Genomic DNA, 55,983 nt, shown 5'->3' on the forward strand with positions numbered 1-55,983 from the left:
TCCATTCTTCAAAGATAATGGGTTGATCACTCATAACAGGTCCTTGAGCCAGCGTTTACAGCGGACTTCAGCGGTTTTTCCATTCCGGTTTGCGCTTGTCGAGAAACGCGTTCACGCCTTCTTTCTGGTCTTCAGTGGAAAACAGCTCAACGAACAGCTCCCGCTCCATCCGCCAGGCGTCGTCGTGGCTGCGACCATCGCGGGCGCTCATCACCAGGGTCTTGCAACGGGCGGTGGACGACGGGCTTTGCTTGCAAGCCATTTCGGCAAGTTCCAGGGCTTTATCAAGGCTCTGCCCGGTCGGGACTACTTCTTCCACCAGACCAATTCTCAAGGCTGTATCGGCTTTTACGCGTTCACCGCACAGAATCATCCGCTTGGCCCAGCCCTCACCTACCAGCCAGGGCAGGTTCTGGGTGCCGCCGGCGCAGGGCAACAGGCCCACGCCAGCTTCTGGCAGTGCCATCTGGGCATGTTCTTCGGCGATGCGGATATCGCAGGCCATGGCACATTCCAGGCCGCCACCCATGGCATAGCCGTTCACCGCTGCGATGGATACACCACGGAAGCGACCCAGCGTGGAGAAGGCCTCGCCGAACAGTTGCGCCATCTCATTGGCCCGAGCCTTGTCGCCATCGGCGAAGGTTTTCAGATCGGCGCCAGCGGAATAGAACTTCTCACCCTGGCCGGTCATCACCAGGGCAAAGATATTCCGGTCTTCGTTCAGTTCCTTGACGATGTTCGTCAGGGCAATCAGGGAATCCTTCGTCCAGGTATTGGCCGGCGGATTGTTGATGGTCAGTACCGCGATGTGTCCGCGTTTTTCGAGCTGGATAAGATCGCTCATGAGGATCTCCTTATTGAATCGCTTCGGCCACGCCATCGTCGAGCAGACGACGGGCAACAATCAGGCGCATGATTTCGTTGGTACCTTCAAGAATCTGGTGTACTCGCAGGTCGCGCAAGTAGCGCTCCAACGGGTACTCGCGAATATAGCCATAGCCACCATGAAGCTGCAGTGCTTCGTTAACCACCTCGAAACAGGCGTCAGTAGCAAAACGCTTGGCCATGGCACAGTGCAATGTCGCTTCCGGGTCGGCGTTGTCGAGCTTGAAGGCACCCAAACGAACCATCTGCCGTGCGGCAACCAGGTTGGTGGCCATATCGGCCAGCTTGAACTGCAAAGCCTGGAAAGCGGCCAGCGGCTTGCCAAACTGTTCGCGCTCGTGCATGTAGTTACGGGCCCGCAGCAGGGCCGCCTGGGCGCCACCGAGGGAACAGGTGGCGATGTTCAGGCGCCCGCCATCGAGACCTTTCATGGCGATTGCAAACCCGTCGCCCTCGTCACCAACACGGTTACTGGCGGGAATGCGCACATTCTCGAGGCTGATCATTCGGGTTGGCTGACTGTGCCAGCCCATTTTCTCTTCGTTCTTGCCGTAGGAAACGCCATCGGCATCCGCAGGAATCACGAAGGTGGATATGCCTTTGTAACCGGAATCCGGCGCTCCGGTCCGGGCCATAAGCACTAGCACATCGGTCTCGCCGGCGCCGGAAATGAACACTTTACTGCCATTGATCACATAGCTGTCGCCATCCCGTACCGCCTTGGTACGAAGACTGGCCGCGTCTGAGCCGGCACCCGGCTCAGTCAGACAGTAAGAGGCGAGCCATTCGCCACTGGCGAGTTTCGGCACGATCTCCTGCTTCAGGTCGTCTGATGCAAAGCTGGCAACCATCCAGGTGGCCATGTTGTGAATGGTGATAAACGCAGCCGTTGAGGGGCAGGCAGCGGCAAGCTCTTCCACAATAACCGAGGTGTCCAGCCGGGAAAGGCCCATGCCACCGAGGGCTTCGGGAGTGTACATGCCCATGAAACCCATCTCGCCGGCTTCTTTGAGCACGTCTTTCGGAAAGATATGTTCGTCGTCCCATTTTGCCGCGAACGGCGCCATGGACTTTTCCGCAAACGCCTGGGCTGCCTCGCGAAACGCCTGCTGGTCTTCTGTAAGGTTAAAATCCATCGTTACGCTCCAGATATTGGGGGCTTGGCATTGAGAGGGGAAAACAAGGGCCCGGAAACAGGTTCCGGCCCAAATACCCCACCTTCAACGCAATTAACGCAACTGGATAGAGAAGTTGGCTTCTGTGCTGGTCGCTTCACTGGAGAACCAGCGGGAGGTAACCGTTTTGGTTTCGGTGTAGAAGCGAACCGCCTGTTTGCCGTAGGCATGCTGATCACCGTAGAAGGAACCCTTCCAGCCGGTGAACGAGAAGAACGGCAGGGGCACAGGAATGGGAATGTTCACGCCAACCTGGCCTACATCGATTTCGTGCTGGAAGCGACGCGCGGCACCACCGGAGCTGGTAAAGATGGAGACGCCGTTGCCGTACGGGCTCTTGTTAACCAGTTCGATGGCATCACCCAGGGTGTCGGTTTCCACGCAGGACAGCACCGGACCGAAGATTTCCTCGTTGTAGATATCCATCTCGGTGGTAACACCGGAGAACAGCGTCGGGCCAACCCAGTTGCCATCGGGCAATCCGTCTACGGTGCAGCCGCGACCATCCAGAAGCAGATTGGCGCCCTGGGCTTCGCCGGTCGCGATCAGAGACTCGATACGGTCTTTCGCTTTCGCGGAGATGATCGGGCCATAGCTGGCACCGGAATCGTTCCACGCGCCTGGACGAACTTTCGCCATGGCTTCTTTCAGCTCCGGAATCCACTGCTGGGCTTCGCCCACAAAGACCGCGACCGAAATTGCCATGCAGCGCTGGCCGGCAGCACCAACTGAGGCGCCAACCAGGGCATTGATCACTTGCTGTTTGTCAGCGTCCGGCAGGATGACCATGTGGTTCTTGGCACCGGCAAAACTCTGTACACGTTTCATGTTGCGGGTGCCGGTCTCGTAGATGTAACGGCCAACAGGCACAGAACCTACGAAAGAAACGGCCTTGATGGCGGGATCAGTCAGCAGTACGTCAACCTGCTCCTTGCCACCGTGAACCACCTGCAGAACGCCCTTGGGCGCACCGGCTTCTTCAAACAGCTCGGCAAGGCGCGTCGGGGTAAGCGGATCCTGCTCGGAAGGCTTGAGGATAAAGGTGTTACCGCAGGCAATCGCCATCGGGAACATCCACAGCGGGATCATGGCCGGGAAGTTGAATGGCGTAATACCGGCGCACACACCCAGAGGCTGGATCCAGGAGTGGGTATCCACTTCACGGGCAACGTTCTCAACCGTCTCGCCCATCATCAGAGAAGCGACGTTTCCAGCGTGCTCCACAACTTCAATACCGCGCCAGACATCCCCTTTGGCGTCTTCAAACGTTTTGCCAGTTTCCTGCGAAAGGATTTCAGCAATCTCGTCATGATGTTTTTTCAGAAGTGCCTGATAGCGGAGCATAACCCGGGCGCGCTCGGAAACCGGCACTTCCTTCCAGGTCTTGAATACTTCACCGGCATACTTAATGGCCTGCTCCATTTCCGCATGAGTCGTGTTCGGAGCCTTGGCGATCACTTCGTTGGTGGCGGGGTTGGTAACTTCAATCCAGTCCTTGGTCTGGCTCTGGATGAATTCACCTGCAATATACAGCGGTACATTTTTCATGTTGATGTCCCTGTTTGTTGTTGTGCGGGAAGCCGGCCGGAACCTGTGGTTTCCTGGCCACGTTTACCCAAAGGCTAGCACGGGATCGACCAAGGGGTAATTGACTAAATTTCGCCCCTAATGGACTATCTTTCGATCAAGCTCAAAAAAGCAAGACCAGAAATGACCCAAACCTCACAGTGGCCGGTGCCCAAAGACAGCATTCGCTATGTGGTGCCTGAGCCAATCATTCGACTACTGGCGAGCCATCCACTCACCCGGGATCTGTACCCGCTGGCGTTCGGCCACTACCGGCGCGCCGTCGGCCATCACATGCATCGGGAGCACCATCACGACAATCTTTTGATCTACTGCACGGAAGGCCGGGCGTTCCTGAACGTCGACGGCGAGCCCTATACGGTGGGGGCTGGCGACCTGCTGCTTCTGCCGGCCGGCGCCAACCACCGTTATACCGCCGATCCGGATAACCCATGGACCATTCACTGGGTGCACTATACCGGTCCATTAGCGGAGGATTTTCGACATTATATGGGTTTCGACGACCCAATCCGCATCCGCCACCTGGGTCGGCAACCCCGGCTTCTGGTTGACTTCAATGGCCTGCTGTCGGTGCGACAGACCGGTTTCCGGGCCCGCGGCCTGATCCACGCGGCCAACCGGCTCCGACAACTGCTGGCCGCCGTTCCGATCAACGCCGACGAGACCGGCCATGAGCGGCAGGCAGAGCTGGAAACCATCCACAACTATATGCGGGAGCATCTGGATGAGCGTATCAGCCTGGAGCAACTTGCGGATCTTGCCGGCCTGTCCCCTGCCCACTTTGCAACCCGCTATCGGGAACAGACCGGCACCTCCCCGATCCAGCACTTCTTGCACCTGAAGGTGGAACGGGCCTGTCAGATGCTGGACACCAGCAGCCTGAGCTTTGCCGACATCAGCCGACGCCTGGGCTACGACGATGCCTACTATTTTTCCCGACTTTTCAAAAAGGTAATGGGGCAGTCACCCCGGGACTACCGGCATACCGCGAGACACTGACCCGTCGGCCGGAGCCAGATTCCAACCTGCCGCTTTCTACGACTTTTGTTGTAGGAGCCAAGGGGTTAGGCTTGGTTTATCAAATGACAAAAAGAGTGAGCTCATGGCCATGTACACCATTGAAATCGATGAAACCTTTGACGTACCCCGACGACGGGTTTTTGCCCTGTTCGCCGACCATTACCGTTTTGGAAAACTGCTGGGTGCGCCGGTCAAACGTATCAAGGATAGCGATCAGGCTGATCCCAACGGCATTGGCTCCGTTCGAAAGATAGGCATCGGGCCGGTCGGCCTGGAAGAAACCGTGACCAATTTCGAGCCGGATTCATTGATCGAGTACACCATCACCAGCATGAGCCCGATCCGCAACCATCTTGGCCGAATCCGGTTCGAGGACACGCCGGAAGGCCACACCCGGGTGAACTACACCATTACCTTTGACGACATTGTGCCGTTCACCGGGAAGGTGGTCAGCAGCGCCCTTGAGCAAGGCATTCGCCGAGGGATCAAACGGGTACCCCAACTGGCCTGATGGCCGGCAACAACAAATCGTTACTTGAGGAATATCAGAGAATTGACTTAAGGCAAGAGTTGGTTTTTGTCATTTTTGTAATCTCCGCGCAGCTTGCAATATCCGACCATTCCGGCCGGACCAAACTGTATTCTGCGGGAGACCGAAATGGCAGCCGAGCCCATTGTCCTGTTCGATAACGGACACCACAAATGCCTGATGTTCGATTCCCTGGTAACCGGAGAGGGCGTCCAGTCCAACCAGTTCCTCATTGTCGACGGTAAACATGAAGCACTGATCGACCCGGGCGGTGACCTCACCTACACCCCGCTCTCGGTAGCGGCATCACGCTACATGAACATCCGCGACATGGACTACGTGTTCGCATCTCACCAGGATCCGGACATTATCGGCGCCATCGACCGCTGGATCGTTCATACCCGCGCCAAAATCGTCACCTCAAAACTCTGGGCCCGGTTTCTTCCGCACCTGGTTTCCAGCTACGTGACCAACCAGCTTAGCGGCAGCGTGTACGACCGCATCGTGAGCATTCCGGATGCCGGCGCCAACGTGAAATTCGGGGAATCCTATCTGCAGTGCCTGCCAGCCCACTTCATGCATTCGGTGGGCAACCTGCAATTCTATGATCCGGTCTCGAAGATTCTGTTCTCAGGGGATCTTGGTGCTTCTATGGGTGGCGAGGACGACCACCTGCCGGTCCAGGATTTCGATAAACACATACCGGATATGATCGGCTTCCATCGGCGCTATATTGCCTCCCAGAAAGTCTGCCGACTCTGGGCGAACATCGTCCGCGATATGGATGTTTCGATGATCGTACCCCAGCATGGCAAACGCTTCGAGGGGCCGGTGATGGTTGATCGCTTCCTGAACTGGGTCAGCGACATGGAGTGCGGCATCGACCTGATGACCCAGGATAACTACCGGCGCCCGATCGATTACGTTTAATCGTCTGAAGACGGACACTGCGGCCGGGATAATTGATTTTCCGGTCCGGTGCCCGGCTCAAGCGCTGATAAAAACTGCTGCGCCGAGGGCTGGCCGCCTTCCACCGCCGCCACACGGATCAGGCACAAGCCCTCAGTCGCGCTACCCTCGTCATAAAGCCTCTTGCCCAGCCGCCAGCGGGCATCACTGTTTCCCGCTGCCACAGCTTGACGATACCAGCCGATAGCCTCGCTTTTATCCGGGACGGTTCCTCTGCCCTCTTCATAGGCCATGGCCACTTCGACCATGCTGATGGAATCACCGCTCTCGGCCGCCCGAAGGTACCACTGGAAGGCTTTCTCCTGGTTTTGTTCCACACCCTGCCCCTGAGCATACATGTTGGCCACATTCAGCATGCCCTGGCGACTGCCTTCCTCTGCCAGCTCAAGATACTGCTCGAACGCGGAGTCATACTGCCCCATCTTGTAGACGACATAGGCATTGAGAACCCGGATCATGTCCCGTGCTACCTGGTCCTGATCGCCGTTTTCGTTACTCCCGGCACTCGCGAACGAACATGAAAAGATCAGGCACAGAACCAGCACCCGAACCGTTATCTGCGTTGCGCTTTGTCTTTGCATTCTGCACTCCGACGCCTGTCAGCTGTCCTCTCACGCTAGCAGTGGCCTGCCGAAAGGTCTGTGCATCAAAAGTGCTGTCCTGCTGGCACCTTGGTATCAGCAGATCGTGAAAAACATCCCGGAACAGAGACCAAATAAGCCTGTCCCAAACCGGCAATGTTGAGTAAAATCCGGCCTTTTCCAGAGAACCAAGAGGCAGCGCAGATGGGCAGAGCCTACCAGAACCGCAAAGAATCCATGGCCAAGACGGCTGCGGCGAAAACGAAGGTCTACAGCAAGTACGGCCGCGAGATTTACATGAGCGCCAAGTCCGGAGGCCCCGATCCCCAGGCCAACCTGTCCCTGCGAGGTCTGATCGAGCGGGCCAAGAAAGACCAGGTGCCTTCGCACGTCATCGACAAGGCCATCGACAAGGCCAAAGGTGGCGCCGGCGAAGACTATGCTGCGGCTCGCTACGAAGGCTACGGACCGGGCAACTGCATGGTGATCGTGGACTGCCTGACCGATAACCCGAACCGTACCTTTGGTGACGTGCGCCTGGCCTTCACCAAGACCAAGTGCAAAATCGGCACGCCCGGAGCCGTGTCTCACATGTTCGACCACAGCGCTATTTTTGCGTTCAAGGGCGAAGATGAAGAAGCCGTACTCGAGGCGCTGATGGAAGCGGATGTCGATGTCACCGACATCGAGAACGAAGATGGCCTGATTACCGTCTTCACACCGAACACCGAATACGCCAAGGCTCGCCAGGCACTCGTGGACGCCATTGAAGACATCGATTTTGAAGTGGATGAAATCCAGTTCCTGCCCAAAACCACCACACTGGTGGAAGGCGACGACATCCCCATGTTCGAAAAATTCCTCGACATGCTGAACGAACTGGACGACGTGCAAAACGTGTTTCACAACGCCGAACTGCCAGGCCAGTAAACAACCCGGGCATCCGGTCGCGCAAGAAGATAGCACCATGCAACAGAACGCTCCCACACACCGCAAGGCGCGTGTGGTGGTCCTGAAAACAGGCACCACCTACCCGGACATTCGGGCAAGGTTTGGCGATTTTGACGAGTGGTTCCTGCGCGGGTTGTCAGACGAGCTGGATATTACCGTTGCCAACGCCGAAGCCGGCGAACTGCCGGGGAATCCGGAAGACTGGGACGGCATCGTGGTGACTGGCTCACCCGCTATGGTGAGCGACCGGGCCGAATGGAGCGAGAACGCGGGACGCTGGCTGGCAAAAGCCGTCAGAAGCGAAGTGCCGGTACTCGGGGTCTGCTATGGCCACCAGTTGCTGGCCCACTCACTGGGCGGGGAAGCGGGTTACCATCCGAATGGCCGGGAAACCGGCACCCACGAGGTTGAGCTCCTTCCAGAAGCCGCCTCCGATGTCTTGTTCCGGGAGCTACCGGAAAAATTTCCTGCCCAGCTGACACACCGGCAATCCGTGCTGCGCCTGCCTGAAGGAGCGGTGTTGCTGGGACGCAACCAGTTCGAGCCCCATCAGGCTTTCAGAATTGGGCCCTGCGCCTGGGGCGTGCAGTTCCATCCGGAGTTCACGGACGCCATTATGAGCGCCTACCTGAAAGTACAGGCGCCCGACCTGACACGGGAGGGGCTCGATGCGGAGGCCCTGATCGCCGGCGTGAAGCCAGCGCCGGATGCGTCCTCGCTGCTTTCCCGTTTCAGCAGATTTGTCCAGAATCGGATCCGGTAATTCGCAGGCCAACCGTTATGGTCAGTCGAGGATATAGGCGGTTTTTTCCATTGCCTGCTCTTCTTCATCGATGAAACGGAACTCGTTCCAGCCAATACGCACCATGTCGTTGCTGTTGAGACGCTGACGGTCAGCAACCCGCAATTCGTTCACAAAAGTGCCATTGGTGCTGTTGCTGTCGGTAATGTAGTAATCCACCGTCCCTTCCAGATAGGCATTGGGCACAGCTTCTATCAGGGCGTGCTGACCGCTCACAGAAATTTCATCGATCTGGATGTCGTTGTCCGGGCGCCGACCGATGCGCGTTTCCGGTTGCCCGAGTTCAAAGGTGTTAACAACAACGTTATCCACCAGTTGCGAAAGCGAAGCCATGTCAGTTTCCTCAATACTCCAACGTCAGTAATACCACAGACACATTGTCACCGGCCTCGTTTGCCAGGCCGGTATCAATCAGTGCCTGAACCGTGCGCTCCATGCCGTCACTTTCCTTAACAATTTCAAGCCACCGGTATTCCGGAACAGAATCGATTAATCCATCGGAACACAGCAGCAGCACATCCCCCTCAGCAAGAGTTTCACGCCGATAACTGGGGCCTGCCTGCTCTTCCGCTCCCACTGCTCTGGTCAGTACATTCCGGAATGGCACATTGGGCACGTCGGCCCTGGTAATGCTGCCGTCTTCCAGCATGTTCTGGACCACGGTATCGTCCCGCGTGAGACACAACGCCTGGCTGCCACGCAGGCTGTAACACCGGGAATCGCCAATGTGAGCAATATGCGCCTGGTTGCCACTCACCCAGGCCACCACCAGTGTCGTGCCCATCTTTTCAAGTCTTGGATCTCCGGCACGGCGACTCACTATCCGCTCATTGGCCAACCTGAAAGCCCGATCCAGGTGTTCCCGGATATCCGCATCCGTGGTGCCGGTCGAGGCATCGGCGATTTCAGGCTCAAGGGATTTGATGATGGCATCAACCGCAAGGCCACTGGCAACCTCGCCTCCCTGGTGACCGCCCATACCGTCGGCAACAACCAGCAGCGCCTGGTCACCCGCATCATTGATCCGCCAGTCCACCACGTCCTGGTTTGATTCCCGGACGGCCCCGCGATGACTCTGGCCGGCAACGTGATATCGCATCAGGACACCTCCTGGCCGGCTTCACGAACGGCCAGACGACGCACGGCCTCGGCCATGGTGGCGGCACTGGCAAAACGCTTGTCCGGCTCGCGCTGGATGGCCTTGTTGATCAGGCGGACCACACCGTTGGGCAGATCCGCATTGAACTCACGAACGCTGCGGGGGCGCTTGTTGAGAATCTGGTAGGTCAGGTTGGCCAGGGTATCGCCCTGATAGGGCGTTTCGCCGCTCACCAGCTTGTAAAGCGTTACGCCCAGGCTGTAGATATCGGAGGCACCGGTTACCTTCTGACCCTTCAACTGCTCCGGCGACATATACAATGGGCTGCCCATCACCGCGCCGGTGCGGGTTCGCGAGTCATCGGAGATCTTGGCAATGCCGAAATCGGTGATCTTTATGTCGCCATTGTCGGGATTGAAGATGATATTCCCGGGCTTGATGTCGCGGTGGACAATTTTCTGGCTGTGGGCGTAGGCCAGGGCTTCCGCCACGCGGGCAACGATATCCAGAACCCTGGGCAGGGGCAGTAACCGGCCGGTTCTGCCGAATTCACTGAGCGGACGCCCTTTCGCATAGTCCATGGCGATATAGGCGAGGTCTGCCTCCTCGCCAACGTCATACACGGTGACGATAGCCGGGTGGTTCAGGCGGCCAGCAGCTTCTGCCTCCCGGAAGAATCGCTCCTTGAGATCCTGAAGCTGTCCATCATCGAACGCCTGGTAGCTGAGAGTCTTGATAGCAACCGTACGGGCAATCTTCGGATCTTTGCCCAGATAGACCACGCCCATGGCACCTCGGCCAATCTCCCGCTCGATTTCGTACCTTCCGAGAGTCGGGCGACTTACGGCAGGCTCGGGCATCAACAGGGTGCGGGTATTGTCGAAACTCCCGCCATGCATCAACGAGTTATCCGGTGCGAGCTTTTCCAGTGCCGCCAGCCTGGCGGCAGTATCCCGGAAGCCTTTTTTGCGCTCCTGAATACTGCGGTAGGTGCTGACCGCCTTGTCGTACTGGCGCTTGCGCTCCTGCTGGATGGCGACGTCGTAGCGCAGCTCGATCTCGCTCTCACATTCGGGGCAGCGATCCAGCGCTTCGAGGGCCTCGTCTGTATGGCCTTGCTGCAGAAACACCTTGGCCAGCTTCAGTCGCGCATCGCGCACATTGTCTGTCAGTACACGGATGTGTTTGCGGGGCTGCAGCCAGAACAGCATCACCACATAACCGACCACCAGCAAAGTGAGCACCACGCCAAACGGCACCCAGGCGTTGCGGTAGAACATCAAAGCCGCCTGGATCACCACGAGGGAGCCACCAAGCAAAAGAGTGACAGGCAGAGAGACGGCTGCGCCCATAGCGGGAATGGCCAACACCAGATACAGTGCCGCAATTGCCAGCCCTGCGGTAACGGCCATATCTGACCAGAGCGGCTCCGACAGTCCCCGATCGGCCATGGCCGGCCCGAACGCCTCCTGAGGGACAATGGTAGCCGGAGTAGCGCCCTCTGGTACGCCGAGGATGCTGAACAGCGCCCTATCGGCCCAGCCAACGAGGGCAAGCTGGTCTCCCATAAGGGCAAACACAACGGACAGAACGAGAATCACGGCCCGCAGACTGAACAGGCGCGGTATAAAAGAGAGTATGGCGTTCACAGGCAACTTTGTTATAAATGGTTGATCTGACTAGTTTAGAAAGCGTGGCGGAACTTCGATACAACGACCGGGGTGTTTTTTGTAAGTGTTTGTTTACCTGAGAGAGAGGTCACGTATAGTTATGCCGTCGTTTACCTCAGGGATGATGGAAATACACACATGACACTGAAGTTACTGATCCTCCTGCTGTTACTCACTCTGGCCGGCATCGGCCTTTACCACACTCAAAAGCCACTGCCGCCAGGTATCAGCTATCGTGGAACTGCGGTACCGTTGGAGGAACCCGTCCTGCTGACAGATGTCACCCGTCACTACCAGGAAGGCCGGGAAGAGCGAGACCATGAGATCTTCGACGAGGTGTTCCGGCTTATCGGACAGGCCAACGAGTTCATTCTCATCGACATGTTTCTGTTCAACAGCACCGGACTGGAGGATGTAGCCCACCGCCCTCTGGCCCAGCAGCTGACTGAGGCCCTGCTGGCCAGGAAAGCGGAGAAACCGGAGTTAGCCATTACGGTCATCTCCGACCCTCTGAACACCATGTATGGCGGCACTATCTCGCCCTGGTTTGAAGCCCTGCGCAATGGCGGCATTCCGGTTGTGGAGACGGCACTCCGCCCGCTACGTGACAGTAACCCGACCTGGTCTTCGATCTGGAGGCTCTGTTGTCAGTGGTTCGGCAACAACCCAGACGGCGGCTGGCTGGACAACGCCCTGGGCACCAAGCCTGTTACCCTTCGAAGCTATCTCGCACTGCTGAACTTCAAAGCCAACCATCGCAAACTTGTGATCGCAGATGAGGCGGGTTCCCTGAGAGCCATTGTCACCTCGGCCAACCCCCACGACGGCAGCAGCCGGCACAGCAACCTGGGGCTGAGCTTCAAGGGGCCGGCGGTGATTGATCTGCTGAAAAGCGAGCGGGCCGTTCTTGCCATGTCCGGAGCGGACACCGACCTCGTCGATGAACAGATCAGCCAGGTTTCCGAAGGTACGGCGAAAACCGACATACCTGAAATGCCCCGGGTGGCGGTGCTGACCGAATCAGCCATCCTCGACCAGGCTCTGGCGATGATTCACGAGTCTTCAGCTGGCGATCAGCTGGACCTGGCCATCTTCTATCTCTCACATCGCGATATTGTTAAAGCCCTGCTGGACGCCGCCGAACGGGGCGTGGCGCTGCGGGTTCTGCTTGATGCCAACAACGAGGCCTTCGGCCACCAGAAGAGTGGCATTCCAAACAGGCAGGTCGCCATGGAACTGGTTCGCGCGGGCGTTCCGGTACGTTGGTGTAATACCCTGGGTGAGCAATGCCACACTAAACTGTTGATGTTGGCCAAAGAAACCGGCGCGACAGAACTGCTCCTGGGTTCGGCCAATTTTACCCGTCGCAATCTCGACGATCTGAATCTCGAAACCGATGTCTGGGTATCGGTGGTGGAGCAGTCACAGGTTGCGAGCGGAGCCCGGCGATTCTTTGACGAGCAATGGCAAAAAGGCCCTGGCGACGATCCGGTGATGAGTCTTCCCTACGAGCGTTGGGCCGACGAATCCAGACTTCGCTACTGGCGCTACCGGATTATGGAGGCGACCGGCCTGTCGACCTTCTGAACAGAACAGGACAAGAGCCATGACAACACCTGTGCATGCGCGCCCTATCGCAGAGCGTATCGACTGGCTGATGGAACTCAGCCGGGCCCACTCAGCCAGCTTTTGCAGCCCGGAAAACCATCTCGCCAGGCAGCGCTACCTGGCGGAGCACAATACCCAGATCATCGCCATGAAGTGCATGGACGGCCGCATCCACCTGCCCTACGTGACCCAGACGCCCCTTGGCGTTATTCATCCGTTCCGGAACCTTGGCGGGATCTTTGAGCTGGGGTGGCCGTACCTTGGTGACATGCTGGCCGACACGGTTCAGCAAGCCGTAAGCCAGGGCCGGCGGGTGCTGATCATCATTACCTACCACTATTCAAAAGGTTCACGGGAACGGGGCTGCGCCGGCTTTGACTGCGACCGTGAGGCCGCCATGAGCCATGCGTTCCAGATCCGGAGCCAGGTTGAAAAACTGTTCGGAAACGGCCACCGAACAGTCTATCCCCTGGTATGTGGTTTCGAGAGTGACGAGGATGCACTGGTTCTGCACGGTAGCCAGGAGCGAACGCTGGATCTGTCTACCATTCCTGTGTCGAGACTTGCCGACATGGCCTCCGAAATCGCCTCCCTTTGTCCGGATATGCCGGAACCGGTTCAGCGTGATCTGCTGCCCCTGGTTGAGGGCAATATCCGGCACGTGAACGAGATTCGTCGTTTTGACCGGGAACTGAACATAGAACACCGGGAGTGGGTCATCTGCCTTGGCAGGGGGTTCGATTTCCTGCACGCGCCCAACGTAGCCCTGATCATCGGCCCCTACAGCCCGGATTTGTCCCATCCCATCCGCCAGGCCGCCGGGATCATAAAGAGCAACATGGATAATGGCCGTGTTCCGGACGATGGTTTCCTGCTGCTCTGCTCCGCGCCCTACCAGGAACCGGGCACCCAGAAGGCCCGGGCAGAACTGAAATCGGCGTTCCTGGCAGAGTTCGGCGCCAACGTTATCCGCCAGGCGTACCCAGACCTTGCCAGCAGAATGGTCGCACGCTCGGCTATACTCCATTGGCCGGAGCGAAAGCTGCAGGTTTGTGAATCCTGAACGATTCGTATGTTGAAGGAACGCAACCGACTGTTTTATCGTCCGGTTAGTGCAAGGTGACTAACAAACCGCTACACCGGAAGTAACCAACGAACAGGAGTGACCCATGTCAGGCATTCGCAAGCACTTAAGGTACGTTTCCTTTTTTATGGCCATGATGATGGCCCTTGGTTCCGTCTGGTCGGCCACCGCTACCGCCGGCATGGTTGGAACCGGCGAAATGATCGGGCAACAACAGGTTCAGCTGGACCGGCAGGAGCTGATCAGCATGCTCGACAGGCAGGATGTCCAGGCCAAGCTGGCAGACCTCGGGGTCAGCCAGGATCAGGTCAAGGAACGCATCCAGAACCTCACGCCCGCGGAACTCGCGGATTTCGAACGTCAGCTCGCCGAGGCACCTGCAGGGCAGGATGTCGTCGGTATCATAGTGTTGTTCCTGCTGGTATTCATTATCACCGATATGCTTTGTGCTACTAACGTCTTCCCGTTCGTGAACTGCATCCGATAGCAGCGGGCAGTGGCAGTCATTTTTTCTGACTTTAAAGCACTGTCATGCAGACTGACCCTGATTTTACTGGTCAGTCTGCTGGCAGGCTGCGCCAGCGCTCCCAAATGGCCAGCGCCCGAAACTCACCAGGCCCTGCCCGACCGGGCTATGCTGGACAACGTGCCTTTCTACCCCCAGGAAAGGTATCAGTGCGGGCCTGCGTCGCTGGCAATGATGCTGAACAGCCAGGGCCTTTCATCTGATCCTGATATTCTCAAAGAGCTGGTTTATATTCCGGGCCGGGAAGGCTCCCTTCAGGTCGAAATGATCGCCGGCGCACGCGCCCATGGAATGTTGGTTTACCCGCTGGACGGTGAATTAGAGAGTGTCCTGACCGAGATCGCAGCAGGCAATCCAGTCCTGGTGATGCAAAATCTGAGGTTTGGCTGGTGGCCCCAATGGCACTTTGCGGTTGTCATCGGCTATGACGCCGGCGAGCGAGACCTGATACTCCATACCGATACCCGCAAGCGTGAAGCGATTGATCTGGAAGTTTTCAGCAACACCTGGGGGCGGGCCGAAAACTGGGCCGTAACCATTCTGCCGCCGGATCGGATTCCAGCTACCGCAGCACCGCTTCGTTTTCTGCAATCCGCCCATGACCTCGAGACAACCGGACGAACGACAGCCGCTGGCATTGCCTATAAGACAGCCGAGACGACCTGGCCGGGCCAACCGACGGCCACTATGGCCAGAGGCAACCTTGCCTGGCAGCTGGGCCACCAAGGCGAAGCACAAGAGCATTTCCTGCGCGCGGTGAAACGTTTTCCGGAATTCGCCGAGGGCTGGAACAACCTGGCTTTCGCGCTGCAAGGGAGCGGCTGCGCAAACACTGCGACCCAGGCGGCGAGATGTGCCGCTGCTCTGGCACCGGACCGCTTCGGTGAATCGCAATTGCTCGACCATGAGGGCACCATATCCGCAGAACAGTGTCCTGCACTGCCCGAGTGCCCAAGGGAAGAACCCTAGGCTGGCTTCCGGAACAGCGCCACATCCTTTCTCGGTATTTCCAGGCGCCATCCAAACCGGTTGGCGAGCAGCTTGAAGGTGAATTCCCGGTAGAAGACCACATGGGTCGGGTCTCGGCGATAATGCCAGTTGTCGAACCGGTCATCGTCGGTCTGGAAGCAGGTCATCACGCCCAGCCAGCCACCGGGTTTCAGCATTCGGTCGAGTTCCCTGAAGACGCCAGCCGGCGCGTAAAGATGCTCCACCACTTCGGTACAGGTTATGAAATCGTAGGTTTGATCGAGGGCCACTACTGATGGATAAAAGAAGGGGTCGTAGAGACTGACTGCCATGCCTTCCGCCTCAAGCATCTGCGCCAGTGCGGGGCCGGGGCCGCAGCCGAAATCCAGGCCACTGGCGCCCGACGCCAGACGTTCAAGAAGAGGTTCTGTCAGTTTCGTGAGAAATGTCCGGTACCCTGGATCAGACGGATCGTTGTCATGCAGTTGATAGATTTCCTGCTCCTGCTCAGGCCATAACCGGCAGGAGGCATCCATCACCGTGGCCTCGCAGACATCACATCGAAGGTAACGCTGGGCCTTCACCACACGGAAATCCGAGAGACTGCCCTGCTCGCACACCGGACAAAGACTCACGCCCTCACCCCGGGTCAAGTCCCGCTGCCGCCCTCATGCGGGCATCGAGTTCCCGGGCGTCAATCTGATCGGACGCTATGATCTCTGCCCGGCTGTAGGCTTGCGGTTCACCCTGAATAACGGTCAGGGCTCCATCAACCACATTGATCGCCCGCCAGCCGTCGGCGGTGTTAACGACCGCCTTGAAGCGAACAAAAGCCGAGTCCATGGCCATCACCAGCAATGCGTTCTCATCCAGGATCAGTTCGGGATGGATCCGCCAGCCAACACTGAAATGCCCCTGTCCCTGATTGGTGATCTGTTGCCAGGGCTCGTCATCAATAGCGGGTACCGGCGATGCAGTCTTGTGATGGTGGTGATGGTGAGCTTCCGGATCGGTCACCGGCAGGGCATCTGACTCGCCGTCCAGCCAGCCCGGTGCCAGATGCCCAAACCGGGTGTGGTGGATCGCCCGCTTGGCGGGTTCCAGTTGTGCGGCCCACTCATCAAAATGAGTCAATTGCTCCGGCGTGCAAAGATCAGTCTTGTTGGCAACGAGAATGTCAGCGGCGGCCACCTGGTCCCGGAACTGCACATTGCCGAGAACCCTCGGCTCTTCGAGCCTTCGGGGGTCTACCAGGCAGATTACAGGGCCCATGGCGAGCACATCCTGGTAGTGCTCGCTGGTCAGGGTGTCCAGAATCTGAGAGGGGTGACCGAGCCCGGTCGGTTCAATCAAAAGACGGTCGGGCTTTGCCTTGAGAATCAGCTGGTTGAGCCCTATCTGCATCGGCAGGCCGGCAACGCAGCACATGCAGCCGCCGGGTATTTCCTTGATGAAGGCGCCCTCGGTCTTCAGCATGGCGCCATCGATGCCCACCTCGCCAAACTCGTTGACCAGAACCGCCCAGACCTCGTTTTCGGGTTTGCTTTTCAGAAGATCCAGAATGGCGGTGGTTTTGCCGACACCCAGAAAACCAAGTATCAGGCTGGTAGGAATAGGTTGGGCCATGGCGCCGGAGGCACTCCTCTAGGAATCAAAATGTTATACTATAACAATTTAGCCGCCAGAACGATCCTGTTTCAGGAACAGTCCGACGGCCTTGTCTGATAGCAGGGCATGAGCAAGTGCCGGATAGGGCAAATAGTGAACAAGCAGAGTTGCGAGGGTGACTGTATCCATGCCGGCATCCAGGAACATCCAGGCCCCGAAAGCCACGAACAGGGCGCCCAGAAAACCGCCATAGATCCACAGCGCGCGTGAGCGCTCCTCCGGCATCGGCAAACGCTCAAGGGTCCGTGCGATTGAGAAGCTCATGTAGACGGCAATCAGGGCAGCAATGACCAGTGACGCCAGCAACCCGGTAAATCCGATCAGATACCGGAACAGGTAGTTGGTCAGGAAGAACAGGGCGATGCAGGTAACGGCAACAATGGTGATGCGTGTCTTTTCCATGGCGGCTCAGGTTTTGTTGGTTTTATGGATAGGCGCAAAGAATGGCAGAGACGCCCGGAAAGAACCACCCCTGCTGCGACCGGGGTTCCAGACTGATATGATGCCCGACATTCTCACTCGCAACCGGACACCCGATGACCACTGGCAATTCCACCCGGCTCAACAAATACATCAGCGAAAGCGGCATGTGCTCCCGCAGGGAGGCTGATCGCTATATCGAGCAGGGCAACGTCTACATCAACGGTAAAAGAGCAAACGTGGGCGACCAGGTGCTTCCGGGTGACACAGTCAAGGTGAACGGCCAAGTGATCGAGCCAAGGGCTGAAGAAGACCTCGTGTTCATTGCATTGAACAAGCCGGTAGGGATTGTCAGCACCACGGACAGCGCGGAGAAGCACAATATCCAGCGTTTTGTCGGTCACAGCGAACGCATCTTCCCGATCGGACGCCTGGACAAGGACTCCCAGGGCCTCATCTTTATGACCAGCAACGGCGACCTGGTCAACAAGATACTGCGGGCGGGCAACAACCACGAAAAGGAATACCTGGTTACCGTCGACAAGCCCGTCACCCGGGAATTCGTGGAGGGTATGGCCAATGGTGTGCCGATCCTCGGAACCATGACGAAAAAGTGCAAGGTGTCGCGGGAGTCACAATTTGTCTTCCGGATCACCCTGGTTCAGGGCCTCAATCGCCAGATCCGTCGGATGTGCGAATATTTTGGCTACGAGGTTACCAAACTCGAACGTATCCGGATCATGAACGTGAGCCTGAAAGGGCTTGCGGTGGGCCAGTGGCGGGACCTGAACGAGACAGAGCTTGCCGGGCTGTTCGATGCCATCCGGGATTCGTCTTCCGAAGCACCGCCCGGTGCTGGCAAGCCGGCAAAAAAGAAGCCCGGAACGAAGGCCAAACCAAAGCCTGATCGCAAGCCTGGCTCTCCATCCGCACCAGGTAAGCCCGGTGGCGCCAGGCGGCCCGGCCCGAAAGGCAAGCCCGCGCCTGGCAAAAAGCCGGCATCGGGCAAACGGCCAAAAGGCGGCAAGCCAAGGCAGAAGAGCGTTAAACGGTAACCGAGGCTTGCACCTGGCCGCGCCGGGCTACTTTTTCACCCACTTGCCGCCCATTTGCACGTACTGGCCGGACGGAGTCTTCTCAATCGCCTTCTTGCCTGCAACCGTCTCCACCTGGGTTACCGGAATGTTGTGTTTTTCGGCAATGCGCTTGTACTCATCCCGACGGGCGCTGTTAATGGCTTCCACCACTTCCTTCGCCTGCCCTTCGGCACGAACCACACCCAGGTAGCCTGTCGGCGTCTCTCCAACCAGCCCCTGCTGCTTGACCGAGTCCAGTTTCTGCTTGGCTTCGTCCAGCCCCATTGCAAGCACAGAAGCACTGATACCAAACGCCAGGACCAGCGCAAACATCTGTATCAATCGTTTCATTTTCAACCCCTCAAACTTTCCGGACACAGTCAGAACAAGCCCTGTTCGCTGAACAGGTCATCCACTTCCTTATCCACTTTCACGTAGATTTCGTGCTGGATTTTCACGTTCAGGTTGACCGTAATCGGCTCCTTTGGCGCCGCCATCTGCACTGTAGGCGTGCAGGCAGCCATCGCCAGAGGAAGCATCAGTATCATCAGTGTTCTTGCCATGGGCGGCCTTTCAGGCCTCCAGGGCCGCACGGGTTTTATCATGGTGCTTTCTCCTCACCGGATTCCTGCAGCAATTTCCGGACGCGCCTGGTAACAGCTTCATTGACCCTGCCACTCAACTGCAGACTGGTGAGCAGCGCGGGGATGTCTTCCTCAAGATTGACATTGAGTACCACCGGCTGCCCACCCCTCAGGTCCGGATTCTTACCTTCAAGGCGAAGGCCAAGGCTTAACTTACCCTGTTCATCGTAGTCTATCGTGCTGTTGAGGACTGAATAGTGAAAGTTTTGCAACGCCTGGACCACGATGTCCATGGCCTGGTTGCCACCGAGCATCGCCTGGAGCTTGTCCGCCGGCAACTGCAAACGGCCGCCAGGATCTATTGCGGAAATACTGCCTGCACTCACCTGCACCCCGTCGCCAGTGATGCCCAGAGGAACTCGCCCTCGAAGCAGCCCGCTTCCAGACAGTCCTTCGGCTGGATACACCGCCATTAGACGGCTGAGGGAGACATCCTCAACCTCCACAGGGATGCGGCCAGAGCCGGGTCCCAACTCGTAAACGGCAGGTGGAACTCTGAGTGTACCTTCCAGGAATCGGGCTCTGGCCTGCTGAACCTCCAGAGTTCCGGCCAGCATTTCCATGACCGGCGCGTTGTAATTCCCTGAGAAAAGAACCGAGCTGACGGGAATGCCGGCATTGATCTCGCCAACGGTCATGTCCCTGAAACTGGCCGCAATCTGTGAATTTTCCAGCGATCCCCGCACCAAGCCTGTGAGCCCGGACACTGCGGTCCGGTTAAAAACACCGCCAACATCCTGCAGCTCAACACTGCCACTGGCTGCAAGTTCACCACCCTGGTCGGTCGAAACCTCCATCGACAACCGGGCATTGCCAGAATCCACTGTCAGCAGATCCGGCCATCCGGCCAGGGCTTCTGCCAGGGCCCGAACGCCCTGTTTACCGTCGATAACAGAGTCGATGGCGACGGATACGCCGCCTTCCGGATTGAGCTGGATATCGAGATCAGCCGTAAGGCCGGACTCGGAAGCCAACGTGCCCTGCACCCTGAGATCCGCCAGGCGGCCCTTTGCCCTTCCCTGGAAGTTCCACGTTTGCGGCAGTAGTTGCGGATGCTCGACGCGCGCGGCATCGATCCTGATGTCGCCATCAATGGAAATGCGCTGCGCCCAGGGGCCAGTTGCGCCATAGTCCAGGGTAACCGTTGTATTGCTGAGGTCAGTGCGCAGGTTGTTGAGCGTCAGTGGCTGGTCTGCACCGATAAACGCGAGATGATCCGTCAAAACAAGAGACGAAGGGGCAAATTCGATAGTCGCGGAATCACTGTTGGCCGTCACAGAGGGCCTGATATCAGCCTGGCTTCCGGTGACTTCCCAACCGCCGGAACGGATATCCGGCAATGCCATACCCAAAGAGCTCTGCTCAATGGCGAAGGACCAGCCTGCGACCGCCAGAGGCCAGGCCACCAGTGTCAAACCACCGGCCCAAAGAAGCCCGCGGCCGATGCGTTCAGGCTTTACACACCCTTTACTGGGCAAAACGACGCTCCTGCCGTGCTCGGTTTACTCACCACGCCAGCTCACGCTGTACAGATCGTGCCGGCGGTCCTGCAGATTTTTTACGGTACCACTGTTGCGAGCGGTGATCAGCACTTCCGGGCGAAGATCCGCAAAGGCAACGGTCTCCACGTTGGGTTCGGTGTCGGCGGCGATGCCATCCCGGGCAAAGGGAAAGTCGCACGGCGTCAGGATGCAGCTCTGGCCATACTGGATTTCCATGTTCGGCACGTTCGGCAGGTTGCCCACGTTGCCGGACATCACCACGTAGACCTGGTTTTCCACCGCCCTCGCCTGGCAGCAGTAGCGAACCCGCAGGTAGCTCTGCCGCTCGTCGGTGCAGAAAGGCACAAAGATGATATGCACGCCCTGGTCCACCAGGTGACGGGTCAATTCCGGGAACTCCGCGTCATAGCAGATCAGCACACCGATGGTGCCGCAGTCGGTCTCGATGGCGCTGACCCGGTTGCCGCCCTGAACATTCCACCAGAACGCCTCATTCGGCGTCGGATGGATCTTGGGCTGGCTGAACACCTGGCCATCCCTGAGAAACACGTACGCCATGTTCCGGATAGTGCCGTCTTCCTCACGGACCGGAGTGGAGCCGGCGACAATGTTGATGTTGTGGCGCAGAGCCAAATCCCGCATCAGTTCGCGATAGCGCTCTGCGTAATGGGTGACGGCGGCAAAGGTCTCGGCAGGGCTGCCCTTGCGGGCTTCAATGGAAAGCAGTTGCAGGGTGAACAGCTCAGGGAATACCACAAAGTCGCCCCTGTAGGTGGACACAACATCCACGAAATAGCGGACGATCTCGCTGAATTCGTCGAACGATCCTACCGGGCGTTGCTGGTACTGAACCGTGCCGATGCGCACGGTATCGCGCATGCGCTGACCGTAGCGTTTCCGGCGCCCGTTTTTCTCGGCTTGGGGTACTTTGGGATTACGCCAGATCAGATGGATGCCAAAGCCCATGGAATCGTGGTCGGCATCCAGATAATGCGGAATGATGCCATGGACTTCAAAGCCCTGATGAAGCTGGAAGGACAGCACCGGATCCTTCTGTTCCTTGCTCCGGATGGCCTCGACGTATTCTTCAACGCTGGTGAACTTTTTCAGCCGCTGACGCAGGCTCGGCAACCGCCCGGCAAATACCACACCCTGCAAATCCAGGGCCTGGCATAACTGCTTGCGTTCGTTGTAAAGCCGCTCCCCGATGCGGTAACCACGGCACTCCGGATCAACACAGACTTCCATTCCGTAAAGCCAGTCGCCTTCCGGATCATGCCGCGAGGCATAGCCGTTGCCGGTGATGGAAGTCCAGTCATGCGGAGCCAGGGCGATCTCTTCGGCCATCCGGAACGTGGCACAGTAGCCGACCACCGTATCACCGAGCATGGCGACAAACTGGCCATCGGGAAAGGTATTGATCTGCCCGGTCAGCGGTCCCTTGGTGTAGCCGTACATGCCAGTGCCTTCATAAACCCGGCGACTGAGCTGGATGATACCCGGAATATCTGCGAGCGTTGCATTGCGGACGTACAGGCGCTGATCAGGATCGGAAAACGGGGGACACATACGACACCTCAGGAAAGGCGTTGATTTGCTTCCATCTTTGGTGGGCCGACGGTGGTTCGTCAAGACAAATCGGCTAATCGGCGCCCAGAAGGGGAAAGCGCTCAATCACGGAATACACTGAACCGGCGCGGCCAGGTTTGCTTTCGAAAAGGACAAATTCAGTAACTTGGAACTGGCCGAACCGAAAATCACCATATTCAACCAACAACGGTTCAACAGAGCCCGCCTGGCGTTTGAAACGGGCCAGGGTGATATGTGGGCGAAACACCCGACGTTCAACGCCAAAACCGAGTTTCTCCATCCGCGCCACGAGAGTCTTGTTAAGAGCAGCGACCGGCTCCTCCGGCTGAACACCAGCCCAGAGATTCTTCGGCCTCTGGGGCTGACCGAAACAACTGACGCCGGCAACGTCGAGCAGGAAAGGCTCTGACTTGATGTCACGGGCTGAACCGGCCACGGCTTCAAGATTTTCCTGGCTCACCGCCCCCAGAAAAAGGAGGGTGATGTGCAATTGCTCCGCGCCCTGCCATTTGGCGCCCGGAACCTCTGATCGAATCTTCAGCAACCGGTCCTTGATCTCAGGCGGAAGCTCCAGTCCGAAGAACAGCCGTGGCAAAGTCTTATTCCTCGTAGATCATCTTGCGCACCATGCCGCCGTCTGCCACAAAATTCTGACCAGTGATAAACGAGGCCTCAGGCGAGATCAGGAAGGCCGCCAACGAGGCAATATCCCCCGGCTGCCCTACCCTACCCGCCGGGTGCTGCAGGTTGTCGGTTTCGGAGAGCGGTTCAACCGGTTCCGGGTTACCCTGCCAGGCCCGGGTGTCGACCCAGCCGGGACTGATGCAGTTAACGCGGATATCCGGCCCCAGGCTTACAGCCAAGGCGTGAGTCAATGCCACTATGCCACCCTTGGTGGCGGCGTACGCCTCGGTATCTGGCTCGGATTGGAGCGCCCGAGTGGAGGCCATGTTAACGATAGCCCCCCTGGTTTTTCGAAGGTGTGGCACCGAGTGTTTGGTGACCAGGAACGGCCCGGTCAGATTCACGTCCAGCCGCCGCTGCCACTGCTCGAGGCTCAGCTCCTCAACCGGACCAGTCTCAGGGTTGGCGATCCCGGCATTATTGATAACGGCGTCCAGGCGGCCGCCCCAGCGAAGGGTCTCGGCAACGATGAGCTCCACCTCGGTTTCCAAGGCTACATCCCCGGGGCAGAAACCGCAGTTGGTGCTCCGCACTGGCGGTCAGCCGCTCACCCACGGCCCGGTCTGTGTCACAGAATGCAACCTTCCAGCCGGCATCGGCCAAGTGAAGCACAATGCCCCGGCCGATGCCTTTGGCTCCGCCGGTCACCAATGCGACGCGATCGTTTTGACTCAAAACAACCTCCGTTACGACCGACCTGACGAGTTACTCAACCTTGGGCGTGGGCCGGACAAGAATTTCATTTACATCGACATGTGCCGGCTGCGCCACCGCATACATGACCGCATTGGCAATATCTTCCGGCTTCAGTGCATGACCAGGACGTTCATCAAAGAAGGGCGTGTCCACCATGCCCGGTTCGATCAGGGTAACGCGGATACCAGAGCCACGAAGCTCCTCACGAACACCATAGCCAATGGCGGTTACCGCCCACTTGGTAGCACTGTACATGGAGCCCGGAATGGTCGCACGGCCAGCCGCGGAGCCGGTCAGCAGCAAATGGCCCTTACTCTCTTTCAACGCCGGCATGCAGTGCTGAAGGGTAAGGCCAACACCGTAAATATTGGTGAGGATCATATCCTTCCAGACGTCCGGGTCCGCGCCGCTAAATCCGCCCGGTTCACCACCGCGGCCAGCATTGGCAAACACCGCATCGATGCGACCAAAGGTCTTCAGTGCCTGATCCACCATGTTCTTCTGGTCATCACCGCTCTGGACATCACACTGGACCGTCAATACCTTTTCTTCGCCACCCAGCTCCTGCTGCAGGCCTTTCAGTTTGTCTTCAGAGCGCGCTGCCAAAACCAGCCGATAGGCCTGTTTCGCGGCCGCTCGCGCTGTTTCCGCGCCAATACCTGATGACGCGCCGGTAATCAGCATTACAGGTTGATCTGCCATAAGATTTTTTCTCCTATTGCTTGAAAAGTGTGGGTAGGGCTACGCCCGCTGACCCCAGATCGATCAGTCAGTAGACCTGCAGCAGGATAAGCGCGACGATGGCCAGGGCCAACAGAAACCAGCGGGCGTAGTGATCGGGGCGGTCCTCGCCGTCGCTGGCAGCGCGGCTGACACTGCTGCCCGAAGTCTGCTCATACTCGGACACCAGTTGCCGTGCCCGGTAGAGATCCTCATCATCGACATGCACGTTGCTGAAGCCTGCGGCCCCGATCTCACCCATGGCACCCTGGAGATAATGGCCTCCGACATGGGCTTCAATACCGTTGGCTTCCAACAATCCCGCCACAATGTGGGCTTCGGTTATGTCTCGCGCCCGATAGGCAATTTGCAACACGCGACTCCTTCTGTGACCGTTCCGGGCAGAACCGGGACAAATCTGCGAGTATTATCTGAAGCATAGTTCGCCCTGACTCGCGGGGCCAATAACATACGGACGACCCATGCTCTGGATTATTCTTGCCATCATCGTGTTTATTGTTGCCGCAACCCTGCTGTTGTTCCGGCTTGAAGATCTGTCTCATCTGGACCGGGATGATTACCCGGTAAAGAATGCAACACCAAGCGCAGCCAACCGGGAAGTACTGGGGCGCATCCGCGAACTGGGGCAATCTTCAAAAGGCCTGCGCGGCAAGGCGAGGCTGATGGCGCTGCGGAAACACATGGACGGGCTCAGTGAAGGCATTGAACTGGCCTCGGAACTGCGCCATTGCGAGTCACCCCGCGGCGAATGGGTCCTCGCTCCGGGCTGCGATACCCGCCGCCGCATCCTGTACATTCATGGCGGCGCCTGGGCGGCTGGCAGTCCCAGAAGTCATCGGGCCATTACCGACCGGTTATCCCATATAACCAGAGCTGCCGTGTTCGCGGTGGACTACCGGCTGATGCCGGAGAATCGGTTCATGGACGGTGTCCGGGATTGTCGCGACGCTTATAAATGGCTACTGAAACACGGCCCCGACGGTGCCGAGTCAGCCGATTTCATGGTGGTCGCCGGGGATTCTGCTGGCGGCAGTCACACCCTGGGATTGATTGCCTGGATTCGGGACAACGGGCTGCGCCAGGCAGACGCCGCAATCGCTTTCTCACCGTCTACGGATCTGACCCTGACTGCCCCGAGCAATCGCAACAACATCAGCACCGATCCCTTGCTGGGACCGGCCTTTGGCGGGCTATCGAAAATACCCCTGCCGGTCATCTGGTGGGCCACCCTGGCAGCATTCCGGGTTTCACCCACAAGCCCTGTCGCCTCACCACTGCGCGGAAATCTGAAGGATCTGCCACCGACGCTGATTCAGGCCAGCGACACAGAGATGCTGCTGGACAACGCCCGTCGATACGCGGCACGGGCGGAAGCCGCAGGCTCTGCGGTCACCTTGCACACCTGGCACGACATGGTGCACGTGTGGCAGATATTCGTGCCGCTGCTTCCGGAAGCTGAAGAGGCCTTCGACGACATCGAGGCTTTCCTGGCAAAACTGGAGTCGCAAGAAGACGCACAGGCTTCGGCCTAAACCTGGACCTTTCCCCGCAGGGCCTTGGTTTTGCCTTTTTTGGTTTTCTTGTCCACACGCTTGCGCTGTGAGGAGCGGGTCGGTTTGGTAGGACGCCTTGCCTTGCGTGGTTTGACGGCCTCCTGGATCAGCTCTTTCAGCCGCTCCAGCGCATCTTCCTTGTTCAGCTCCAGGGTTCGGAAGGATTGCGCCTTGATGATCAGCACGCCCTCCTTGCTGATTCGCTGATCATTGAGCGACATCAGCCGTTCCTTATAGAAAGGCGGCAACGAGGAGTTCGGGATATCGAAGCGCAGGTGCACGGCGGAAGCGACTTTATTCACGTTCTGGCCACCGGCACCCTGGGCGCGGATCTGGGTGAGTTCAATTTCCCAGTCGGCAAGTTCAACAGCGTTGGATAGTTTCAGCATCTGCTAAGGTTAACAGAATACAGAACCGCGGGCTTTCGGCACCGAGATTCGATTAAGGAACAACCAACTACCATGTGCGGACGATTCACCTTTTATACGCCACCGGACACCCTGATCCTCGAGTTTTTTCCCGAGGGTATGGAGGTGGACGGGCATTTTGACCCCAGCTACAACATCCCACCTGGAGTCGGTATTCCCATGATCCGCATGAGCATGAACGGCAGCCTGATCATGGCCCACTCCCACTGGGGATTCCGCCCGGCCTGGGCCGGTGAAAAAGCCCCTGCCCCGATCAATGCCAGGGCGGAAACAGCGGCAACATCAAAATACTTCCGGGACGCCTTTGCCCACCACCGTTGCCTCATACCTGCCAACGGCTGGTACGAATGGCAACAGACGGAACACGGCAAGGAACCCCACTACATTGCACCAATGGATTCCGGGACATATCCGGCGATTTTCTTCGCCGGCCTCTGGACCCCCAGGGAAGGTGACGAAACCACGGCTTGCGCGATCATCACCGAGCCGGCCAGCGAGCACCTGAAGCATATCCATGAGCGCCAGCCGGTTGTGCTTGACCCAACCTGCCTGAAGGACTGGCTGAATCCGGACATCACAGACCGGTCGCAGGTGCGGTCGGTGACCCATCGCCTGGATCCCGAGCAGCTGATAGCCGTTCCGGTTTCCGCGGAAGTGAATAATCCGAGGCACAACACGCCGGACCTGATCCGGGAGACCTGAGACCTACCTTATTCTTTTTTTAACTGATTCATCACCAGTGCGATTACCTTCTCGAAGACAGCTTTATACTCGCCACGTCCGAGTCGGCTGATTCTACGACCTCCTGCAAATTGCGCCTCGGAGCCGCGGGCAAATCCGTCGCCGGGTAACCAAGCCTGAGCAGAATCTGCGGGAAACCCGATCGGTCCAGAAGATGTTGGAGTTTCGGCCGCAGCACCGCGACCTGAATGGGCTGGTTCAGATAGGACGCCTGGAGCCCCTGCCCGAGGGACCGGAGCAAAACCCGCTCCAGCGCCTGCCCTGCTTTCAGCCAGTCTTCCACGCCGTCTCCGGCGGTTCCCAGTGCAGCAATCAGCGGCGATTCATCCGCCAGTTGCCGGTCCTTGGCACCCACGCCGTTCCCCATGTCAAACGTACGCACCACCAGCTGAGCCACAGGCGCAACCATCCCGGGAACCGTCAAACCGTCACCTTTGCGGCGGGGATGCATCCAGGCAGCCAGTTCCCGTCGCCAGCTTGGATTGGACCACTGGGCAGCGTCGCCCTCTGCAACCAGCTCGGCCACCTGATGGCGGGCATGCTCCGATTCCAGAACCTGGAACCAGGCTCCTTCGGTCTCCGCCGACTCCTCAAGGATGTTCAGCACATCGGAGGGCACCTGTTTTGGCTCAAACCGCTTGCGATAGGTGCGTCGCCTGGCAATCGCCCGGAACAGCTCGGTTTGTCGGTCCTCCGACCCGGATAACGGTGTAAACGAGACGGTCGCAAGCAGATCTTCATCGTCCGGGTCCGGCAAAAGCTGGCATTCGGTATTGAATCCTGCATGGGCGGCGGCAATCCGAAGATTAAACAGGGCACACCCGCAGCTGATGGTCAGTTCCCGGTCGTCGGGGTCGTTTACCGGCAGGGCCCGCAGCCGATCGGCAAACAGGGAAATCCCGGTTTGGCCGAGTTCAAATCGCCAGGGCTGGGTGTTGTGGCTTGATGGCGCTAATGTTGCGCTCTCGAGGATGGCCGCCAGGGTGTCTCGCGGTATGGGGGTGTTGCGTGTTCCTTCGCTCATTGCAGCTCTCCCGAATGGTCTCGTGACAGACTATTCCTGCGTGAAAGGAAAAGATAGCCGGTGATGCCCGGCAACTTCGTTGAGCCGTATCAACAAAATCTCACGCTCCGTAACCTGACATCGTAGAGCCTGACTATTACAGTTAGAGCAGTTGATACATGCACAGGATCCAGAATGCGCTATTCCTTGCGGAACCTCTTATTGCTGGCACTCGCGGCGCTTGCGCTGGGCGGCTGCGCCGGCAGTGGTCATTTGCAGCCGGATTCTTCCGCGGGGCTACAGTCAGCGCCCGCTGAGGCGTCATCGTCAGACAGGGCAAAAAAGCTCTGGCAGGTGTTCGAGCGTTATCGGGGCACCCCCTATGAATACGGCGGCACCTCTGGCAACGGCTTCGATTGCTCCGGATTCATCCTTACTGCCTACCAGGAAGGCCTGGGCAAACGGTTGCCTCGAACCACGACTCAGATGCTCGCCAATGGCGATGTGGTTCATCCCGGCGAGATTCGGCCGGGCGATGTGGTGTTCTTCCGGATTGGCGGCAAGGAGCAGCACGCCGGTATCTACATGGGCGGCGACCGGTTTATCCACGCATCAACATCTGCCGGCGTTATCCAGTCGTCAATCAGTGGCTATTACTGGAAAGGCCGCCTGACCGAGGCGCGGCGCTTTGACTGAGAGGGGCTGGCCAATCTGATTCAGCCTCTCTTCCGGCGAACGTAAAGAATTTTGTGCACCCTGGCCACAAGTTCACCTGATTCATCAACAATCTCCACGTCCCATTCGGGCAGCACTTTGCCTCCGTCTGCCGTTGCGGCCAGGATCTCGTCAACACGCTCATCGGTCAGCTCAAAGCGGGCCATCACCTTGCCCTTGCCCGGGCGGATAAAATCGATACTCGCCGATTTATCCCACACGATGTAGTCGTTGCCCAGTCGTCGCATCAGCAACAGCATGTACATGGGGTCAACCATGCTGTAGAGCGAGCCGCCAAAGTGAGTACCCACGTAATTGGTGTTGTACCAGTGCTGGCCCATTTCCACCCGGGCCGTGCTGAAATCCTCAGCAATGTGGGTCACCCGGATTCCAGCACCGATATAGGGAGCAAACGTAGAAAGAACACGGCGCATGGCCCCGGCACTGGCAAGCCAGCGACGTACAGTGGCGTTCATGAAATATCCTCGGTGGTAAAAATGACTGCAAATTCAATAGCACGCTATCTTCCAACCCGGCGCGTGCCGATGCAAGAAATTCATACGATCGTTTGAATATTAAAGACCACTGAACGTGAGATGCAGGGCGATCGCGGCCATCATGATTCCGATGACACCATCGATAATCCGCCAGGCCAGCGGCCGGGAGAGGATGGGCGCCAGCGCCGAGCCGCCCCACGCAAGCAGGCCAAACCAGAGAATCGAGGCACTGCTCGCACCGGCCACGAAGGTGGTCGCGTCCTCTTGCTGGGCTCCGACAGCCGGGATCAACAGCAGCGTATCCAGATAGACCTGCGGATTGAGCAGGGTGACCGCCAGTGTCGTGAACACCACGGCTTTAAGGCTTCGTTTTGTTACCTCACCCGCTTCAAGAGCCGCCCTGCCGCGGCTGGCGCGGACAAAGGACTGGATCGCAAGCCAGCCCAGGAAGGCCACACCCAGCCACCGCAGAATCTCCAGGGCCTCCGGCATGGCCATCAGGGCTGCACTGATGCCGAACATGCCCAGGGTAAACAGGGTTATATCGGCCACCATACACAGGCCGGCTGACCACCAATGATGCTCCCGGCGAATTGCCTGGCTCAGCAAGTAGGCATTCTGCGCACCGATCGCAACGATAATGCCGCCACACACAATCAACCCGGTCAGGTAACTCTCAAGCACGTTGGTTTCTCCTCAATGAATGGCGCAACGTTACCGCTTTACACTTATACTTGAAATTCATACTCATAATGCTGCATCAGTTTTACTTATGATTAATTACAAATTGCTGGAAGCGCTGGCGACGGTTGTTGAATGCGGAGGCTTTGAACGCGCCGGCCTGGCGCTCGGGCTGAGCCAGTCGGCGATTTCCCAACGCATTCGAACGCTTGAAATCCGGTTGGGGCAACCGGTTCTGGTACGCAGCCCGGCACTCAAGGCCACACCGGCCGGACAACGGTTACTCAACCACGTTCAGCAGGTCCAATTGCTTGAGCGAGACCTGACCAAATCCATCCCTGCGCTCTCGGAACCCACAGCGAGACTGCGCATCGCCCTGAATGCCGACAGTCTGGCCACCTGGTGGGCAGCCGCCGTGGGCAGTTTCTGCGCGGACGAAACCCTGCTGCTGGATCTCGTAGTCGAGGACCAGGACATAGGCCTTCGCCGAATGCGCGAAGGGGATGTAGCTGCCTGTCTTTGCAGCAGCCCTCAGCCTGTTGCCGGTGCCCGATGCGTCCCCATTGGCACTATGACCTATATGCCACTGGCAACTCCGGACTATGCTCAACGCTATTTCGGGAACGGCCTCAGCGAAAACAGCCTGCAGAATGCCCCGGCCATCGTTTTCGGGCCGAATGACCAGCTGCAACACAGGTTCCTGGCCCAGTGCGGCTATCACGGCACCTTCCCTCACCACCTTTGCCCTTCCTCGGAAGGTTTTGTAAAACTGGCGCTGGCGGGTATGGGCTACGGCATGATTCCGGAAATGCAGGCCCGCCCGGAAATTGCTGCGGGACGGCTGGTAAGCATCGCCCCTGAACAAACCCTGGAAGTGCCGCTATACTGGCACTTCTGGCGCCATGGCGGGGGTGTGATGGACCGCCTGACCAACGCTCTGCGGTCTGCCGCCATGCTTCATTCAAGCGTGTGAAAGAGGGAGAACAGAGATCAGACTGAAGCACCTTGTGGCCGTCTACGGCACATTGAAACGAGGCCGTAACAACAGCCATGTTCTGCGAGGCGCCCGGTTTGTCGGAACCGACTGGAAGCCGGAACTGAGTCTGTACCACCTGGGGCCCTACCCCGGTGCCATTGAAGAACCCTCCCCGGGAGTTCGGGTGGAAGTTTATGCGGTAACAGATCCGATGCTGAAAGCGTTGGATGAACTGGAAGACTTCTTTCCTGAACGCCCGCAGAGCAGCCTGTATATCCGCCAGACCATGGACACTCGCCACGGGCCGGCCTGGGTGTATATTTACAATCGGCCGGTTAAAACGATCCAGCGGCTGCGCTCCGGGAGCTGGTAGACCAGCTCACACACCCTCACGCAAAAGGACACCAGATTGGACCTGACAACGCCTGCCCTGCTCTTCCCGGCGATTTCACTGCTGTTGCTGGCTTATACCAACCGGTTTCTCGTATTGGCACAGCTCATACGTCAGCTCAAGCAGATGGACACCGAGGAAGACCACGCGCTGATCGCCCGGCAGATCGGCATGTTGCGCAAACGGATCGTGCTGACCAAACGCATGCAGGCCTACGGGGTGCTCAGTTTCTTCCTGTGCACGGTTTCCATGTTCCTGCTTTTCCTCGGCGCAAACCTCCCTGGCGTGGTGGCGTTCGGCGCCAGTCTGGTACTGCTGTCTTTCTCACTCTTGTATTCGCTGTATGAAATCCAGATCTCAACCAATGCCATCAACGTTGAGCTGGCCAGCTTTGAAGCGCGCAAGAGTGCCGGCCGGGAAGATGTCGACTATTCGTGAGGCCGGTTGGCGCCGGGATTCACGATCCGGACACCAAACCAGCGTGGAAACCGGAGCAGGCAATACAAGGCAATCATGTCGTAAAGTGCATGCCAGACCATGACCAGCACCAGGCTTTCCGATAGCACATAGACCGCACCCAGTATCAAACCGAGTCCGGTTGCCACCAGAAAATAGGTAAACGATACGTAGTGCACCAGCCCGAACAGCACCGATGCCGCCAGCACGGCCGTTACCGGGTCAGTCTTTGCCATCAGCCAGCCCTGGATTGCGCCCCGGAATAGCAGTTCCTCGCCAACACCGGCCAACAGGGAAAGCAGAATGAGTACCGCCGGGGAGTAGCTGGAGGCAAAGTCATACAAACCCTGCATCTGACGCTCAAGGTTCTCCGGGAACAAGCCGGGAACCCGCGTAAGCAACAGCAAGGCGGCGTAGGTAAGAATGGCTCCGAGCGCCCCCAGGAGCATGCTCGGCCACAGGCCCGGACCGACGAGCAGCACCGGAACTCCGAATAACAGTATGGCCACTAATCCGAGAACGCCAATGCCGCCCTGGAATAACAGCGCGGCATTAGAGGAGATACCGGATTTTCGTCGTTTACCCAACGCCATTTACTGATCGAACAAGGGCTTCACCGGAAACAGCGCATCGTATTGCGGCGCCTGCTTCTGGGCTTTGGCCTGGAAGGATTTCATCATGTCCGTCGGGCGGAACATGCCGGCCTGCCAGGTGGCCATGTACTTAAGGCTGTCTTCGACGCTGTGGTCGCGACTGTAATTAAGCATTTCCTTGCAGCCAGTGACGGCCAGTGGTGAGTTCGCTGCAATCTGGCCGGCAATGGCCATAACCTCGGCCAGCATGGATTCCTGGTCGGCGTAGACGGCGTTCACAAAGCCCAGACTCTGTGCTTCAGTGGCGGAAAATTTGCGGCCGGTATAGGCCAGTTCACGAACCATACCCTCGGGCATGAGTTTGGGCAGGCGCTGGAGCGTGCCAACGTCGGCGGTCATGCCCAGCTCGGTTTCCTTGATGGTGAAGTAGGCATCTTCCGTGCAATAACGGCTGTCAGCGGCGCACACCAGATCCAGAGCACCACCGATACAGCCACCGTGGATGGCTGCCAGCACGGGAAGCCGGATTTTTTCCAGGGAGGTCAGAGTATCCTGCAATTGCAGCACAACCCTGCGAAGGTTTTCCGCCATGCGCCCGGGATCACCATTCATGGGCACGGCTTTGGGATCGCTGAACACGCCCAGATCCATGCCGGCGGAGAAGTGTTTGCCGGTGGAGGAGATTACGATCACGCGGGCGTCGGTGTTGGCCTCAATCTCCTGCATACACCGGGGCAGCTCGAGCCAGAACGCCCTATTCATGGTGTTCAGGGCCTCAGGACGGCTGAACTGAACATAGGCGATATGGTCTTTGACCTCAATCGAAAAACTCTCGTAACTGGACAACTCAGACAAGACAGCACTCCTTATAAATATGTCACAAACCGGCTCATTGCCGGTCGCCCCAGCTAATGGTGTCTCAATTCTGCTACCTTCGTATTATGGCGGACAGAGAGTCGACACGTTAACCCGAAAAGGCCTGGCATGGAATTCACCTTCCTCGGCACTTCAGCCGGAACGCCCACAAAATCCCGCAATGTGACCGGTCTGGCGCTGAGCCACGGCGGACCGAAGCACTGGTACATGATCGACTGCGGCGAGGGCACCCAGCACCAGCTATTGAGAACGCACCATTCGGTGATGCAGCTGCAGGCCATATTTATCACTCACATTCATGGCGACCACACGTTCGGACTGCCAGGACTGCTCACCAGTGCCTCTATGCTTGGCCGAACTGCCCCGCTCTATCTGATCGCCCCCCGTCCGGTGATAACCTTCGTTGAGGCAGCCCTTGGCAACAGTGACTCCAGCCTCAGTTTCGAACTGAGATTTGTCGATTCCGAAGCGGAGAGTTTCCACTGGGAAGACGACTTCCTGTCGGTTACTGCAGTACCCCTGTCCCATCGCGTCTCCTGCCGGGCCTTTGTGTTCACGGAAAAGAACCTGGAGCGCCAGTTGCTGCGGGACAGGCTCGAAGCTGCTGGTATTAAGGCCGGTCCGGCCTGGGGCCAGCTGCAACAGGGCCAGGACGTGGTACTGGAAGACGGGCGCCTTGCCCGTTGCGATGAATACACCCGAATTGCCAGAAAACCGCGCAAAGTCATCGTCGCCGGTGACAACGACCAGCCCGACCTGCTTCTGGAAGCGAGCACCGATGTTCAGGTGGTGATTCATGAAGCAACCTACACGCAGGAAGTCTCTGACCGGGTCGGCCCATGGCCACAACACAGCTCCGCTGCCCAGGTAGCCCGCTTCGCCGAGGCCGCAGGTGTCGCGAATCTCGTGCTTACTCACTTCAGCTCCCGATACCAGCTTAATCCGGATGCCTATCCACACATTGGTGAGATCGAATCCGAAGCCAGGGGCATCTATCGGGGAAACCTTTATCTGGCAAAGGATTTTGCCTGCTATGAGCTTGGCAAGGATCTTATGCTGAGAGCTGCAGAGCGTCTATAATGCAACCGTGGCTTTTGGTACTGCCATGGATTATACGTGTCGCTTTAATAGATTCACTTTGCGTTTGATAACGTTCAAATTACACTGCACTCAGGGATAAAACTGAACACAGCTTCACTTTTCACTGCTCAGGAAGGCGGTCAATGGCCCGGCTCAACGCAAAACACTCCAGAATCAGCAAGGATGCGGTTGTCGTCACGCCTGGCCTGATGCCTTGTGGCTGTGTCATTGACAGTGTAGTCCTGGACAAACAGGTGCTGCGCCTCAGCCTGAAGGACTTTTCGTCGCCTGCTGTACTCGACCAGTTGTCATCGTCCGCCGCTGCCCAGGCGGATCTGCATGTTTTCCTCAATAACGACAGTGAAGAACAGCACCTCCGTTACAGGGGCGCAGTTCAGACCGGCCACGGTAGCGGCATTTCGCTTGAAATAACGGGGAACACCGAGGAACTGAAGAACGACATTGATCGTTTGTTACAGCGCTCTGTAAGGAATCGGCCTGAAACGGCGGCACCGGATCCTTCACTCAAACAGCTTTACTACCAGCATTGTCGGCGGCTTCTGGAACAGTTACTTCCGGAATTTATGGAAGGCACCTTCGAGGGCATTGAAGCCGACCTGGAACAGGCAGCCGAGCTACGTGAAATCACCCGGCTCAAGGATATGCGCTTCATTTTCCAGAGCCGCCAGCAGCGAATGCTCCAGGATTTCCAGGCCCAGTTCCAGGCCAATCAGGCGATCCTTGAGCCCGCCACCGAGTCCCGGGCCGGCAGCAAGGAGCTGCACCTGCTGCAACAGCACGAGTTTGAAGACTGGCTGGATTTACAAGCCATCGCCACCAGAATAAGCAAAGCAAATACCGACGCAACTTTCTTGCTCAACCAGTTTCTGAACCAGATTTTCCGGCAGGACGTCAACGATGACGACAACCCGCTGACACCAAGGGCGCTGTGTGTTTGCCTGCAATACATGGTCGACCATCTGGGCATTGCCCGGGAGCACCGTCTTACCATTTACCGGGCATGGGAAAATGCTCTGGTTAGGATCTGGCCCGCGGCTATACGGTCCCTGATCAATGACTGCCGAAGAGCTGGCCTCGAGGCCCTCGATATCACCGAGCTGCCTGCAAACTGGTCACTCCGGGACCGGGACCACGCATCGACCGACTCAGGTTCAGCAACCGAGGCCACCGAAGACTCGCCCGAGGATACGTCGGAAACCAACCACGCAGGGCACGAGGCGCCCGGGTCGCCGTCGGTCGGTCGCTCGCTGCTCCAATTGATGGCACTGGAGTCAGGCCCTTCTTCCGAACTCTCGGACTGGGAGGCGCCCAATCCGAAGCTCTCGGAAAACCTCCGTTCCCGGCGCCGCGAACTCCTGGACCGGTTGCACGACGATGAACCAGATATGGCAGGACTGCTCCGGGAACTGGCAAACTCGGACTCCGACCTTGCCAGCTCACTGGACCGCACGGCCGTGGAGAAGGCCAATCTGGTGGACCGACTGTTCGCGCCGTTGAAAAGCCACGAAGAACTGTCGGGCTCGCTTCGCCACCAGCTGCAAAAACTTCGGCTACCCGTGTTCGAAACGCTGGTTGAAACACCGGATTTTCTGAATGCCGGCGACCACCCGGCCAGGGATATTATCAATGACCTGATGCACATCTGTCTTGCCGAAAGAGTCTCAAGCAAGAAGCTGGAGGCGACGGTCGCCGATATCATCGAAGAGCTAACAGAGATCGAGGTATCGGATCCGAACCTGATGGAAAATCTGGGCGAACGCCTGAAACAACTTGTTGAGCAGCAGGATCAATCGTTTATCCGTAACTCGGAACGACTGGCCAAAACCCTCGAAGGCAAGGAGCGCCTGCGCCAGACTCGTAAGGAAGCCCGGGAACGGCTGAACGTGCTCTTGAGCAACAGGCAGGTTCCGAAGATTCTGATCCGCATTCTTCAGGCCGGCTGGGAGCAACTGATCGTCCTGACCATGCTCAGAGAAGGTCCGGAAAGCCGGCATTGTGAGGAACTGCTTGATGTGGTTGCACAGCTCCAGGCCTGGCTGTCGCCTGCCGGCACCTCCGAAGAGCTGGCATTTGAACGGGAGCTGGAGAGCAGCGTCATGCTGCAGTTCATCGAACGGGAGCTGAAAACCGCCGGGGAAGTCTCCCGGGTGAGGCCGGTTGTTGACGAGTTATCCGGAATTCTCGAGGGCGACGTGGAAGCGGAAACCACGTGGGTGGATGAGTACGGCGAAGCCGATGAAGCGCCGGCTTTACTGCCCCCGGAGCTTGAAGACAGTCGCTGGGCCTCGAGGGCAAAGGGGATTTCCGTAGGCGACTGGGTTGAGGTTCGACTGGATACTGGCGATACCCGCCGGTTGAGGCTGGTGTGGGGCGGCGAGGATTCGCTCCGGTTTGTCTTTCTTTCGCCCAAAGGCATGAGCGAAGTCAGTTACGGGTTCCCGGAGTTTGTGCAGAAACTCGCAGAAGGCGAAGCCTGGCTGGTTGAGAGCGGAGACATTCCATTCCTCGACCAAAGCCTGTTCAGCATCGTTGAAGATGTTTACCGGAAGCTCAATTTTCAGGCAACCCACGATGCCCTGACTGGCTGTATGCACCGCCATGATTTCGAGAAACAGATCTCTCAGCAGATCAACTCCACCGCCCCCGATTCGGATGACACTGCCTCTGCTCTTATGGTGTTGGATATCGATGAATTCAGCGTCATCAACGCCTCTTACGGCGCAGAAGCAGGCGACACACTGCTTCAACAAGTGGCTGGTCAGCTTCGTGAACAATGCAGGTCACAATTCACGGAATCCCAGATCGGGCGGATCAGTGGCAACGAATTTGCGGCGCTCATCAATGGCATAAGCACGGAAAACTGCCTCGACTTCGCAGAATCCTTCCGCCGCAACTTCGAGCAGCAGGTTTTCCGCCATGGGCCAGCAGAGTACGGAGCCACTGTAAGCATCAGTATCCGGCCAGTATCCGGTATTGAAAGCTCTCCCGGCGATCTGCTGAATCAAGCCAGCCTTTCACTGAAATCGGCAAAAAAACAGGGGGGCAACCGGATAGATCTGGCCAAGGCCAACCCTGACCATTCAAAGATTGGCATGCCACACTGGGTGACCGAAATTGACCGGACTATCCGTGATGGCAGTCTCTATCTCCGGGCCCAGCCGATCGTAGCCCTTGAGCCAAAAAATGGCGAAGGTACCATGTATGAGCTCCTTTTGGGCCTCAAAGATAGCTCAGGCAAGGAAATTTCACCTCAAGGCTATATCGAAGCCGCGGAACAATTCAAACGCAGCATGCGGGTTGACCTATGGGTCGTTTCTGAAGTGCTGGCCTGGATGCGAGACAACCCTGAGGCGCTCGCCAAGATTGCCACTCTCAACGTCAACCTGTCAGGCTCGTCGTTGAGCGATGACAGCTTCATGCTCGGTCTGGAATCCAACCTCAGAGCGAATCCGGAGCTGGCCCACAAGCTCTGTTTTGAGGTAACCGAAACCTCTGCCGTCGCCAATCTCCATTTTGCCTCCGATTTCATGCGCGAGATGAAGCGACTCAATTGTCGGTTCGCTCTCGATGATTTTGGTACCGGTCTGTCGTCCTACGCCTATATCCAAAAGCTTCCAGTAGACTTCGTGAAGATTGACGGAGTATTCGTTCGTGACATGGCGACCAACCTGACGAACTACGCCATGGTGAGGTCGATCAATGAGCTTTGCCATTTCCTGGATCTTCAGACCATTGCCGAATACGTGGAAGATATGGAAATCATGGATACCCTGAAGGAGATTCAGGTGGACTACGCCCAGGGCTTCGCTATTGCCAAGCCGCGCAGATTGGACAGCCTTGGCACCGGGAATTCCATCACCCCGGTTTATGCCTATAAGAAATAGCTTTGCTTTTAACAGCGGCAGGAGTACAGTGGGCTTCGTTGGAAAGATTTAGCAAAGCATTTCATCAATAAGACCGCTCAGCTGTAATAAGTAGCACGTCCTGTTTTTGATCACGCCAGTTTTTTGTTTCCGCATACCGCCGATCAGGCATCATGAAAATGATCTGACGGCACATTAAACGATTGAAATCAGGAAAGTATATTATGTCTACAGTTACCGGCAACGTTAAGTTTTTCAACGAAGCAAAAGGTTTTGGCTTTATCACTCGCGAAAGCGGCCCGGACGTTTTTGTTCACTACAGCGCTATTCAGGGCGGCGGTTTCAAAACTCTGGCTGAAGGCCAGCAGGTCGAGTTCACCGTTACCCAGGGCCAGAAAGGTCCCCAGGCGGAAAACGTAGTCGCTCTGTAAATAACAGACGATACGTTCAGAAAAAGGCAGCTTCGGCTGCCTTTTTTCGTTTAGGTGACCCGTCCCGAACCTACTGAATGCCTTCCACCGGGATCGTCTCGGTATTCTTTATCTCCCGCAACGCAAAGTTTGAATTCACCTGGGCAATGCCCTGCAGGGTGAAGATCTTTTCGTTCAGGAACCGATCGTAACTGGCCATGTCCGGTACGATCACCCTGAGTACGAAATCGGCATTACCGGTTACCGCAAAGCACTGAAGCACCTCCGGATAACTGCTCACCCGCTGCTCAATCTCCGCCGTGCTATCGATGTTGTGCCGCTGCAGTGACAGATTGACGAGCACGCACAGCCCCTGGCCAATGCGTTCCGGATCCACTCTCGCGCTATAGCCCTGAATCACACCGCTTTCCTCAAGTGTCCGCACCCGACGCCAGCAAGCGGCCGGTGACAACCCCACCTGTTCTGCCAGTAGCTGATTGCTGATGCGCCCATCCTGCTGCAGTACGGAGAGGATTTTCCGATCCAGCTTGTCCAGTTCTACCTGTTTCATTTGGTAACACCTGATTTTTGTCAAAGTTTCTTTCTTCTTATTGTTATATATCAAATATCCTTTCGCAAATTCTCGAAACCCTTACCCAATAAGCAAGCACCTTTTGCGGACTTACCTCTAAAATTTTGGTCATAAAATCGACAAAAAGGAGGGCGCCATGTCCGCCGATACCCCAGAACTCGACGATTACAAACTCGAAGACCGCTACCTGCGGGAATCCGGTCGGGTGTTCCTGACCGGCACACAGGCCCTGGTCCGAATTCCATTGATGCAGGCTGCCCTGGATCGAAAACAAGGGTTGAACACGGCCGGTCTGGTCAGTGGCTATCGCGGCTCTCCCCTCGGTGCAGTTGACCAGGCGCTCTGGCAAGCCAAGGACCTGCTGGACGAGCACCGGATCGATTTTGTCCCCGCCATTAACGAGGATCTTGCGGCTACCATCATGCTGGGTACCCAGCAGGTCGAGACCGATGAGGACCGGCAAGTGGAAGGCGTTTTCGGTCTCTGGTATGGCAAGGGGCCCGGCGTGGACCGCGCCGGCGACGCCCTGAAACATGGCACCACCTACGGATCTTCCCCTCACGGTGGCGTGTTGGTGGTAGCAGGTGACGACCACGGTTGCGTGTCATCGTCCATGCCTCATCAGTCCGATGTGGCATTCATGAGCTTCTTCATGCCCACCATTAACCCGGCCAACATCGCCGAGTACCTGGAGTTCGGGCTCTGGGGTTATGCCCTGTCCCGCTACAGCGGCTGCTGGGTCGGTTTCAAGGCAATCTCGGAAACCGTGGAAAGCGCAGCCTCTGTCGAAATTCCACCGGAGCCGGATTTCGTTACCCCGGACGACTTCACGGCTCCGGAGGGCGGCCTCCACTACCGGTGGCCGGACCTGCCGGGGCCGCAACTGGAAACCCGGATTGAGCACAAACTCGCAGCCGTTCAGGCCTTTGCCCGCGCCAATCGCATTGACCGTTGCCTGTTCGAGAACAAGGAAGCCCGCTTCGGTATTGTCACTACCGGCAAGGGCCACCTTGACCTGCTCGAAGCCCTGGATCTTTTCGGCATTGATGAAGACCAGGCCCGGGACATGGGGCTGGATATCTACAAGGTGGGTATGGTCTGGCCCCTGGAACGTCGCGGCATCCTGGACTTCGTTCACGGCAAGGAAGAAGTGCTCGTGATCGAAGAAAAGCGCGGCATCATCGAGAGCCAGATCAAGGAGTACATGTCAGAGCCGGATCGCCCCGGCGAGGTTCTGATCACCGGTAAGCAGGATGAGCTGGGCCGACCGCTGATCCCATACGTCGGCGAGCTCAGCCCCAAACTGGTTGCGGGCTTCCTGGCCGACCGTCTGGGCAGATTTTTCTCGGTGGATTTCAGCGAGCGCATGGCTGAAATCAGTGCCATGACCACCGCCCAGGATCCGGGGGGCGTCAAGCGCATGCCCTACTTCTGCTCTGGCTGCCCCCACAACACCTCCACCAAGGTGCCTGAGGGCAGCAAGGCCCTGGCGGGCATAGGCTGCCACTTCATGGCGTCCTGGATGGGCCGGAACACCGAATCCCTCATCCAGATGGGTGGTGAGGGCGTCAACTGGATCGGAAAGAGCCGATATACTGGCAATCCCCATGTATTCCAGAACCTGGGCGAAGGTACCTACTTCCACTCCGGTTCCATGGCAATTCGCCAGGCGGTAGCAGCCGGTATCAACATTACCTACAAGATCCTGTTCAACGATGCTGTGGCAATGACCGGCGGTCAGCCTGTGGACGGGCAGATCACCGTCGACAGGATTGCCCAGCAAATGGCCGCAGAAGGGGTGAATCGGGTTGTTGTGCTCAGCGATGAGCCCGAGAAATACGATGGCCATCATGACCTGTTCCCCAAGGGGGTCACCTTCCACGATCGGTCCGAGCTCGACCAGGTGCAGCGCGAATTGCGTGACATCCCTGGCTGTACCGTGCTGATCTACGACCAGACCTGTGCCGCCGAGAAGCGCCGCCGTCGCAAGCGCAAGCAGTTTCCGGATCCAGCCAAGCGTGCCTTCATCAACCACCACGTCTGTGAAGGGTGCGGCGACTGTTCGGTACAGTCCAACTGCCTCTCGGTTGTGCCCCGCAAGACAGAGCTGGGACGCAAGCGGAAGATCGACCAGTCCTCCTGCAACAAGGACTTCTCCTGTGTTAACGGATTCTGCCCCAGCTTCGTGACCATTGAAGGCGGTCAGTTGCGCAAATCCCGGGGCGTTGACACCGGCTCCGTACTCACCCGCAAGCTGGCTGATATTCCAGCCCCCATGCTGCCCGAACTGACAGGCTCCTACGATCTGCTGGTGGGCGGTGTTGGCGGTACGGGCGTTGTTACTGTCGGTGCACTGATCACTATGGCGGCGCACCTGGAATCACGCGGTGCCTCGGTACTGGATTTCATGGGATTCGCCCAGAAAGGCGGCACGGTCTTGAGCTACGTTCGTATGGCACCGTCCCCGGACAAGCTCCATCAGGTGCGGATCAGCAATGGCCAGGCCGATGCGGTCATCGCCTGTGACCTGGTAGTGGCGTCTTCCCAGAAGGCCCTGAGCGTGCTCCGGCCAAACCACACCCGGATTGTTGCCAATGAAGCGGAGCTCCCCACTGCCGATTATGTGCTTTTCCGGGACGCCGATATGAAGGCCGACAAACGCCTTGGCCTGCTACAGGATGCGGTTGGTGAGGATCAATTCGACCAGCTCGACGCCAATGGCATTGCGGAGAAACTGATGGGCGACACCGTATTCTCCAACGTCATGATGCTCGGGTTCGCCTGGCAGAAGGGCTTGCTGCCTCTTTCAGAGGCGGCTCTGATGAAGGCCATCGAGCTGAATGGCGTCGCCATCGAGCGGAACAAGGAGGCCTTCGGATGGGGCCGACTGGCGGCCGTGGATCCGAGCGCAGTCACGGATCTGCTGGACGACAACAAGACCCAGGTCGTTGAGGTAAAACCCGAACAGACCCTGGACGAACTGATCAACACCCGTCACAAGCATCTGGTCAACTACCAGAACCAGCGTTGGGCAGACCAATACAGCGAGAGTGTTGCCAGAGTCCGCAAAGCTGAGGAAACCCTGGGCGAGACCAACCTTCTGCTGACTCGTGCTGTGGCTCAACAGCTTTACCGATTCATGGCCTACAAGGACGAGTACGAAGTGGCCCGGTTGTTTGCTGAAACCGACTTCATGAAAGAGGTTAATGAAACCTTCGAGGGTGACTTCAAAGTCCACTTTCATCTGGCCCCACCCCTGCTCAGCGGCGAGACCGATGCCCAGGGTCGCCCGAAAAAGCGTCGGTTCGGCCCCTGGATGTTCCGGGCCTTCCGGCTGCTGGCGAAACTTCGCGGCCTGCGCGGAACCGCAATCGATCCGTTCCGCTATTCTGCCGACCGCAAGCTGGACCGGGCCATGCTGAAGGACTATCAGAGCCTGGTAGACCGCATCGGTCGTGAGCTCAACGCCAGCAACTACGAAACCTTCCTGCAGCTTGCCGAGCTGCCTGCCGATGTCCGCGGGTACGGCCCGGTGCGAGAGCATGCGGCAGAAAGCATTCGTGAAAAGCAGACTCAGCTGATTAAGGCGCTGGATACCGGTCGCCCGACGTTGATTCGCACCCAACAGGCTAACGAGGAGGCCAATCATGTTTGAAGCACTCCAGCCCCTGCCCCAGGATCCGATCCTGCAGTTGATGCAGACCTTCCGTGAAGACGACCGGCCGGACAAGGTGGATCTGGGAATCGGTGTCTACAAGGATGACGCAGGCAATACACCCATCATGGCCGCCGTGCACGAGGCCGAGCGTCGCCTGCTTGAAGGTGAAACCACCAAGAGCTACGTGGGGCCTGCCGGTTCCGCCGGGTTCAACAGCGCCATGTCGGAGCTGATCCTGGGCAGCAACAGCCCACTGGTCCGCGACGGTCGAGTATCGGTCATCCAGACTCCGGGCGGCTGCGGCGCCCTGCGTATGGCCGCCGAGTTTCTGCGCCTGTGCAAAGCGGACACAAAAGTCTGGGTCAGCACGCCCACCTGGGCCAACCACTTGCCTCTGCTTGGTGGCGCCGCCCTGACTATTCGCGAATATCCGTACCTCAATCCACAGACGCTGCAGGTAGACTTCGGCGCCATGCTGGAAAGCCTGGAACAGGCAGCTCCGGGCGATGTGGTGCTACTTCACGGATGCTGCCACAACCCCTCGGGCGCCGACCTGAGTCTGGACCAATGGCAGGAAGTGACCAGCCTAATCCAGCGCAAGGGCCTGCTGCCGTTCGTGGACATGGCCTACCAGGGGCTCGGAGAAGGCCTGGACGCGGATGCGGCCGGCCTGAGGCATCTGGCCGGCGCGGTACCGGAAATGCTGGTCGCAGCCTCATGCTCCAAGAACTTCGGTCTCTACCGGGAGCGCACCGGCGCCCTCGCCCTGATTTCAGGAACGGCAACCGTGAATGCGGCCGCCACCAGCCAGCTGCTGAGCGTCATCCGGTCCCATTATTCAATGCCGCCGGCCCATGGTGCCGCGATCGTGGAGACCATCCTCGGCAATGACGGCCTTCGGTCCCAGTGGCAAAAGGAGCTTGGCGGCATGTGCGAGCGCATTCTGCACCTGCGTCACGCCTTTGCAGACGCACTCGCGCCGGTGGGCGATTTCGACTTCATCGCCCGTCAGCGAGGCATGTTCTCCTTTCTGGGTATCAGCTCGGACCAGGTTGGCCGGTTAAGGAAGGAACACGGCATCTACATGCTGGAGAGCAGCCGCGTAAACGTCGCCGGCCTGAACGACCGCGTCTTGCCACAAGTGGCGTCAGCCCTGCGCGAGGTTCTCGGCAAGTAAATATTTTTCGACAACAACCAATCAATCCGACAAAAACAATTAGCCGGAGAGAAAAATGAGTGAGAGTACCCAACCACACCAGCAGGCCAATAACCTCTGGTCCTCACGGATGGCCTTTATCCTGGCTGCTGCCGGCTCGGCGGTGGGCCTCGGCAACATCTGGAAGTTTCCGTACATTACTGGCGAGAACGGCGGCGGCGCCTTCGTTCTGATTTACCTGGCCTGTATCTTCCTGATCGGCGTGCCAGTGCTGATTTCCGAGACCATGATTGGTCGACGCGGCGGCCAGAGCCCCGTGGCCACCATGCGCACCCTGACCAAAACCGAAGGCACCGCGAGGGGCTGGCGGGCCATCGGCTGGAATGGCGTTATCGCGTCCTTCCTGGTGCTGTCTTTCTACGCAGTGATTGGCGGCTGGGCTCTGGTCTATATCGGCAAGGCCGCAACCGGACTGTTTACCGGTGCCGATGCAGAAGCCATTGGCGGCCAGTTCGGCGGGCTTTTGGCCAATCCGTGGGAATTGCTGATGTGGCACTCCGTCTTCATGGCGATCGTGGTGTTCATCGTGGGTCGGGGCATTCGTTCCGGGCTTGAGAAAGCCGTGAATATGCTGATGCCACTGCTGTTCGTGCTGTTGGTAGCGATGGTGATCTATGCCATGAACAGCGGCAGCTTCGGCCGGGCCGTAAGCTTCATGTTCTCGCCGGACTTCAGCAAGCTCACCACCGCCGGTGTACTGACCGCCCTGGGGCACGCGGCCTTTACCCTGAGTATCGGCATTGGCGTTCTGATGGCCTACGGCTCGTACCTGCCAAAAACCGTAAACATTGCGCGGACCGCGATGACCATTGCTGTCGTGGACACCAGTGTTGCCCTTCTCGCGGGGCTGGCCATCTTTCCGCTGGTATTTGCCAATGGTCTTGAGCCAGGCGCAGGCCCCGGCCTGATCTTCGTCACCCTGCCACTGGCGTTTGGTCAGATGAGTGGTGGCGCTCTATTCGGCACCATTTTCTTTGCTCTGCTACTGGTAGCAGCCATCACCTCGGCCATTTCCATGCTGGAACCGGTGGTCGAATGGCTGGAAGAACACAAAGGCGTCAGCCGGGCGAAAAGCGCCCTTGGTGGCGGGCTCGCGATCTGGTTTATCGGCATCGGCACCGTGCTGTCGTTCAACGTCTGGGACAGCGTGCACCCGCTCGGTTTTATCCCGTTCTTCGAAGGCAAGACGGTCTTCGATCTGCTCGACTTCCTGGTCTCCAACCTTATGATGCCCCTCGGCGGACTGGCCATTGCACTGTTTGCCGGATGGGCAATGAAACGTGAGGGCCTACCGGCCGATTTTGGCCTGCAAGGAAGCAGCTACAAGGCGTTCATGTTCATACTGCGTTATCTAACGCCTGCCGGTATCGCCGTGGTGTTCCTTTACAATCTGGTATAACGGCCACCAGCAGCCTCCGACCGCAAAAGCCCGGTGAACTTCACCGGGCTTTTTTTGACATACCCAAAAGGACACTGCCAATCTGAATGCAGAAGAACTGACCAATGTTCTGCGTCTCAAGCAGAAAAGGAGAACTCTTATGTACAGCAAGATCCTCGTTCCGGTCGACCTCGCCCATACCGATAAAATGGTGAAGGCGCTCAATACCTCCATAGATATTGCCAAGCATTACAAAGCTACCCTCTGCTACGTCAGTGTCACCAACAGCACGCCGGGAGCGGCCGCCCACAACCCTAAAGAACTCAGGGAGAAACTGGCCGTCTTCGCGGAGGAGCAGGGGAAATCCCACGGCATCAGTACGGACAGCATCGTCATGGAGACCGCCGATACGGCAGTGGAACTTGAAGACAAGTTGCTTGAGGCTATTAAAACCACCGGTGCAGACCTGGTGGTGATGGCTTCTCATCCGCCGGGAATCGGCGACAAGCTCCACATTCTCCACTCCAACGGCGCCAATATCGTCAGACACAGTGATATTTCGGTATTCGTTGTGCGGTAAAGCGGAATTATTGGGCGACAGGCTCTGCAATACGGATCCTGTCGTTTCTTACGGGAAACGCACCATCAATAGTCAGCGCCAGCGGCTCACCTGCAAACGCCGCCTCCTCAGGCAGCCCTCGCTGGGCGTGAACATGCAGATGGGGCTCTGAACTGTTCCCGGAGTTGCCCATTTCTCCCAGTAAATCGCCTACAGCCACCTGGTCACCAGCAGAGACCGCGACGGTGCCTTTTCTCAGATGGGCTAAAATCACAAAGAACCGGCCACAATTGATCGCCACATAGTTTCCCGCCATATGAGCCCGATCCATCACTGGAACCGGCATATCCTCCCGGCCATCGACAACTTTCGCGATCTCGCCATCGCAGGGCGCCACCACCGGGGTGCCGAATGTTGTATAGCGGGCCGGATCAGAAGCCAGCCAGCCGTTCTTGTGAATTCCCAGCGGAGAAACTCGGAAAATATCCAGGGCCCGACTCTGTCCTTGCCAGGGTCTGAAACGCTCAATAGCTGTATCCAGTGTTTTCAAATGTACATTCACCATGAGGTTGGATCCGCCATGGGCCACCAGATAGGTGCCAGGCCCGAAAGGCGGTGCGATGTTGACGGTCTCAACCGGCGGCACAGTCCTCCCCTGATAGGCCATATACGCCATGTACCCGCCAAAGCAGCCCAGACCGAACCCAAGAAGGACAAATAAGGTCTGCCCGGCTGAGACTCGCCAGAGGCCGTTACCCTGAAACCGCCCCTGCCAGAGATGTAACACTACGATGAGCGCGAAAACCCCATAATAGACGTAAGGCGTCCAGAACGGGGGCATGGTCCACAGCGCCGCCAGTCCGATGCCAAGGAGTACCGCTGCAACTGACACTGCCTGCACTCCAAGTGCAAACAGTCCCTTGGCAGGGAACCGTGCCAACCATACCAACAGGAGAACTGGCAGGGCGATTTGGGTGAGCATGACCACAAGGGACATCAGTCGCTACTCCTGGTGACACTGGATCGAGGAAATTCTATGTTGCTGATCTCGCCAATGAAGAACGGAAAATAATCGTCCGTGTTGAAGAAATTCCCGGCTTCCACGCGAGTAGGCAAAAGAAATCCTTCGAACTCCCGAAACTCCGACAGATCGCCGCCAAAAGGCTGCAAGCGATGGACTTTTTCCGCATTCGCATTGCTCCACCGGTCAAAACTCACCTGAAGCGGCCGGCCGTCGTCGGCCACCACAACATCCACCGCCTGCTCTGTACCTTCATGGCGCACAATCACCCTCGCCGTATTCACATCAACAAGTGTCCACACAACACCCGGGCCTGGCAGCAGGGCGGCCGGCGTCCAGAACACCGCCTCTGCCACATACCGGCCGAATGCCGAACGGGTGTGATCCGGGTCGCCGCCCATTCGGGCAACCGGAAGCAACCCCATCAGCCAGAACCGCGTCCACTGGTCAGTGTCTGAGCCGGAAATCTGGAGCAGGCCGCGGTTGGCGCTCATTTTCCAGATAAACCCTTCGGGCACGGCCAGCACCTGGGTAGCCTGCATGTCCATGTAGTCGGGCGACTCCCGATTGCCCATACCGAATTGTCCATTCATGGATATCCGGGCCACGGTGTAGAGCGGTGTACCAGGCTTAATGGTGTACCGGAAATACCGCTGGGCGGGCTCAGGCAGCCCTTGAAGAAGAGAAAGATCAAAACGCTCCGGTGCAGTCGGCTGCAGAGCCACCAATCTCGCCATGGCGGCCCGGTCCGCGGTCTGGTCAGCCTGGCGCCAGAACCAGAGAGCGACGGTGACCGCAACCAACAGAATCAACAGGATCAGGAAAAAGATTTTCATGTAAGCTATGCTCCGTAGCAGTCATTGTCCCTGCCCTGCCCGAATCCGGCCTTGTTCCAGATCAACGAACGTGGCTGGCCGACTCACTGTCAGCCTGAAAGGTTTTATGAAAGTACCGAAGAGATTACAACCACTTGTTGATGACGGCATGGTGGACGAAGTGCTCTACCAGCTGATGAGCGGCAAAGAAGCGCAGGTTTATGTGGTGCGCTGCGGAGACCAGACACGCTGCGCCAAGGTCTTCAAGGAAGCCTCGAAACGGAGTTTCAAGCAGGCTGTGGAGTACCAGGAAGGCCGAAAGGTCCGGAACAGTCGTCGGGCCCGGGCCATGAGCAAGAAAACGAAATACGGCCAGAAGGAACAGGAAGATGCCTGGCTCAACGCCGAGGTGGATGCCCTTTACCGCCTTGCCGCCGCGGGTGTCCGGGTTCCCCAACCTCTGGGCTTCGTGGACGGTGTGCTGCTGATGGAACTGGTGGCGGACGAAGATGGCAAGGCCGCACCCAGGCTGGATGATGTCACCCTTTCCCCGGAACAGGCCCGTGACTTCCACGCTCAGGTTATCCGCGAGGTAGTCCGCATGTTGAGTGCCGGTCTGATTCATGGGGATCTGTCGGAATTCAACGTTCTGGTCGATGCCAACGGACCGGTCATCATTGATCTTCCCCAGGCCGTCAATGCGTCCGGCAATAACAACGCGGAACGTATGCTGGAGCGCGACGTAGACAATATGCGCCGGTACTTTGGCCGATTCGCGCCGGAACTGCTGAACACTGATTACGGCAAGGAGATCTGGGCGCTCTACGAATCCGGCGACCTCCACCCGGATAGCAAACTCACCGGCTGTTTCCTGCACGACGACACCGCTGCCAACGTCGACGAACTGATGGAAATCATCGATGCGGCAAAAGAAGAAGAGTGGGAGCGACAGGAACGAATGAGGGACGCAGAGGAGGACTGAAGCACTGGCCGGTGCTGGTCAGGCTCCAGTCGTCGTTTTCTGTTCGCCGACCATGGCTGACATCACTTCCTGTTCCCTTGGCCCGGGCAGAACACCCGTCAACCAGGCCTCGATAACCGGCTCACCGTGCTGGTTGGAGAGTACCGCTTCCGCCCGGGCCCGATTCCTTTCATCCACCTCGGTGATGGTGAAAACACAGGTGATGGTGTCGCCAAAATACACCGGCCGGCGGAAGCGAAAATTCATTCCGGACGCCAGCCAGCCAATCTGCCCACCCACTTCCGTGATCATCCCACCAACCAGCAGGCCATGGCAGATCTTGCCCTCTAGATTCTTGGCTTGCGCAAACTCGTCGCTGTAGTGGACCGGATTCTGATCACGGCTGATCTCACCAAAGGACAGGGTCTCATCTTCAGTGAACGTTCGCGCCAGGGTAAACGAATCCCCGGCTTTCAGGCCGGCAATGGCTCTTTTACGAATATCAGACATTATCGGTTCCTGAGCACTCAACAGGTTACAGGTACCGACCGCCAGACCCTATGGCGACCACAATCAGGCCGAGGACCAGATTGATACCCACAAGCCGGCGAATCTTTCCCACCTGAACACCGCCAGCCTGAGGATCTTTGTCTGCAACAGCCTGCTTGAGCCGCCGGAACGGGGCAAAATACACATGGAAGTAGAGCAGCATCATTACCAGCCCGAGCGTCTGCATGGCATGAATATGCCAACCAGCACCGGCCATACCGCCAAACACACTGAAAATCATCCAGTAACCGGTGACCAGGAGCAACACAACTGAAAGCCACACCCAGCGAAAGAACCGTTCAAGCGTTCTGGACCAAAGAACGCCACGCTGGGAGGCCTCCACCACCTCAACCACGGCCGGACGCATCGCCATGTAGGCGAAGAACATACCGCCAACCCAGATAACCGCGGACAAAACATGCAGTGCAATTGCCAGACTCATAAAACTACCCCTTGATTTGGCCTTCAGATGGTTTCCAGTTCTACCCGGTTACGGCCGCCCGTTTTACCCCGGTAAAGAGCTTCATCAGCCCTGCTGACCGCGGCACTCAGGTCTTCGCCAGCTCGCAGTTCGCTCACACCGATACTGATCGTAACATCGGCATCACCGCCAGTAATCGCGCTCCAGTCCCTGGCCAAAAACGCATTTCGTATCCGCTCCGCGCTTGCCTGCGCTTTGCCGGAATCCGTATCAGGGAGGATGGCCAGAAACTCCTCTCCACCCCATCTACCGATCAGGTCCTGAGCCCGCAGCTCCTCACGAATCACATCGGCAACAAAACCCAACACCCGGTCGCCGGTTTCGTGGCCATAGGCGTCGTTGATTGATTTAAAATGATCGACATCCAGCAGAAGAAAGCCAACCGGGTGACCGCTACGGCTGAACCGGGCCAGTTCTTTTTCAGCCAGATAGGTCATGTGCCGGCGATTAAAAAGCCCGGTCAGTGAATCCGTTGTTGCCATTTCCCGGAGCTTGCGCTGGGCCGTGACCACCATTCTGAGGTAATAGGAAGCCAGGTAACTGAACATGGCGAAGACCACGCTCAGGTTAAACAGATGAACAAAATGCAGAGCCGTTTGAGGAATCGGCTGTAACGGCGCGATGTACCACATCAGGACATCCAGGGCGATGTAGTAACCCCACAAGGCCAACAGAGCATAGATGGCCCATTTCCGTGATGCGGACACACAAATCGCCGGTATGAACATCAGCAGGTAATAGTGGAAACCGCTCTCCCAACCAATCAGAACAATACCAAGGCCGGCATGACCAAGCACTTCGGCCCAGATGAGTACCACCGCAATCCTGTTCCTGTGGTATTTGAGCGCGTAATAGGCCCCGGCGTACATGGCCACGCTGACCACATTAACCCAAGCCAGGATCGGCGACCCCAAGGCATGAAAAAGAAAGAAGAAGATGACGTCCACAGTTCCGGCAATCTGGGCACACCGCATGGCCAGACGCCAGAATTGGGGCCTGCGCTCCCGCTCAGGCTCATAATTCATTGGAGTAGTCGCACTATTCATTTTCAGCAGAATTCCTTTTTAGGTAACAAGAATACTCGTTAAAACGGAATTCTGCCTCACTCCAATGCAAACAAATGAAAATGATTTCAGGGTTACCATGGCAGCTCTTCGCCGTTGCTATGCCAGAACGACCCGGTATTCCCCAGAGTCAGGCCATCAATCCGCTCTGCCAGGCCTCTTGCCGATTCTTCCGGGGTGATCAACCCACCAAAATTCACCATACGGGTCTGGACATAGCCGGGATGCAGCTGCGCCACGGCGATACCCCGCGGTTTCAGATCCATCGCCAGGGATTTGCCAAAGGCATTGAGCGCTGCCTTGGAAGCACGGTACCCATAGCGGCCGCCGGAGTCATTGTCAGCGATAGAGCCCATGCGGCTGGTGATGTTGGCGATTTTCCCTCCAGAGGGGATTTTTTCGAACAAGGCTTCAGCCACTCTCAGAGGAGCATAGGCATTGATCTCCATCTGGGTGCGGATAGAATCGAAATCGATACTGCCCAGCTTCTCGTCCTGCAGCAGACCGGCATTGTTGATCAACAGATCGATACGCTCACCCTCAAGACCAGCCACGAGCTTGGCCACGCCCTCATCGGTCGTCACGTCGACGCTCTCGATGATCCGCTTGGCAACTTCTTCCAGCTCCGGCGAGGCCTCCCGACACACACCGATGACCGAACAGCCGCGACCCGCATACAGCCGGGCAAGCTCCAGACCAATGCCACGGTTTGCTCCGGTAATCACTACAACGGAATTCTCTGACATATCAGCCTCCTCGACGATGAGTACAATTCATTCAGCTTCACATCCAATGCCTTCAAGAACAACCAGCAATACGGAACCTACCTGCTTGCAGCTGCAATTTTTCTGTAAGATAACGGTTAATCCAATCAACGGTCGCTGGGAGTAGCATGTCAGCAGCACTTGTTTTCGCAGTCTTTGCAGTGACCCTGATCGCGGCCACCATTTTCTACCTCTTCTTCTATCGCACCTGGCGGAGAGAACGGAAACTGAGAGCCCCCTTCCCAGAACCCTGGCGGCAACACCTTGATTCGAATGTGCCGCTTTACCGAAAACTTAGCAAAACACTGAAGTGCGCATTAGAGCAACGGGTGCAGCTGTTTCTTTCCGAGAAGGAATTCTACGGCTGTAACGGCTTTGAAGTGAATGACACGGTGAAAGTCACCATCGCCGGGCATGCCTGTTTGCTGATTCTCGCCCGACCCTACTCGGATTTTGATGAGGTAAGCAGCATTCTGGTCTATCCCGACGCCTATCATGTCAGAGACATTGAAAGCGACGGACTGATTGTCAGCGAGAGTAATGAAATCCGGGCCGGAGAGGCCTCAAGCCGGGGCCAGGTGGTGCTGGCCTGGAAAGAATGTGAGGAAGCGGCCAGAGCCCCGCACAGCAGCCACAACGTGATGCTCCATGAATTCGCCCACCAGCTGGATTATCTGGACGGCACCGCGGACGGCGCTCCGCCCCTGGGCGGAGAACAGGCCAGGCACTGGCAATCGGCCATGACCCACGCCTACGAACATCTGAGACATTCCCTGCATCACCACCATAAACCGTGGCTTGACCCCTACGGCGCCACCGAACCTGCAGAATTCTTCGCGGTGCTGACCGAAGCGTTTTTCCAGCAACCTGGCCATCTCAAGCACGAACAGCCCGAGGTTTACAAAGCCCTGCAAGGGTATTATCGACTGGACCCTAAAGCCCTCTGGCAGGATGCGTGACAGTTGTGGCAGATCGATGCGTGGTCCACTATGTAGGAAAGCGGATCAGTTGGTGGAGGTGTACATGCCAGCCATAGGATGGATATTCATAATTGTTGCCCTTGCCTTGATAGTGGGCAGCCTGATGATACTGCGCGACAATGCACGCAGCATGAAAATCTCCGATGAAAAAATGAAGAAGATTCAGGCCCGCAAGGCAGAGATCGAAGCCGAGGAGAGCGCTGAAGACAGAGAGTCGTAAGGGCCGGCTCTTGCCTGCCCCATGAATATTTGGTGACGATTCAAATCCCGTTGACGTGTGTCACTCTGAATTCCTGCCCGCCCCGCATACTTCAGGGATAGTTACCCCTCAGGAAAGGAGATCCCTGAATGGCCAGATCCAATGTCACCAGAAAGCTCGGCTCAAAACTCGCGCCTCATATCGAAGCCCTGAGAAAACAGACCGTCGATGTGCCACCAGACGCCTCATCAAGGCACCTGCACAACGGGATCGACACTCCCCTGCCGCCGGCAGACCTGCACGGCAGCTATATCAACAACCGGCCGCTTCCAACAGAGGGTGTAGCGGAGCGCCGGGCGTGGATTATCGGTGGCGGCATTGCGGGCCTGTCCGCTGCCTTTTTTCTCATTCGCGACGGGCACATGCCTGCGGGCAACATCACCTTTCTTGAGGAGCAGGATATAGAGGGTGGTTCGTTGGATGGCGCCGGTAACGCCGAGGACGGATATATCGTCCGTGGAGGTCGTGAAATGGAGATGACCTACCAGAACTTCTGGGATGTTTTCTCAGAAATACCTGCGCTCGAACTGCCTGCCCCGTTCACCGTGCTTGATGAGTACCGCATCGTGAACGATGCCGACAAGAACTGGTCGAAAGCCCGGCTCCTGGAAAACCAGGGACAGATCAAAGACTTCTCGACCATGGATCTTACCAGGCGCCAGCAGCTTGAGATCATCAGGCTGCTATTGGCCCGGAAAGAGGATCTGGACGACATCACGGTTGAGCAATGGTTCAGTGAGGGTTTTCTGAGTACTAATTTCTACACTTTCTGGCGCACCATGTTTGCGTTTCAGAATTGGCACTCGGTGCTTGAAATGAAGCTCTACATGCATCGTTTCCTGCACCTGATGGACGGACTGAACGACATGACGTCACTGGTTTTCCCGAAATATAACCAGTACGACAGCTTCGTCAGGCCGCTCATGAGATGGCTCAAAGACCAGGGTGTGAATATCCAGTACGACATGACCGTCACTGATCTGGATATGGAGAGCGGAGATGGCACCAGAGCCGTCAAGACCATCCAATGCCACAGTGCAGACGGGGACAAGACATTCAATGTCGGCGCACATGATCTGGTATTCGTCACAACCGGATCCATGACCGAGGATACCGCCTACGGCGACGACGATAACGCTCCGAGGTTGAAAGATAGTGACAAGGCCGGCCAAGGATCCGGCTGGCAACTCTGGAGGAATCTGGCCGAGAAATCCGACGTCTTCGGCCGGCCAGACAAATTCTGCGGAGACATACCCCGCTCAACGTGGGAATCAGTGACGCTTACCTGCAAACCCTCACCTTTGATGGACAAGCTCAAAGAGCTGTCGGTTAATGACCCTTATTCCGGGTTCACGGCTACTGGCGGAATTATAACCTTTACAGATTCTGCCTGGCTGATGAGCTTCACATGCAATCGCCAGCCACACTTCCCCGATCAGCCAGACGACGTCATTGTGTTGTGGACCTATGCTCTGCTGATGGATAAACCCGGTGATTACGTCAACAAGACGATGCCCGAATGCACCGGTAAAGAAGTGTTGATTGAGCTGTGTTACCACCTCGGACTGGAGGACCAGATAAACGAAGTACTGGCTGCCACAAAAACCCGCATCGCGCTGATGCCTTACATCACGTCACAATTCATGCCGAGGGCCAGAGGCGACCGTCCTCAGGTAGTCCCTTCAGGCTGCACCAATCTCGCTTGCATCGGGCAGTTCGTAGAGACCCATAACGACGTTGTGTTCACACTGGAAAGTTCGGTGCGGACGGCCCGCATTGGGGTTTACAGCCTGCTGGGCATCAAAAAACAGGTGCCCGATATTTATCCGGGACAATACGATATACGGCGTTTGCTGCGGGCAACCAGAACCCTTAACAGCAACGAAGCGTTTCTGGGTGAGGGTATTCTGCGCCGCCTGTTGGGCGGCACTTACTTTGAAAATATTCTGCCACTTGGTCCTGATGAAGACCCGGCCGATCTGCACAAAGCCGGGCTGTTCGACAATCAGTTACAGGCTATCCGTCAACTAGTGGAAGGAAACCACACCCTCGACGATGCCAAAGGGTGGGTTCAGGGCGTCCTTGACAAACTTCGCGGACGAAGCTGAGTCGACGCTCAGTGGCCGCTGTGATCCATGGAATGACCAGAATGATTCGCCTTCTGGTCGTTCATCATGGTTTGCCCGTCCAGCGGCGCAACATTCAGCTCAACTTGCATATCGTCCGCGCCATCAAAGCTCAGGGTCAGCGGAATGCTCTCACCCTCGCGCAACGGGCTCTTCAATTTTTCCAGCATCAGGTGAAAACTGTGGGGTTTCAACTCCACGGTAGTACCCGCCGGAATGGGAAGCCCGCCTCTGACCGGCGCCATTCGCATCACACCATCGTGCATGCTGGTCTCGTGAATCGATACGCTGCCAGCCCTTGGGGTTGCTGCACCAACCAGGGTGATATCACTGCTGCCGCTGTTGGAGATACGCATATACCCCACTCCCATGGGAGTGCCAGGCGGTGTAGGCCGGCTCCAGGGATGCTCGACCTTGACCGAACCCTGGCTGTACTGGGCCAGAGTCGTCGGGGCAACCAGGGCCAATGCCAGCACAAATACGCTCAGGCAGTACTTCATGTCCAGTATTCCTTGTCGTTGATGTTTAGATAAAGGATAAGAAGACGACCCCATGGATCCAAGTTTTTCAGTGCGACGAATGGTCGCAGACAGGATCAATGCCCGATGGCGAGAGCAGGGTTCGCTCTCAGTCTGTCCAAGCTTTCCGGACGACTGAAGTAATAACCCTGAAAACGTCGACAGCCCATCTCGACCAAGGCGCTGGCCTGGGCCTCCTCTTCAACACCCTCGGCAACCAGCTCCATGTTATGGCTCCGGGCAATGGCAATAATACTCTGGATCATGTTCGCGGCTTTTT

The 55,983-nt window shown here is 57.5% G+C and carries 60 protein-coding genes and 1 pseudogene (2 of these 61 only partly in view); 27 read left to right on the top strand and 34 right to left on the bottom strand.

What is annotated here, in order from left to right:
* The 4 genes from CFT65_RS15485 to CFT65_RS15500 all read right to left on the bottom strand — a co-directional run.
* Positions 1-34 carry the beginning of an enoyl-CoA hydratase/isomerase family protein gene (locus CFT65_RS15485; protein ID WP_088828967.1) on the bottom strand. The gene continues 1,037 nt to the left of window position 1, outside the view, so the window shows 34 of its 1,071 coding nt (coding positions 1-34); the start codon lies at positions 32-34; the stop codon falls past the left edge of the window.
* Between the two features lie 33 nt (positions 35-67).
* Entirely contained in the window at positions 68-847 is a 780-nt protein-coding gene (locus tag CFT65_RS15490) for an enoyl-CoA hydratase (RefSeq protein ID WP_088828968.1), read from the bottom strand.
* A 10-nt stretch (positions 848-857) separates the two neighbouring features.
* Positions 858-2,024: an acyl-CoA dehydrogenase family protein gene (locus CFT65_RS15495; RefSeq protein ID WP_088828969.1), complete on the bottom strand. Its 1,167-nt coding sequence runs from the start codon at positions 2,022-2,024 to the stop codon at positions 858-860.
* Between the two features lie 93 nt (positions 2,025-2,117).
* Complete coding sequence (locus tag CFT65_RS15500) at positions 2,118-3,611, bottom strand: CoA-acylating methylmalonate-semialdehyde dehydrogenase (RefSeq protein WP_088828970.1); 1,494 nt, start codon at positions 3,609-3,611, stop codon at positions 2,118-2,120.
* 162 nt (positions 3,612-3,773) lie between these two features.
* Between CFT65_RS15500 and CFT65_RS15505 the strand changes: the two genes are divergently transcribed.
* From CFT65_RS15505 to CFT65_RS15515, 3 genes are all read left to right on the top strand, one after another.
* On the top strand, positions 3,774-4,649 hold the full coding sequence (locus CFT65_RS15505) for an AraC family transcriptional regulator (protein WP_088829579.1): 876 nt from the start codon (positions 3,774-3,776) through the stop codon (positions 4,647-4,649).
* Between the two features lie 103 nt (positions 4,650-4,752).
* Entirely contained in the window at positions 4,753-5,181 is a 429-nt protein-coding gene (locus CFT65_RS15510) for an SRPBCC family protein (protein ID WP_088828971.1), read from the top strand.
* Between the two features lie 147 nt (positions 5,182-5,328).
* Positions 5,329-6,129 carry an MBL fold metallo-hydrolase gene (locus tag CFT65_RS15515; RefSeq protein WP_088828972.1) on the top strand — a complete coding sequence of 267 codons (801 nt, stop codon included), beginning with the start codon at positions 5,329-5,331 and terminating at the stop codon, positions 6,127-6,129.
* Here CFT65_RS15515 and CFT65_RS15520 read toward each other — a convergent pair.
* Positions 6,126-6,749: a tetratricopeptide repeat protein gene (locus CFT65_RS15520; protein ID WP_088828973.1), complete on the bottom strand. Its 624-nt coding sequence runs from the start codon at positions 6,747-6,749 to the stop codon at positions 6,126-6,128. The two genes, CFT65_RS15515 and CFT65_RS15520, sit on opposite strands and share 4 nt — an antisense overlap.
* 204 nt (positions 6,750-6,953) lie before the next feature.
* Between CFT65_RS15520 and CFT65_RS15525 the strand changes: the two genes are divergently transcribed.
* Together CFT65_RS15525 and CFT65_RS15530 are read left to right on the top strand one after the other, a co-directional pair.
* Entirely contained in the window at positions 6,954-7,679 is a 726-nt protein-coding gene (locus CFT65_RS15525) for a YebC/PmpR family DNA-binding transcriptional regulator (RefSeq protein ID WP_088829580.1), read from the top strand.
* A gap of 37 nt (positions 7,680-7,716) precedes the next feature.
* Positions 7,717-8,463 carry a glutamine amidotransferase gene (locus CFT65_RS15530; protein ID WP_088828974.1) on the top strand — a complete coding sequence of 249 codons (747 nt, stop codon included), beginning with the start codon at positions 7,717-7,719 and terminating at the stop codon, positions 8,461-8,463.
* Between the two features lie 21 nt (positions 8,464-8,484).
* Here CFT65_RS15530 and CFT65_RS15535 read toward each other — a convergent pair whose 3' ends face one another.
* From CFT65_RS15535 to CFT65_RS15545, 3 genes are read right to left on the bottom strand one after another with little or no spacing between them, the layout of a single operon-like run.
* Positions 8,485-8,835: an FHA domain-containing protein gene (locus CFT65_RS15535; RefSeq protein WP_008175962.1), complete on the bottom strand. Its 351-nt coding sequence runs from the start codon at positions 8,833-8,835 to the stop codon at positions 8,485-8,487.
* Between the two features lie 10 nt (positions 8,836-8,845).
* Entirely contained in the window at positions 8,846-9,601 is a 756-nt protein-coding gene (locus CFT65_RS15540; RefSeq protein WP_088828975.1) for a protein phosphatase 2C domain-containing protein, read from the bottom strand.
* Positions 9,601-11,250: a serine/threonine-protein kinase gene (locus CFT65_RS15545; RefSeq protein ID WP_088828976.1), complete on the bottom strand. Its 1,650-nt coding sequence runs from the start codon at positions 11,248-11,250 to the stop codon at positions 9,601-9,603. Before CFT65_RS15545 ends, CFT65_RS15540 begins: the two co-directional genes overlap by 1 nt.
* Before the next feature lie 159 nt (positions 11,251-11,409).
* Between CFT65_RS15545 and CFT65_RS15550 the strand changes: the two genes are divergently transcribed.
* The 4 genes from CFT65_RS15550 (at position 11,410) to CFT65_RS15565 (ending at position 15,458) form a co-directional block, all read left to right on the top strand.
* Positions 11,410-12,858, top strand: coding sequence for a phospholipase D family protein (locus CFT65_RS15550; RefSeq protein ID WP_088828977.1), 1,449 nt, complete (start codon positions 11,410-11,412; stop codon positions 12,856-12,858).
* Positions 12,859-12,877: 19 nt separating this feature from the next.
* On the top strand, positions 12,878-13,942 hold the full coding sequence (locus CFT65_RS15555) for a carboxysome shell carbonic anhydrase domain-containg protein (protein ID WP_088828978.1): 1,065 nt from the start codon (positions 12,878-12,880) through the stop codon (positions 13,940-13,942).
* Between the two features lie 106 nt (positions 13,943-14,048).
* Positions 14,049-14,450, top strand: coding sequence for a PA2779 family protein (locus CFT65_RS15560; protein WP_041645035.1), 402 nt, complete (start codon positions 14,049-14,051; stop codon positions 14,448-14,450).
* Between the two features lie 9 nt (positions 14,451-14,459).
* Positions 14,460-15,458, top strand: a complete 999-nt coding sequence (locus CFT65_RS15565; protein WP_088828979.1) for a PA2778 family cysteine peptidase — start codon at positions 14,460-14,462, stop codon at positions 15,456-15,458.
* Here CFT65_RS15565 and CFT65_RS15570 read toward each other — a convergent pair.
* From CFT65_RS15570 to CFT65_RS15580, 3 genes are all read right to left on the bottom strand, one after another.
* Entirely contained in the window at positions 15,455-15,994 is a 540-nt protein-coding gene (locus CFT65_RS15570; protein WP_228705902.1) for a class I SAM-dependent methyltransferase, read from the bottom strand. The two genes, CFT65_RS15565 and CFT65_RS15570, sit on opposite strands and share 4 nt — an antisense overlap.
* A 103-nt stretch (positions 15,995-16,097) precedes the next feature.
* Positions 16,098-17,084 carry a CobW family GTP-binding protein gene (locus CFT65_RS15575; RefSeq protein ID WP_088828980.1) on the bottom strand — a complete coding sequence of 329 codons (987 nt, stop codon included), beginning with the start codon at positions 17,082-17,084 and terminating at the stop codon, positions 16,098-16,100.
* Between the two features lie 48 nt (positions 17,085-17,132).
* Entirely contained in the window at positions 17,133-17,528 is a 396-nt protein-coding gene (locus tag CFT65_RS15580; RefSeq protein ID WP_088828981.1) for a hypothetical protein, read from the bottom strand.
* Positions 17,529-17,662: 134 nt separating this feature from the next.
* On the opposite strand from CFT65_RS15580, the gene rluF reads away from it, so the two are divergent.
* Positions 17,663-18,601, top strand: a complete 939-nt coding sequence (gene rluF / locus CFT65_RS15585) for a 23S rRNA pseudouridine(2604) synthase RluF (protein ID WP_088828982.1) — start codon at positions 17,663-17,665, stop codon at positions 18,599-18,601.
* 27 nt (positions 18,602-18,628) lie between these two features.
* Here the strand turns inward: rluF and CFT65_RS15590 are convergent, their stop codons facing one another.
* The 8 genes and pseudogenes from CFT65_RS15590 to CFT65_RS15625 form a co-directional block, all read right to left on the bottom strand.
* Positions 18,629-18,973 (bottom strand): YdbL family protein, encoded by a 345-nt coding sequence (locus tag CFT65_RS15590; RefSeq protein WP_088828983.1) that lies wholly within the window; start codon positions 18,971-18,973, stop codon positions 18,629-18,631.
* Between the two features lie 29 nt (positions 18,974-19,002).
* On the bottom strand, positions 19,003-19,185 hold the full coding sequence (locus tag CFT65_RS15595) for a YnbE family lipoprotein (RefSeq protein ID WP_014576371.1): 183 nt from the start codon (positions 19,183-19,185) through the stop codon (positions 19,003-19,005).
* Between the two features lie 38 nt (positions 19,186-19,223).
* Positions 19,224-20,744: a YdbH domain-containing protein gene (locus CFT65_RS15600; protein WP_228705868.1), complete on the bottom strand. Its 1,521-nt coding sequence runs from the start codon at positions 20,742-20,744 to the stop codon at positions 19,224-19,226.
* A gap of 24 nt (positions 20,745-20,768) precedes the next feature.
* A complete protein-coding gene (locus CFT65_RS15605) occupies positions 20,769-22,337 on the bottom strand; it encodes a bifunctional GNAT family N-acetyltransferase/carbon-nitrogen hydrolase family protein (RefSeq protein ID WP_088828984.1) in 1,569 nt (522 codons plus the stop codon).
* A gap of 73 nt (positions 22,338-22,410) precedes the next feature.
* Positions 22,411-22,953, bottom strand: coding sequence for an RNA 2',3'-cyclic phosphodiesterase (thpR, locus tag CFT65_RS15610; RefSeq protein ID WP_088828985.1), 543 nt, complete (start codon positions 22,951-22,953; stop codon positions 22,411-22,413).
* Positions 22,954-22,957: 4 nt separating this feature from the next.
* Positions 22,958-23,717: pseudogene (locus tag CFT65_RS15615) on the bottom strand (SDR family oxidoreductase).
* 30 nt (positions 23,718-23,747) lie between these two features.
* On the bottom strand, positions 23,748-24,440 hold the full coding sequence (locus CFT65_RS15620) for an SDR family oxidoreductase (protein WP_088828986.1): 693 nt from the start codon (positions 24,438-24,440) through the stop codon (positions 23,748-23,750).
* A 67-nt stretch (positions 24,441-24,507) separates the two neighbouring features.
* Positions 24,508-24,834 carry a DUF2007 domain-containing protein gene (locus CFT65_RS15625; RefSeq protein WP_228705869.1) on the bottom strand — a complete coding sequence of 109 codons (327 nt, stop codon included), beginning with the start codon at positions 24,832-24,834 and terminating at the stop codon, positions 24,508-24,510.
* Positions 24,835-24,940: 106 nt separating this feature from the next.
* Here CFT65_RS15625 and CFT65_RS15630 point away from each other — a divergent pair, with 106 nt between their 5' ends.
* The gene (locus CFT65_RS15630) at positions 24,941-26,011 is read left to right on the top strand and encodes an alpha/beta hydrolase (RefSeq protein WP_088828988.1); all 1,071 of its coding nucleotides are present in this window, start codon (positions 24,941-24,943) and stop codon (positions 26,009-26,011) included.
* Here the strand turns inward: CFT65_RS15630 and arfB are convergent.
* Positions 26,008-26,421 carry an alternative ribosome rescue aminoacyl-tRNA hydrolase ArfB gene (gene arfB, locus CFT65_RS15635; protein WP_064227201.1) on the bottom strand — a complete coding sequence of 138 codons (414 nt, stop codon included), beginning with the start codon at positions 26,419-26,421 and terminating at the stop codon, positions 26,008-26,010. The genes CFT65_RS15630 and arfB overlap by 4 nt on opposite strands.
* 72 nt (positions 26,422-26,493) lie before the next feature.
* Here arfB and CFT65_RS15640 point away from each other — a divergent pair, with 72 nt between their 5' ends.
* Positions 26,494-27,162 (top strand): SOS response-associated peptidase, encoded by a 669-nt coding sequence (locus CFT65_RS15640; RefSeq protein ID WP_088828989.1) that lies wholly within the window; start codon positions 26,494-26,496, stop codon positions 27,160-27,162.
* Between the two features lie 43 nt (positions 27,163-27,205).
* On the opposite strand, the gene CFT65_RS15645 is transcribed toward CFT65_RS15640, so the two are convergent.
* On the bottom strand, positions 27,206-28,225 hold the full coding sequence (locus CFT65_RS15645) for an Acg family FMN-binding oxidoreductase (protein ID WP_088828990.1): 1,020 nt from the start codon (positions 28,223-28,225) through the stop codon (positions 27,206-27,208).
* 174 nt (positions 28,226-28,399) lie between these two features.
* Here CFT65_RS15645 and CFT65_RS15650 point away from each other — a divergent pair, with 174 nt between their 5' ends.
* Positions 28,400-28,900, top strand: a complete 501-nt coding sequence (locus CFT65_RS15650; protein ID WP_088828991.1) for a C40 family peptidase — start codon at positions 28,400-28,402, stop codon at positions 28,898-28,900.
* A 20-nt stretch (positions 28,901-28,920) separates the two neighbouring features.
* Here CFT65_RS15650 and CFT65_RS15655 read toward each other — a convergent pair whose 3' ends face one another.
* Both CFT65_RS15655 and CFT65_RS15660 read right to left on the bottom strand, forming a co-directional pair.
* On the bottom strand, positions 28,921-29,394 hold the full coding sequence (locus tag CFT65_RS15655; RefSeq protein ID WP_088828992.1) for a DUF4442 domain-containing protein: 474 nt from the start codon (positions 29,392-29,394) through the stop codon (positions 28,921-28,923).
* Between the two features lie 99 nt (positions 29,395-29,493).
* Positions 29,494-30,099, bottom strand: a complete 606-nt coding sequence (locus CFT65_RS15660) for a LysE/ArgO family amino acid transporter (RefSeq protein WP_088828993.1) — start codon at positions 30,097-30,099, stop codon at positions 29,494-29,496.
* Positions 30,100-30,187: 88 nt separating this feature from the next.
* Between CFT65_RS15660 and CFT65_RS15665 the strand changes: the two genes are divergently transcribed.
* Genes CFT65_RS15665 through CFT65_RS15675 form a run of 3 tightly spaced genes read left to right on the top strand, consistent with a single transcriptional unit; the run spans position 30,188 to position 31,901 of the window.
* A complete protein-coding gene (locus CFT65_RS15665; RefSeq protein ID WP_088828994.1) occupies positions 30,188-31,069 on the top strand; it encodes a LysR family transcriptional regulator ArgP in 882 nt (293 codons plus the stop codon).
* A 34-nt stretch (positions 31,070-31,103) separates the two neighbouring features.
* Entirely contained in the window at positions 31,104-31,445 is a 342-nt protein-coding gene (locus CFT65_RS15670; RefSeq protein ID WP_228705870.1) for a gamma-glutamylcyclotransferase family protein, read from the top strand.
* A gap of 36 nt (positions 31,446-31,481) precedes the next feature.
* On the top strand, positions 31,482-31,901 hold the full coding sequence (locus tag CFT65_RS15675; RefSeq protein ID WP_088828996.1) for a DUF2721 domain-containing protein: 420 nt from the start codon (positions 31,482-31,484) through the stop codon (positions 31,899-31,901).
* Here the strand turns inward: CFT65_RS15675 and CFT65_RS15680 are convergent.
* On the bottom strand, positions 31,892-32,512 hold the full coding sequence (locus CFT65_RS15680; RefSeq protein ID WP_172408502.1) for a CPBP family intramembrane glutamic endopeptidase: 621 nt from the start codon (positions 32,510-32,512) through the stop codon (positions 31,892-31,894). The genes CFT65_RS15675 and CFT65_RS15680 overlap by 10 nt on opposite strands.
* The gene (locus tag CFT65_RS15685; RefSeq protein ID WP_228705903.1) at positions 32,513-33,358 is read right to left on the bottom strand and encodes a crotonase/enoyl-CoA hydratase family protein; all 846 of its coding nucleotides are present in this window, start codon (positions 33,356-33,358) and stop codon (positions 32,513-32,515) included.
* 138 nt (positions 33,359-33,496) lie between these two features.
* Here CFT65_RS15685 and CFT65_RS15690 point away from each other — a divergent pair, with 138 nt between their 5' ends.
* The 3 genes from CFT65_RS15690 to CFT65_RS15700 all read left to right on the top strand — a co-directional run bounded on the left by CFT65_RS15690 (position 33,497) and on the right by CFT65_RS15700 (position 38,783).
* A complete protein-coding gene (locus CFT65_RS15690; protein ID WP_088828998.1) occupies positions 33,497-34,468 on the top strand; it encodes a ribonuclease Z in 972 nt (323 codons plus the stop codon).
* A gap of 143 nt (positions 34,469-34,611) precedes the next feature.
* On the top strand, positions 34,612-38,373 hold the full coding sequence (locus tag CFT65_RS15695) for a DUF1631 family protein (RefSeq protein ID WP_088828999.1): 3,762 nt from the start codon (positions 34,612-34,614) through the stop codon (positions 38,371-38,373).
* A gap of 203 nt (positions 38,374-38,576) precedes the next feature.
* A complete protein-coding gene (locus tag CFT65_RS15700) occupies positions 38,577-38,783 on the top strand; it encodes a cold-shock protein (protein WP_008176018.1) in 207 nt (68 codons plus the stop codon).
* Positions 38,784-38,853: 70 nt separating this feature from the next.
* Here CFT65_RS15700 and CFT65_RS15705 read toward each other — a convergent pair whose 3' ends face one another.
* The gene (locus CFT65_RS15705) at positions 38,854-39,333 is read right to left on the bottom strand and encodes an Lrp/AsnC family transcriptional regulator (protein WP_088829000.1); all 480 of its coding nucleotides are present in this window, start codon (positions 39,331-39,333) and stop codon (positions 38,854-38,856) included.
* A gap of 157 nt (positions 39,334-39,490) precedes the next feature.
* Here CFT65_RS15705 and CFT65_RS15710 point away from each other — a divergent pair, with 157 nt between their 5' ends.
* The 4 genes from CFT65_RS15710 (at position 39,491) to CFT65_RS15725 (ending at position 46,186) form a co-directional block, all read left to right on the top strand.
* On the top strand, positions 39,491-43,009 hold the full coding sequence (locus CFT65_RS15710) for an indolepyruvate ferredoxin oxidoreductase family protein (protein ID WP_088829001.1): 3,519 nt from the start codon (positions 39,491-39,493) through the stop codon (positions 43,007-43,009).
* Positions 43,002-44,189 (top strand): aromatic amino acid transaminase, encoded by a 1,188-nt coding sequence (locus CFT65_RS15715; RefSeq protein WP_088829002.1) that lies wholly within the window; start codon positions 43,002-43,004, stop codon positions 44,187-44,189. The genes CFT65_RS15710 and CFT65_RS15715 overlap by 8 nt, the downstream gene beginning before the upstream one ends.
* Positions 44,190-44,244: 55 nt before the next feature.
* Complete coding sequence (locus tag CFT65_RS15720) at positions 44,245-45,627, top strand: sodium-dependent transporter (RefSeq protein WP_088829003.1); 1,383 nt, start codon at positions 44,245-44,247, stop codon at positions 45,625-45,627.
* 139 nt (positions 45,628-45,766) lie between these two features.
* Positions 45,767-46,186 (top strand): universal stress protein, encoded by a 420-nt coding sequence (locus tag CFT65_RS15725; protein WP_088829004.1) that lies wholly within the window; start codon positions 45,767-45,769, stop codon positions 46,184-46,186.
* A gap of 7 nt (positions 46,187-46,193) precedes the next feature.
* Here the strand turns inward: CFT65_RS15725 and CFT65_RS15730 are convergent, their stop codons facing one another.
* Positions 46,194-47,162 carry a M23 family metallopeptidase gene (locus CFT65_RS15730; protein ID WP_088829005.1) on the bottom strand — a complete coding sequence of 323 codons (969 nt, stop codon included), beginning with the start codon at positions 47,160-47,162 and terminating at the stop codon, positions 46,194-46,196.
* Entirely contained in the window at positions 47,162-48,022 is an 861-nt protein-coding gene (locus CFT65_RS15735; RefSeq protein ID WP_088829006.1) for a DUF6544 family protein, read from the bottom strand. The genes CFT65_RS15730 and CFT65_RS15735 overlap by 1 nt, the downstream gene beginning before the upstream one ends.
* Before the next feature lie 106 nt (positions 48,023-48,128).
* Between CFT65_RS15735 and CFT65_RS15740 the strand changes: the two genes are divergently transcribed.
* Positions 48,129-48,983, top strand: a complete 855-nt coding sequence (locus CFT65_RS15740) for a PA4780 family RIO1-like protein kinase (protein ID WP_088829584.1) — start codon at positions 48,129-48,131, stop codon at positions 48,981-48,983.
* An 18-nt stretch (positions 48,984-49,001) separates the two neighbouring features.
* On the opposite strand, the gene CFT65_RS15745 is transcribed toward CFT65_RS15740, so the two are convergent.
* From CFT65_RS15745 to CFT65_RS15760, 4 genes are all read right to left on the bottom strand, one after another.
* Positions 49,002-49,472, bottom strand: a complete 471-nt coding sequence (locus CFT65_RS15745; RefSeq protein WP_088829007.1) for a MaoC family dehydratase — start codon at positions 49,470-49,472, stop codon at positions 49,002-49,004.
* 25 nt (positions 49,473-49,497) lie between these two features.
* Positions 49,498-49,953 (bottom strand): CopD family protein, encoded by a 456-nt coding sequence (locus tag CFT65_RS15750; RefSeq protein ID WP_088829008.1) that lies wholly within the window; start codon positions 49,951-49,953, stop codon positions 49,498-49,500.
* A 23-nt stretch (positions 49,954-49,976) separates the two neighbouring features.
* On the bottom strand, positions 49,977-51,038 hold the full coding sequence (locus CFT65_RS15755) for a GGDEF domain-containing protein (protein ID WP_088829009.1): 1,062 nt from the start codon (positions 51,036-51,038) through the stop codon (positions 49,977-49,979).
* 92 nt (positions 51,039-51,130) lie between these two features.
* Positions 51,131-51,802 (bottom strand): SDR family oxidoreductase, encoded by a 672-nt coding sequence (locus CFT65_RS15760; RefSeq protein ID WP_088829010.1) that lies wholly within the window; start codon positions 51,800-51,802, stop codon positions 51,131-51,133.
* A 146-nt stretch (positions 51,803-51,948) separates the two neighbouring features.
* On the opposite strand from CFT65_RS15760, the gene CFT65_RS15765 reads away from it, so the two are divergent.
* The 3 genes from CFT65_RS15765 to CFT65_RS15775 all read left to right on the top strand — a co-directional run bounded on the left by CFT65_RS15765 (position 51,949) and on the right by CFT65_RS15775 (position 55,167).
* Positions 51,949-52,779 carry a zinc-dependent peptidase gene (locus tag CFT65_RS15765; protein WP_088829011.1) on the top strand — a complete coding sequence of 277 codons (831 nt, stop codon included), beginning with the start codon at positions 51,949-51,951 and terminating at the stop codon, positions 52,777-52,779.
* Positions 52,780-52,843: 64 nt separating this feature from the next.
* Complete coding sequence (locus CFT65_RS15770; protein WP_088829585.1) at positions 52,844-53,020, top strand: DUF2897 family protein; 177 nt, start codon at positions 52,844-52,846, stop codon at positions 53,018-53,020.
* A gap of 128 nt (positions 53,021-53,148) precedes the next feature.
* Positions 53,149-55,167 (top strand): oleate hydratase, encoded by a 2,019-nt coding sequence (locus CFT65_RS15775; protein WP_088829012.1) that lies wholly within the window; start codon positions 53,149-53,151, stop codon positions 55,165-55,167.
* A gap of 8 nt (positions 55,168-55,175) precedes the next feature.
* Here CFT65_RS15775 and CFT65_RS15780 read toward each other — a convergent pair whose 3' ends face one another.
* Together CFT65_RS15780 and CFT65_RS15785 are read right to left on the bottom strand one after the other, a co-directional pair.
* Positions 55,176-55,685, bottom strand: coding sequence for a copper chaperone PCu(A)C (locus CFT65_RS15780; protein ID WP_088829013.1), 510 nt, complete (start codon positions 55,683-55,685; stop codon positions 55,176-55,178).
* Between the two features lie 95 nt (positions 55,686-55,780).
* Positions 55,781-55,983, bottom strand: the 3' end of a protein-coding gene (locus tag CFT65_RS15785) for a putative bifunctional diguanylate cyclase/phosphodiesterase (protein ID WP_088829014.1). It continues 2,074 nt past the right edge of the window; only the last 203 of its 2,277 coding nucleotides appear in the window; the start codon falls outside the window, past its right edge — the gene reads right to left on this strand; it ends in the stop codon at positions 55,781-55,783.

The sequence above is a fragment of the Marinobacter sp. es.048 genome (genome assembly GCF_900188435.1).
Lineage (GTDB): Bacteria > Pseudomonadota > Gammaproteobacteria > Pseudomonadales > Oleiphilaceae > Marinobacter.

Coding starts and splice junctions, on each gene's coding strand:
- CFT65_RS15490 (WP_088828968.1), bottom strand. CDS start 847: ATGAGCGATCTTATCCAGCTCGAAAAACGCGGACACATCGCGGTACTG.
- CFT65_RS15495 (WP_088828969.1), bottom strand. CDS start 2,024: ATGGATTTTAACCTTACAGAAGACCAGCAGGCGTTTCGCGAGGCAGCC.
- CFT65_RS15500 (WP_088828970.1), bottom strand. CDS start 3,611: ATGAAAAATGTACCGCTGTATATTGCAGGTGAATTCATCCAGAGCCAG.
- CFT65_RS15505 (WP_088829579.1), top strand. CDS start 3,774: ATGACCCAAACCTCACAGTGGCCGGTGCCCAAAGACAGCATTCGCTAT.
- CFT65_RS15510 (WP_088828971.1), top strand. CDS start 4,753: ATGGCCATGTACACCATTGAAATCGATGAAACCTTTGACGTACCCCGA.
- CFT65_RS15515 (WP_088828972.1), top strand. CDS start 5,329: ATGGCAGCCGAGCCCATTGTCCTGTTCGATAACGGACACCACAAATGC.
- CFT65_RS15520 (WP_088828973.1), bottom strand. CDS start 6,749: ATGCAAAGACAAAGCGCAACGCAGATAACGGTTCGGGTGCTGGTTCTG.
- CFT65_RS15525 (WP_088829580.1), top strand. CDS start 6,954: ATGGGCAGAGCCTACCAGAACCGCAAAGAATCCATGGCCAAGACGGCT.
- CFT65_RS15530 (WP_088828974.1), top strand. CDS start 7,717: ATGCAACAGAACGCTCCCACACACCGCAAGGCGCGTGTGGTGGTCCTG.
- CFT65_RS15535 (WP_008175962.1), bottom strand. CDS start 8,835: ATGGCTTCGCTTTCGCAACTGGTGGATAACGTTGTTGTTAACACCTTT.
- CFT65_RS15540 (WP_088828975.1), bottom strand. CDS start 9,601: ATGCGATATCACGTTGCCGGCCAGAGTCATCGCGGGGCCGTCCGGGAA.
- CFT65_RS15550 (WP_088828977.1), top strand. CDS start 11,410: ATGACACTGAAGTTACTGATCCTCCTGCTGTTACTCACTCTGGCCGGC.
- CFT65_RS15555 (WP_088828978.1), top strand. CDS start 12,878: ATGACAACACCTGTGCATGCGCGCCCTATCGCAGAGCGTATCGACTGG.
- CFT65_RS15560 (WP_041645035.1), top strand. CDS start 14,049: ATGTCAGGCATTCGCAAGCACTTAAGGTACGTTTCCTTTTTTATGGCC.
- CFT65_RS15570 (WP_228705902.1), bottom strand. CDS start 15,994: ATGGATGCCTCCTGCCGGTTATGGCCTGAGCAGGAGCAGGAAATCTAT.
- CFT65_RS15575 (WP_088828980.1), bottom strand. CDS start 17,084: ATGGCCCAACCTATTCCTACCAGCCTGATACTTGGTTTTCTGGGTGTC.
- CFT65_RS15580 (WP_088828981.1), bottom strand. CDS start 17,528: ATGGAAAAGACACGCATCACCATTGTTGCCGTTACCTGCATCGCCCTG.
- rluF (WP_088828982.1), top strand. CDS start 17,663: ATGACCACTGGCAATTCCACCCGGCTCAACAAATACATCAGCGAAAGC.
- CFT65_RS15590 (WP_088828983.1), bottom strand. CDS start 18,973: ATGAAACGATTGATACAGATGTTTGCGCTGGTCCTGGCGTTTGGTATC.
- CFT65_RS15595 (WP_014576371.1), bottom strand. CDS start 19,185: ATGGCAAGAACACTGATGATACTGATGCTTCCTCTGGCGATGGCTGCC.
- CFT65_RS15605 (WP_088828984.1), bottom strand. CDS start 22,337: ATGTGTCCCCCGTTTTCCGATCCTGATCAGCGCCTGTACGTCCGCAAT.
- CFT65_RS15620 (WP_088828986.1), bottom strand. CDS start 24,440: ATGGCAGATCAACCTGTAATGCTGATTACCGGCGCGTCATCAGGTATT.
- CFT65_RS15630 (WP_088828988.1), top strand. CDS start 24,941: ATGCTCTGGATTATTCTTGCCATCATCGTGTTTATTGTTGCCGCAACC.
- arfB (WP_064227201.1), bottom strand. CDS start 26,421: ATGCTGAAACTATCCAACGCTGTTGAACTTGCCGACTGGGAAATTGAA.
- CFT65_RS15640 (WP_088828989.1), top strand. CDS start 26,494: ATGTGCGGACGATTCACCTTTTATACGCCACCGGACACCCTGATCCTC.
- CFT65_RS15645 (WP_088828990.1), bottom strand. CDS start 28,225: ATGAGCGAAGGAACACGCAACACCCCCATACCGCGAGACACCCTGGCG.
- CFT65_RS15650 (WP_088828991.1), top strand. CDS start 28,400: ATGCGCTATTCCTTGCGGAACCTCTTATTGCTGGCACTCGCGGCGCTT.
- CFT65_RS15655 (WP_088828992.1), bottom strand. CDS start 29,394: ATGAACGCCACTGTACGTCGCTGGCTTGCCAGTGCCGGGGCCATGCGC.
- CFT65_RS15665 (WP_088828994.1), top strand. CDS start 30,188: ATGATTAATTACAAATTGCTGGAAGCGCTGGCGACGGTTGTTGAATGC.
- CFT65_RS15680 (WP_172408502.1), bottom strand. CDS start 32,512: ATGGCGTTGGGTAAACGACGAAAATCCGGTATCTCCTCTAATGCCGCG.
- CFT65_RS15690 (WP_088828998.1), top strand. CDS start 33,497: ATGGAATTCACCTTCCTCGGCACTTCAGCCGGAACGCCCACAAAATCC.
- CFT65_RS15695 (WP_088828999.1), top strand. CDS start 34,612: ATGGCCCGGCTCAACGCAAAACACTCCAGAATCAGCAAGGATGCGGTT.
- CFT65_RS15700 (WP_008176018.1), top strand. CDS start 38,577: ATGTCTACAGTTACCGGCAACGTTAAGTTTTTCAACGAAGCAAAAGGT.
- CFT65_RS15705 (WP_088829000.1), bottom strand. CDS start 39,333: ATGAAACAGGTAGAACTGGACAAGCTGGATCGGAAAATCCTCTCCGTA.
- CFT65_RS15710 (WP_088829001.1), top strand. CDS start 39,491: ATGTCCGCCGATACCCCAGAACTCGACGATTACAAACTCGAAGACCGC.
- CFT65_RS15715 (WP_088829002.1), top strand. CDS start 43,002: ATGTTTGAAGCACTCCAGCCCCTGCCCCAGGATCCGATCCTGCAGTTG.
- CFT65_RS15720 (WP_088829003.1), top strand. CDS start 44,245: ATGAGTGAGAGTACCCAACCACACCAGCAGGCCAATAACCTCTGGTCC.
- CFT65_RS15725 (WP_088829004.1), top strand. CDS start 45,767: ATGTACAGCAAGATCCTCGTTCCGGTCGACCTCGCCCATACCGATAAA.
- CFT65_RS15730 (WP_088829005.1), bottom strand. CDS start 47,162: ATGTCCCTTGTGGTCATGCTCACCCAAATCGCCCTGCCAGTTCTCCTG.
- CFT65_RS15735 (WP_088829006.1), bottom strand. CDS start 48,022: ATGAAAATCTTTTTCCTGATCCTGTTGATTCTGTTGGTTGCGGTCACC.
- CFT65_RS15740 (WP_088829584.1), top strand. CDS start 48,129: ATGAAAGTACCGAAGAGATTACAACCACTTGTTGATGACGGCATGGTG.
- CFT65_RS15745 (WP_088829007.1), bottom strand. CDS start 49,472: ATGTCTGATATTCGTAAAAGAGCCATTGCCGGCCTGAAAGCCGGGGAT.
- CFT65_RS15750 (WP_088829008.1), bottom strand. CDS start 49,953: ATGAGTCTGGCAATTGCACTGCATGTTTTGTCCGCGGTTATCTGGGTT.
- CFT65_RS15755 (WP_088829009.1), bottom strand. CDS start 51,038: ATGAATAGTGCGACTACTCCAATGAATTATGAGCCTGAGCGGGAGCGC.
- CFT65_RS15760 (WP_088829010.1), bottom strand. CDS start 51,802: ATGTCAGAGAATTCCGTTGTAGTGATTACCGGAGCAAACCGTGGCATT.
- CFT65_RS15765 (WP_088829011.1), top strand. CDS start 51,949: ATGTCAGCAGCACTTGTTTTCGCAGTCTTTGCAGTGACCCTGATCGCG.
- CFT65_RS15770 (WP_088829585.1), top strand. CDS start 52,844: ATGCCAGCCATAGGATGGATATTCATAATTGTTGCCCTTGCCTTGATA.
- CFT65_RS15775 (WP_088829012.1), top strand. CDS start 53,149: ATGGCCAGATCCAATGTCACCAGAAAGCTCGGCTCAAAACTCGCGCCT.
- CFT65_RS15780 (WP_088829013.1), bottom strand. CDS start 55,685: ATGAAGTACTGCCTGAGCGTATTTGTGCTGGCATTGGCCCTGGTTGCC.